Raw genomic sequence first — 55,032 nt, forward strand, 5'->3', positions numbered from 1 at the left:
GCGCGCACTTGCTCGCGCGTCTTGCCGTTCTGTGCCACGGCGTGGGTATCCGCGTCGTTGAGGCCCTGGTCGCGGTCCGTGACCAGCAGCTGACCCTGGCTACGGGCTTGTTGCAGTTCAGCGATCACGTCGGCGCGGGTCTTGGTGGAGACGAACTGGGTCTCGGCCGGATACGGTGCTTCGGCCATGGCGGCGCCAACGGTAGTGCTCAGCAGCAGGGCTGCGAAGAGGTGCTTGGTGTTCATGATCTTTCCTTTCTGGTGTGGGGCTGATGAGCGCCGCGCAGGGCGGCGGCTGGCTCATCGGCAACGATTCGATGCAATAGGGGCGACTGGATTACAGGGCGCGGTCCTGGGCGTTGCTCACGGCGCTGCCCTGGGTGCGGGCTTGTTGCAGTTCCTGCTGCACTTGCTGGCGGGTCAGGGTCGAGTGGAAGGGCTTGTCGACCGGGTACTGGTCGGTGACCAGCAGTTCGCCATTGGCGCGGGCTTGCTTCAGTTCTGCGACCACTTCAGCACGGGTACGGGTGGAGACCACGGGCTGGTCCATCGGGTATTGGTCGGTGACGAGGATCTCGCCATTGGCGCGTGCCTGTTGCAGTTCGGCAATCACGTCGGCGCGGGTCTTGGTGGAAACGAACTGGCTTTCCACGGGATACGGGGCTTCGGCCATGGCGGCGCCCACAGCGGTAGTCAGCAGCAGGCCGGCGAAGAGGTTCTTGGCAATATTCTTGGTGTTCATGATCGTTCCTTGTGAGAGATAAGGATGAGCACTTCAACCCGGCCCGACGCTTGTGGATCAGTCGTTGTGTGCTGTCATCGTGGAACCAAGTTTAGGGATCGGGCTGGCCGAGAAAAAGCCGACAAACCGGAATACATCATTCCAGAAATGCGAACAATCAGTTTTTTCGATGCTGTACTTGGCCTTTTTCGCTGCAACTGCACATGCTGGATGGGCCAGGCGTTAAGGCACTATTAAAGATAAGTTATTGATTATTATAGGAAAGAGGCGGTATCTCGCTGTGGTGTCGGCCACCGCACCCCGCATCGACTTTGCGATGCCGCAAAGCGAATTCTATCGGGCCGATACAAAATGCCAATGACTTGTTCAAACTATTTGATCAAGTTTTTCAGGGCTTCGTTATATACGCTAAGATATAGCGAAGCCGGCCACCCCGCCCTGCTCCTTCCCTCCCACGAACCTGTCGTCGCCCATGAACAAGACCGCCCTCGCCCTGCGCCATGTCGTTTCCGAAGATCTGGGCCAATTGGCGCCGCTGCTGGCGCGCAGTGGCTACCAGGTGCGCCATTTCGACGTCGGCGTAGACAGTTTCGACCAGGTCTCGCCGCTGGATGCGGACCTGCTCATCGTGCTGGGCGGTCCCATTGCGGTCTATGACACCGAGGCCTATCCCTGGCTGCGCGCCGAGATCGCCTGGTTGCGCGCGCGCCTGCTGGAAGACCTGCCCACGCTGGGCCTGGGCCTGGGTGCGCAGCTCATGGCGGCAGCGCTGCATGCCCGCGTCTATCCCGGCAGTTGCGGCAAGGAAATCGGCTGGAGCCGCCTGCAGGCCGGCCCGCACCTGGACGAGCATGCCTGGTTGCGCCAGCTGGTGGACCAGGAAACCCGCGTGCTGCACTGGCATGGCGACACCTTCGACCTGCCGCGCGGGGCGCGCCACCTCGCCTCTTCCGACATGTACCCGCACCAGGCCTTCGCCTGGGGCCGCCATTGCCTGGCGCTGCAATTCCACCCCGAAGTGGACGTGCGCACGGTCGAGCAATGGATGCTGGGCCATGCCCATGAGATCGCCCACACCCGCAATATCAGCCTGGCGCGGCTGCGCGCAGACGCCCAGCAATATGGACGCCGCTTCGAGGAGGCGGCGCGACGCTTCTGGCAGGGCTGGCTGCACAGCCTGGATGGCCTGGACGGCAGCGAGGAACACAGGCGCAGCGCCTAGGCCGTTTTTTCAGCCCGCATTTTCAGTCCCCCTTTTTCTACACCCTCTTTTTCTACACCCTCTTTTTCTACACCCTCTTTTTCTACACCCTCTTTTTCTACACCCCTTTTTCTACACCCCTTTTTCTACACCCCTTTTTCTACACCCCTTTTTCTACACCCCTTTTTCTACACCCCTTTTTCTACCCCCCCTTTTTTCTATCCCCCTTGGCAAGCCCAGGGTGGTAGTTCCATCCTGTTACCAATGCTTTCAAGCGCTCACGTTCGCTTGCATTTTTGCTCGAACCACCACCCCCATCGACGTTCAGACTACAGGCAGGCACGGCCAACGCCGACGTTGCAATGCAGCGCGGCAATTTCCGTGATCCGGGAAGGTGAGAATCAGTCCTTGTCTGACACGGAAACGGCGCCACGATCGCGTACAGTGCTTGCACGGATTGTTAGTTTCAACAATCGCGTTTCTAACTCGAAAAGTGTAAGGAGGTAACAAAATGAAGGCACGCCATATTCTGATTTCGTCCCTGTTCATGGCCCTGGCTGGCGGTGCAATGGCGCAGAGCAGCGCACCGGTTGCACCTTCTTCCACCGCAACCAATGGCGCTCCCTCGAACGATCCCTTCGTGCAGAAGCGTCAGGCCGATGCCGATGCAAAGGCGCAGTACAAGGCCGAAAAGAAGGCCGCCAAGCAAGAGTACAAGCAGGATCGCGCCCAGGCCAAGGCGCAGCTGAAACAGGAGCGCCAGGAATCGACCGCGCAGCGCAATGAGGCGCTGGCGACCACCCCTGCCGCACCGGTGGACAAGTCGCACTGATCTTCAAGCGCAGCGTTAATTCGTGATGAAAGCCCCGGTCCTGCTGGATCGGGGCTTTTTTTCATCAGCTCGCCGCGCCTTCATTTTGTTAGAAATGAAGAAAGGCAGTGTTAGTGCCATCAGAAAAAACTATAACAACATTGACCAGCGGAAAAGTTGCCGAAAGACCATCGGAAAACGCGGCTTCAATCCCATTTTCGACGTCATCGGAACGTTGAGCGACGCCTGTTTTCCGAGCCGTTTTTTCATCCAAATCGGCGACTGGGCAAGCCCATCAAACCGCCTCAGTTACGCCCCTGCCGCCACAGGCGGCGCGCCGCCCAGGCCGCGCCCATCACTTGCAGCAGCATGAAGCCGGCCACGGCGTTCCATCCGGCATGTTCCCAGAACCATCCCCCCACCGAGCCCAGGATGCTGCCGCCCAGGTAATACGCCAGCAGGTAGAGCGAGGCCGCGTGCCCCTTGCCCTCGCGGGCCATGCGGCCGACCCAGCTGCTGGCGGCGGAATGGGTGGTGAAGAAGCCGATGGTCAGCAACACGATGCCGCCGATCACCAGCACCAGCGATGAGGTGCAGGTCAGCAGCAGGCCCAGGCAGGAGACGCCGATACCGGCGGCGACCAGGGGTGCGCGGCCATAGCGGTCGGCCAGTGCACCGGCCCAGGACGAGGACAGCATGCCGAACAGATAGGCGCTGAAGATCAGGCCGGTGACCGTGGCTGAGAGTGAGAATGGCGGGCTCATCAGGCGAAATCCCGCATAGTTGTACGAAGTCACGAACACGCCCATGTTCAGCGCGGCGATGGCAAAACACAGCGGCAAGCGGGCGTGGCGCAGATGGCCGCGCCAGAGCGCGAAGTGGTCGGCCAAGCGCATGCTGCTGTTGCGCACGAAGTGACGCGAGGCCGGCAGCATCATCACGAAGGCCACTGCCAGCGCCAGGTCCAGGGCGCCGATGATGAGCATGCCGGCGCGCCAGCCCAGATGTTCGGCCAGCACGCTCATGGCGACCCGTCCGGCCATGCCGCCAAAGGCGTTGCCGCCCACATACAGGCCCATGGCAAATCCCAGCCCGGCCGCATCGATTTCCTCGGCCAGGTAGGCCATGGCGACCGCGGGCACGCCGCCCAAGGCGATGCCTTCGAGGGTGCGCGCCAGCAGCAGCAGATGCCAGTCCGGCGCCACACCCGCGGCCAGGTTGCAGCAGGCCGCCGTGGCCAGCGAGGCGAACATCAGTTCGCGGCGGCCATAGCGTTCGGACAGCATGCCCGCCAGCACGATGGACACGGCCAGCAAGCCCGTGGACAGCGACAGGGCCAGGGAAGCGCTGGCTGCGCCGATGCCGAATTCCTGCGCGAAGATGGGCAGCAAGGGTTGTACGCAATACAGCAGCGAGAAGGTGGCAAAACCTGAGAAGAACAGCGCCAGCACGATGCGGGCGTAGGCGGCGCTGCCGCGGGTGGCGCCACGGGGTGCGGCTTCTGGCGCGGTCTGCGCTGGCGTCACGGGAGCGTCGGCGTGGGCCGCGCGGGCGGCCGGGTCGGACAGGGACTGCATGGAGGATTCCTTGCGACGGCGGGCACGGGGCCGGGCCTGCCGTCACTGTAGAGTGGATGAGTGGGTGAGCAGCCAGTCTGGAAGAAATCCCTTATATTGTCCAATATATGGGACAGGGGTAGTCCATCTGCAAAACAGATGGCCAGGCATCAGAAGCCCTGTCACGGACCACTCATCAGGACTGCTCATGGAACTCCGCCATCTTCGCTATTTCCTCGCCGTTGCCGAGCAACGCAGCTTCACGCGTGCCGCGGAAAAAGTGGGCATCGGCCAGCCGCCGCTGTCGATGCAGATCAAGGCGCTGGAAGAGGAAGTCGGCGGGGCGCTGTTCCTGCGCAGTTCGCAAGGAGTGGAATTGTCGGAGGTCGGACGCGTCCTGCTGCCGCATGCGCAGCGCGCCGTGGACCAGGCCGAACAGGCCCTGCGGGCCGCGCGCCAGGCGGCCAGCGGTGAGACTGGATTACTGCGTATGGGCTTTACTTCTTCGGCGGTATTCCATCCCCTGGTCTCGCATGCCCTGCAGCAGTTCCGCGAACGGCATCGCAAGCTGGAGATCTCGCTGAGCGAAGGCATCACCGAACAGTTGCTGGCCGATATCGCGGCCTCGCAGCTGGACGCCGCGTTCGTGCGCATCGTCACCACGCCCTCGGCGGCGCTGGGGGTGGTGGAACTGCCGGCGGAAAAATTGAAGGTGGCGCTGCCGCGTTCGCATCCCCTGGCGCGACGCAAGTCGCTGCGCTTGCAGGATCTGGCCAGCGAGAATTTCATCATGGTGCCGCGTGGCAAAGGTTCGGCCTTGTACGACAGCATCTTCAGCGCCTGCCAGGCTGCCGGCTTCGATCCACAGGTGATCCAGCTGGCCCCGCAACTGACCTCGGCCATCAACCTGGTGGCCTCAGGCCTGGGCATTTCCATCGTGCCCGAAGCCATCGAACAGGTGCAGCTGGCGCAGGTGCGTTACGTCGAGATCGTCGAGCCGGCGCCGCGTGCGCAATTGTCGCTGGCCTATCATCGCCAGTCGATTGCGGCCTCGCGCTTTGCCGCCCATCTGCAGCGTTCGCTGCGGCGGGCGGGCTGAGCGGCCCGCCGTTCAGGCCTGTCGATGAAATCAGTGCTGGTTGGGTTTGAAGCGTCGCAGCAGCGAGTTGGCCTGTTGCAGGAACGCCCGGGGGTATTGTTCCACCAGCCTTTCCAGCGCGGGCAGCATGCGCTCCAGGGCGATGGTCAGGGCGATGTCGCTGATCTCTTCGCCCCAGAGCACCTTCTGCACGAAGGCGACCGGGCCGATATCGGCAATGAGGCTCATGCTCATCTGGCGTTCCAGCGTGTCCGTGCGCGGTCCGAAGGACTCGTCGAAGATGCGCATGATCGCGGCTTCTAGTTCCCTGCGCAGGCTTCTGCCGGGGGCGTCCGGCGCAGGCGGCGATGGCTGGCGCGGTGCTTTGGCCGGCGCATTCCCGATCAGTGCGCTGGCCTCCCCCGCCATACGACTGAGTTGCTGCACATGCAGGGTCAGCGCGCTGATCTCGGCGAGCAAGGAGCGCAGTGGCATCTGTTCCGGCATGTCCGATCCGGCTGGGCCGGCTGGTAATGGATTCATGTTGTTCTTGTTGCTCAGGCAATTGGGGAGCTGCCCAAACCGCCTGCGTGAATCGATCGGACCGACGGGACCGCCCCCACGCGGATGAACCGTCGGCTTGCATGCATGCCCTTGCCTTGCGCACCGATCCTCTGGACGACACAGAGATCGCGGGAAGCAACCGGCATGAGTTTCCCTGTGGAAACAGCGCAAAGTATAGTGCGGTGCAAAAATTTACGCATGACAATTTCGCCCGCGTTTAGCGTAGACGCCACAGTGTTCTCCGGAAATATTGTTCAGATAATAAAAGAAAACGCCGATGTTGCGTTTCATTCATGTCTTATTCATGTCTTTGTATTTTTTTACTTTCCACTCCAGCGTGCTTCGTCCCAAGGCCTGCTTGCGGCAAATCGTCGCAGTGGGGCCTGGTTGTCAGGAATCGGTCAGCTTTGCGCGAATGTGAAGCAATATAATGAGAATGCTTATCGATTCCCTTATCCTTTCCCAAGAAGCTCATGCGCCTGACCGAACTCGCCAAGGGCGTGGCCGCCATCGTCGACCACGTGACTGATCAACATAGCGCCGACGCCGTTGCGGCGCGCCTGCGCGACTTGGGTTTCGTGCCGGGCGAGCCGGTGCGGGTGGTGGCGGCTGCGCCTTGGGGGGGCGATCCCATCGTCGTGCAGATCGGCTCCACGCGCTTTGCCTTGCGCCGCGCCGAGGCGCAGCGGGTCACGCTGCAGGTGGCCCAGGGAGGTGTAGCATGAGCGCGGCCGGTTTGAACATCGCCCTGGTGGGCAATCCCAATTGCGGCAAGACAGCGCTGTTCAACCAGCTCACCGGAGCGCGCCAGAAGGTGGCCAACTATGCCGGTGTGACGGTGGAACGCAAGTCCGGCAGCTTCACCGCTCCGTCTGGGCGCCAGGTGCGTGTGGTCGACCTGCCTGGGGCCTACAGCCTGCAATCGGTCAGCCCCGATGAGCGCGTCACCCAGGCGGTGCTGCAGGGGCGCTATCCGGGCGAGGCCGTGCCGGACCTGATCGTCTGCGTGGCCGACGCCACCAACCTGCGCCTGCACCTGCGCTTCGTGCTGGAGGTGCGGCGCCTGGGCCGGCCCATGGTGCTGGCGCTGAACATGATGGATGCGGCCGCCCGCCGCGGCATCCGCATCGATGTGGCGGCCTTGTCGCAGCGCCTGGGCATGCCCGTCATCGAAACCGTGGCGGTCAAGCGCGGCGGTGCGCGCGCCCTGGTGGCGGCCATCGACGGCGGCGAGCCGGTGGCGGCGCCCGCCGTGCCGGATATCGATGACCTGCACGTCGAAGTGCGCGCCCTGCTGGCCGTGACCGTGGTCATGCCCGCCCCCACCGATGGCCGCGATGACGCGATCGATCGCATCGCCCTGCATCCGGTGCTGGGCGTGCTCTTGCTGGCGCTGACCATGTTCCTGGTATTCCAGGCGGTCTACGCCATCGGCAAGCCCATGACCGATGCCATCGCCGATGGCTTCGGGACGCTGGGCGGCGTGGTCGGCGAGTGGCTGCCGGAGGGACCGCTGCGCGGGCTGGTCACCGACGGCCTGGTGGCCGGACTGGGGACGGTGCTGGGCTTCCTGCCGCAGATCCTGGTGCTGTTCTTCTTCATCCTCCTGCTGGAGGAATCGGGCTACCTGCCGCGTGCAGCCTTCGTGCTGGACAAGCTGATGGTCTCGGTGGGGCTGTCGGGGCGCTCCTTCATTCCCCTGCTCTCCAGCTTCGCCTGCGCCATTCCGGGCATCATGGGCACGCGCAGCATCACCGATCCGCGTGACCGGCTCGCTACCATCCTGGTAGCACCGCTGATGACTTGTTCGGCCCGCCTGCCGGTCTATGCGCTGCTGATCGGCGCTTTCATTCCGCACCGGCCGGTGCTGGGCGTGTTCAACCTGCAGGGACTGGCGCTGTTCTGCCTGTACGTGGCCGGCATCGCGGCGGCCATGCTGGTGGCCTGGGTCGCCAAGCGCATCGGCAATGCGCGCCAGGAACGCGCGCTGTTGATGGAGCTGCCCTCCTACCGCTGGCCGCACTGGCGCGATATCGCCCTGGGCCTGTGGGAGCGCGGCGCGATCTTCCTCAAGCGGCTCACCGGCGTGATGCTGGCGCTGACCGTGCTGATGTGGGCCATCTGCACCTTCCCTGCCCCGCCAGCGCAGGCCACGCGCGCGGCCATCGACTATTCCATCGCCGGCTATATCGGCCACAGCCTGCAATACCTGTTCGCGCCGCTGGGCTTCAACTGGCAGATCAGCCTGTCGCTGATCCCCGCCTTTGCCGCGCGCGAGACGGCGGTGGCGACGCTGGCCACGGTCTATGCGGTCGGCGGCGAAGAAGGCGCGGCCTTGCAGAGCGCGCTGGCCTCGCATATCTCGCTGGCCAGCGCCTTGTCCTTGATGGTGTGGTTCGCCTTCGCGCCGCAGTGCATGTCGACGCTGGCCATCATCCGCCGCGAGACGCAATCCTGGCGCATGGTAGCGCTGTCCTTCGGCTACATGTTCGTGCTGGCCTATGCGGCGTCCTTCCTGACCTATAACGTCGCAAGGTGGCTGGCATGAATCACGCGCTGTGGTGGCAATACGCGGTCATTGCCGCGCTGGTGACGGTGAGCACCCTCTACATGCTGCGCAAGCTGGCGCCCACGGTGAGCTGGCGCTGGCAGGCCCGCATGGCCAGCTGGCTGCTGCGGCGTCGTGGGGGAATGTGGCGGGCGCTGGGCCGGCGCTGGTTGCCGCCCGCCAAGGGCGGGGGCTGTGGCGGCGGCGCCTGTGATGGTTGCGGCGACAGCGGCGACGCCCTGCCGCCGCTGGAACAGAAGATCCAGTTCCACCGCCGCCGCTGATCTGCAGCGGCGCGGCGGATCAGTGCAGCTCTTCGGCCTCGAAGCCTGCCGCCCGCAGGGCTTGCAGCACCTGCGCCAGATGCGGACGCCCACGGGTCTGCAGCACCAGTTCGATATCCACGTTCTGCGCCGCCAGCAGCGTAAAGGCGCGCTGGTGATGCACCTCATCGACGTTGGCGCCGGCCTCGGCAACGATGCCGGTGATGCGCGCCAGCGTGCCCGGCACATCGCGCGAGCTGACCTTGACCCGCGCCAGCCGTCCGGCGCGCACCATGCCGCGTTCGATGATGGCCGTCAGCAGCAGCGGATCGATGTTGCCGCCTGAGAGCACCAGCCCCACCCGCTTGCCGCGGAAGCGGTCCGGATAGCGCACCAGCGCCGCCAGTCCGGCTGCGCCCGCGCCTTCCACCAGGGTCTTTTCGATTTCCAGCAGCATCAGCACGGCCTGTTCGATATCGCCTTCATCGACCAGCAACAGCTCATCGGCTTCGCGGGCGATGATGGCGCGGGTCAGCGTGCCGGGCGTGCCTACCGCGATACCTTCGGCGATGGTGCTCGCGCCCACCGGGTGCTCGGTGCCCTTGACCGCATTGACCATGGTCGGGAAGCGCCGCGTCTGCACGCCCACGATCTCGATCTCCGGCTTGATCGCGCGCGCAGCCACGGCCATGCCGGCCAAGAGGCCGCCGCCGCCGATGGAGACCACCAGGCAATCGAGGTCCGGCACCGCCTTCATCATCTCCAGCGCGACCGTGCCCTGGCCGGCGATGATGGCTTCGTCGTCGTAGGGGTGGACGAAGGTCAGTCCTTCCTTTTCGGCCAGTTCGTAGGCATGGGTGCGCGCAGCTTCCAGGGTGTCGCCATGCAGCACGACATTGGCGCCGAAACCGCGTGTGCGTTCGATCTTCACGCCGGGCGTGAAGCGCGGCATGACGATGGTGGCCGGCAAGCCCAGCCGTTGCGCGTGATAGGCCACGCCTTGCGCATGGTTGCCGGCCGACATGGCCACCACGCCACGCGCCCCGCCCCCGCTGGCAGCCACGTCCACCAGCTTGTTGCAGGCGCCGCGCTCCTTGAAGGAGGCGGTGAATTGCAGGTTCTCGAACTTGAGGAAGACCTGGGCGCCGACGATCTGGGACAGCGTGCGTGATTCCACGCAGGGCGTCTCCAGGATCTGGCCTTGCAGCCGGCGGGCGGCTGCTTCGATATCGTTGAGCGTTGTCATGTTGCGATTGTAGAGCGAATGCACCGCTTTGTAGCACTTCATGCAAGCGCGGCGCGAGGATGGCGATAAATCGAATGTGGATGCTTGCAAACTTGGAAAAATGAAAAAATCGGGGCCACCGATGTCGTTGCAGCGCTTGGCAGAGCGGCCTGGATTGCCAGGTCATCAACATCAAATTTCTTTTGTTTCCACCATTGAACTCGGTGGATGTGGCGACTAGAGTGAAGACTCGTCGCGCCACCGCCTGAAACGCTTGCCCCAGTGGAAGCGACACCTGCAAGGGCCATGCGCCCTCGCCCCTCGCGCAGCTACCTCAGCCTCAGCCGTTCTCATCAAGGAGACACCATGAGCATCGCCACCCGGCCCCCGGATGTCAGGCCATCCCCGTTACCGCCCCTGAGCCCTTCCCCGCGTCTGCCCGAACGCCCGCGCTACGAGCAGCGCACCACCCCCTTGCTGTTGAAGCTGGTCGAACTGGACCCGCGTGAAGTGATCGACGGCATCATGACGCCGGGCGGATATCTCACCGCCGACGTGATTCCCGTCGGTCCCATGCGCGAGGCCTGCCCGCACTGCGAAGGCGTGGCGCTGCAACTGGTGTTGCGGCACCGGCATGTCAGGCGCAGCCATCTGTTCTGCCGGGTGTGCACCCGGGTCTACGATGCGCTCAATGACAGTGGGTATTCGGTGTTGACGGTGTGACGCGACCGCGCTTTACCTGCAGGGCGCTGCGCGAAAGCGGCGCCCTGTTTTCATTTGGAGGATGCCTCCCATTGTTGCTGGCAACAAAGTAGAATCAGCCCCCTCAACGCAACAAAAGAGAAGCCAATGGAATATGCCTACAAGCGGATGGCCTCCCCGGCCGGTGTGCTCAAGCTGGTGGCCAAGGGGGATCATCTGGCTGCGATCCTGTGGGAAGACGATGACGCCCTGCGCGTGCGCCTGGGTGAGATGGTGGAAGATGAAGACCGTGCGGTCCTGATCGAGACCGAACATCAGCTGCGCGAATACTTTGCCGGTGAACGCGAGAGCTTCGACCTCCCCTTGCATTTCGAAGGCACCGAATTCCAGCGCCAGGTGTGGTCGGCGTTGCTCGATATTCCCTATGGACAGACCCGCACGTATCTCGACATCGCCCGCCAGCTCGGCAACGAGAAAGCAGTGCGCGCCGTGGGTGCGGCCAATGGGCGCAATCCCATTTGCATCATCGCGCCCTGCCATCGCGTCATCGGCGCCGGCGGCGAACTGACCGGCTTTGCCGGCGGGCTGCACGTCAAGAAGCTGCTGCTGGCCATCGAGGGCATCTCTACCGAAGGCCGCGATATCGGCCAGGTCATCGATCCGCGCCGCAAGGCGCAGTCGCGGCGGCGGGAAGATCCCAATCAGCTGTCGCTGCTGTAAATGATATAAATCATTTTCTCAGCGCTGCATGCCCCACTTCTTCACGGTCACGCGTTCCAGCGTATTGAAGACCAGGTTTTCCACCAGCAGTCCGATCAGGATCACCATGGCCAGGCCGGCAAATACCTTGTCGGTATAGAGTTCGTTGCGATTCTGGAAGATGTACCAGCCCAGTCCACCCTTGCCGCTGGTGGCGCCGAAGACCAGCTCGGCGGCAATCAGCGTGCGCCACGCAAACGCCCAGCCGATGCGCAGTCCCGCCAGGATGGAGGGCAGGGCGGCCGGCACCAGCACCTGCAGCACGAAACCCAGCCCGCGCAGACCATAGTTGCGGCCGGCCATGCGCAGGGTGTCCGATACTCCCAGGAAGCCCGCATAAGTATTGACCGCCAGCGCCCACAGCACCGAATGCACCAGCACGAAGATCAGGCTACCCTGGCCCAGGCCGAACCAGAGCAGGGCGATGGGCAAGAGTGCAATGGCCGGCAGCGGATTGAACATCGAAGTCAGCGTGCCCAGCAGGTCGCGCCCGAATTGCGTGGACACTGCCAGCGTGGTCAGTGCGAAGGCGGCCACGATGCCTAGCACATAAGCCTTCAGCAGCACCTGCAGCGACAGCCAGGTCTTGCCGAACAGCTCGCCGCTGCGGAGGCCGTCGATAAAGGCCTGCGCGGTCTGCAGGAAGCTTGGCAGCAGCAGGTCATTGTTCTGCCAGCGCGCGACGCCTTCCCACACCAGCGCCAGCAACAGCAGGATGGCGCCCTTGCGCACCCAGCCCTGTTGCCAGAGGCGCTGGGGCAGCGAGAACTGGCGTTGCAGCACCAGGCCGGGCAGGGGTGTCAGCGGGATTTCGTATTCGTCGCGGATCGGCGGGGTCTGGGCCATGGCGGGATTCAGTAGGAAAAACGGACATCGCTGAAATTGAGGGTCGGCGCCGCTGCGCTGGCCGCATCGGACGGGCCGCCTTCATCGAAGAGCAGGCGGTGGATGCGCTGCGCGGTCTGCTGGAAACCCACACCCCCCAGGCTGGAGAGGTCGTACTGGTGGCTGTTGATCTCGGCGCGCACGCGACCTGGATGCGGGGAGAGCAGCAGGATGCGGTTGCCCACCACCAGCGCCTCTTCGATGGAGTGCGTCACGAACAGCAGGGTGAAGCGCACCTCGTCCCACAGCGCCAGCAATTCTTCCTGCATCTTGCGGCGGGTCAGCGCATCGAGGGCGGCGAAGGGCTCGTCCATCAGCAGCATCTTGGGTTGCATGGCCAGGGCGCGGGCAATGGCCACGCGCGCCTTCATGCCGCCGGACAGCGTATGCGGATAGGCATCGGCAAAGCGCGCCAGGCCGACCTTGTCCAGGTAGTGGCGGGCGCGCTCGGCGGCGTCACGCTTGCCCAGCGTGCGTGAGGCCAGCAGCGGGAACATCACGTTCTGCAGCACCGTCTTCCAGGGCGGCAGCTGGTCGAATTCCTGGAACACCACGATGCGGTCCGGCCCCGGCTGATGCAGCACCTGGCCGTCGAGCCGGATCTCGCCCGCAGCGGGCGGCAAGAAGCCGGCCACGGACTTCAGCAGGCTGGACTTGCCACAGCCCGAGGGACCCAGCAGCACGAAGCGGTCGGCCGGGTAGACGTCGAAGCTCACTTCGTGGGTGGCCTGGACGACCGCCGTGGCGCTGCGGTATTGCAGGCTCACGCGATCTACCTGCAGCAGCGGCGCTGGCAGGTCCTGCGCGGCCAGGCTGGTGATTTCATGGGTGCTGACATGCATGGCGGGTCTGCTTCCGAAGGTGAGGGACGGGCGTCTCAGCTGCCGCCCTGGACATGGGGATCGTCGAAGAAGTAGTCCTTCACCGAGGCCGGCTTGTTCTTGATGGCGCCCACGCGATGCATGAACTCGGCCAGGCCATAGGTGTTCTGCGGGGCGATCTTGAATTGCACTTCCGGGTTCTTGATGATCTGCAGCAGCAGCTTGCGGTCGGTGTTGCCCTTGTTGACCTTGAGGTAGATGTCGGCAGCCTTGTCCGGGTTGGCGCGGATGAAGCTGGCGGTTTCCTCCAGCGCATCCAGGAAAGCGCGGTAGGTCTTGGGATTGTCCTTGCGGAATTTCTCGGTGGCGTAGAGCACGGTGGCCGAGGACGGGCCGCCCAGCACGTCATAGGACTTCAGCACGATGTGCGCATTAGGATTGCCCGCCAGTTCCTGCTCCTGGAAGGGAGGATTGCCGAAGTGGCCGGTGATCTCGGTGCCGCCGCTGATGATGGCCGCGGTCGCATCCGGATGCGGTACGGCGATGCTGATCTTGTCCAGGCGGTTGTACTGGGCGTCGCCCCACAGCTTGGCCGAGGCCAGCTGCAACACGCGCGACTGCACCGACACCCCCACGGCGGGCAGGGCGATGCGGTCCTTGTCGCTGAAGTCGGCGATGGTCTTGACCTTGGGATTGTTGCTCACCAGGTAGTAGGGGAAGTTGCCCAGCGAGGCCGCGCCGCGCACGTTCTGCCGGCCATAGGTGCGGTCCCAGATGGTCAGCAGCGGCCCCACGCCGGCCCCGGCGATGTCGACCGAGCCCGACAGCAGGGCGTCGTTGATGGCCGAGCCGCCGGAGAGCTTGAGCCACTCCACCTTGATGTCCACGCCAGCGGCCTTGCCGTGCTTTTCGATCAGCTGCTGGTCCTGCGCCACGTTCAACAGCAGATAGACGATGCCGAACTGTTCGGCAATGCGCAGTTGCCCTTCGGCGCGCGCCATCAGCGGTGCGCCCAGCAGCGACAGGGCCAGGGTGGCGGTGAGCAGACGCCGCAGGCGTTCCTTGAAAGAGGGGAAGAGGGTCATGATGTCCTGTAGGGTAGGGCCGGCCGGGAATGGCTTAGAACCAGCTTGCGTGGTAACTGCAGTTCTTTATTCGTTCGGAGTATATAAAGGGCAGGGCGGAAAGAAAAACTCGATTACCGCATAACCATATGCGCCCGCCGTATAGCCGTGAAATCCAGTCTGGGTAAGGGTTTGCGGGGGAAATCGCGGTCTTCTGCGAGGGCGCGTCCGTAACCGTGACATTGCCCGGCTGTCAAGTTCGGCGAGGTGAGGAAGAGGCAGCGGCGCAACGTCAGGGGTGCGTCAGCGGCAATTTGAGCGCACTGCGGGTAGAGTGCGATAAAGTACGCCTCCTGCCCGGACAGACGGCTGATCACCCCCCTTGGTGATCTCTTCTGCTGCCAGAGCCCTGTCCGCCGGCACTCATTTGAAGAAGCAAAGGGAGCAAGATGAGTTCATCTCACACCAATCCAAGCCTTTCCCTCCGGTCGAGCAAATTCCACCTGATTACCCTGGCGGCGCTGGGCGTGGTGTTCGGCGATATCGGAACCAGCCCGCTGTACGCATTGAAGGAATGTTTCAGTCCCGACCACGGCATTGCCTTTTCCCCGGGCGCGGTGCTGGGCATCATCTCGATGCTGTTCTGGTCCATCTCCATCGTGGTGACCATCAAGTATGTGATGTTCGTGCTGCGCGCCGACAACAATGGCGAAGGCGGCGTGCTGGCGCTGATGGCGCTGTCGCTGCGCTCGGCGCTATCGGGCTCGCCGCGCGCCAAGCTGCTGATGATGCTGGGCGTCTTCGGCGCCTGCATGTTCTATGGCGACGTGGTGATCACGCCGGCCATCTCGGTGCTCTCGGCGGTGGAAGGGCTGGAGATCGCTGCCCCCCAGACGGCCCATGCGGTCATTCCGCTCACGCTGGTGATCGTGGTGATCCTGTTCCTGATCCAGCGGCATGGCACCAGCGTGGTGGGCCGTTTCTTCGGGCCGGTGATGTTCCTGTGGTTCTTCTCGCTGGCCTTGCTGGGGCTGTACAACATCGTCAAGGCTCCCGAAGTGCTGGTGGCCATCAATCCCTACTACGCCGTGCACTTCATGGCCGAGCATTCGCTGCAGGCCTTTATCGTCCTGGGCTCGGTGGTGCTGGTGCTGACCGGGGCCGAGGCCCTGTATGCCGACATGGGCCACTTCGGCATCAAGCCGATCCGTTATGCCTGGCTCTTCACGGTCATGCCTTCGCTGCTGATCAACTACTTCGGCCAGGGCGCCAACCTGATCGCCAATCCGGATGCGATCAAGAACCCCTTCTACCTGATGATCCCCGATCCGCTGGTGCTGCCCATGGTGGTGCTGGCCACCTGCGCCACGGTGATCGCGTCGCAGGCGGTGATCTCGGGCGCCTTCTCGCTGACCAGCCAGGCCATCCTGCTGGGCTTCGTGCCGCGCATGCGCATCCTGCACACCTCGGAGGATGAGCAGGGTCAGATCTACATCCCGCTGATCAACTGGATGCTGCTGGTGGTGGTGGTGGCCGTGGTGCTGGCCTTCAAGAAATCCGACAACCTGGCAGCAGCCTATGGCGTGGCCGTGACCACCACCATGGTGATCACCACCATGCTGCTGGGCGTGGTGATGCGGCATATCTGGAAGTGGCGCATGCCGGCCGTGGTGGCCGCCATCAGCTGCTTCCTGGTGGTGGATGTGGCCTTCTTCGCGGCCAACCTGTTGAAGCTGACCGAGGGCGGCTGGTTCCCGCTGGTCATCGGTGGTGCGGCCTTCTTCCTGCTGATGACCTGGTACTCGGGCCGCATGCTGCTGCGCATGCGCATCAAGGATGACGGTATCCCCATCGAGCCCTTCATCGAAGGCCTGCTGGCCCATCCCCCGCATCGCGTGGGCGGCACCGCCGTCTTCATGACCGGCAATATCGCTACCGTGCCGGTGGCGCTGCTGCACAACCTGAAGCACAACCGCATCCTGCATGAGCGTGTGTTCTTCCTCAAGATCAGCATCTGGGACGTGCCTTACGTGGCCGACAGCGAGCGCCTCACCATGAAGGAGCTGGGCGGCGACGTCTACCTGCTGCGTGCGGCCTTCGGCTTCAAGGAAGCGCCGGAAGTGCAGAAGGTCATGACCTTGACCGAGCAACAGTTCGGCCATCACTTCGACCTGATGGATACGTCCTTCTTCCTGGCGCGCGACACCGTGGTGCCGAGCAAGCTGCTGGGCATGTCGCTGTGGCGCGAGCGCCTGTTTGCGTGGATGTACCAGAACGGCGCCAAGCCTTCGGACTTCTTCCACATCCCCGCCAACCGGGTGGTGGAGCTGGGGACCAAGGTCGAGATCTGATCGCGACGAGGCCCTCTGCCAGTCCCGCATGAGGATGCCGTCCAGCCGCGCGCTGGACGGCATTTTTCTTTTCCGCCACGATGTGCGGCAGTGCGGCGGGCATTCTGCCGGGCTTGGGGATAAGATAGCCCCATCCACATTGACAGCAGAGGCAGCCTCACGAGGGCTGGCACATCATGGTCAAGTACATCGGTACCCGCGATCTGCAGGCCTATCTGGCCACCCATCCCTTGCCCCAGGTCATCGGCGGCATGCTTGCCTACCTGCATCACGATTACCTGCGCTGGCGCGAGTTCGACAAGACCGCCCGTGTGGCCAGCCACTCGGCGCAGGGAGTGATCGAGCTCATGCCCATTTCCGATGGGCGCCTGTATTGCTTCAAGTATGTCAATGGACATCCCGCCAACACCGCCCAGGGTTTGCTGACGGTGACGGCCTTCGGCGTGCTGGCCGATGTGGCCAGCGGCTATCCGCGCCTGCTCTCGGAACTGACGCTGACGACGGCCTTGCGCACGGCGGCCACCTCGGTGCTGGCGGCGCGGCAGATGGCGCGCTCCGACAGCCGGGTCATGGCCGTCATCGGCAACGGTGCGCAGTCCGAATTCCAGATACTGGCCTTCCATCACCAGATGGGCATCGAGGTAGTGCGCCTGTACGATACCGACCCCGCCGCCACCGCCAGGCTCATGCGCAATCTGCGCGCCTGCAGCGGCCTGCAGCTGATCCCTTGCGCCAGTGCTGCCGAGGCCGTGCGCGGCGCCGATATCGTCACCACCCTTACCGCCGACAAGCGGCGCGCCTGCATCATCAGCCCGGCCATGCTGGAAGCGGGCATGCATCTCAATGCGGTGGGCGGGGATTGTCCCGGCAAGACCGAGCTGCATGCCGATGTGCTCAAGGCAGCGCGGGTGGTGGTGGAATTCGCGCCGCAATCACGCATCGAAGGGGAGGTGCAGCAGATGCCCGCGGATTTTCCCGTGACCGAACTGTGGCAGGTACTGGCGGGACACGCGCCCGGTCGCAGCAGTGCTGCGGAGGTGACGGTCTTTGATTCGGTCGGCTTTGCGCTGGAGGATTTCGCGGCGCTGCGCTATCTCGACGAGCAGGTCGATGCCCGCTTCACGCGGCAGCTCGACCTGATCCCCGCCATGGACGATCCCAAGGACCTCTACGGTCTGGCCGTCCCGGCCACCCTCTGGAAGGAGCAGGCGAACGCATGAACAAGCAAGCGATGAACAGGATCAGGATGATGGGCGCGCCCACCGACGTGGGCGCCAGCCGGCGCGGGGCATCGATGGCCCCGGCGGCCTTGCGCGTGGCCGAATTGCAGCGCGGTCTGCAGCAGCACGGGCTGGATGTCATCGATGGCGGCGACCTGGCCGGACCGGCCAATCCGCAGCAGCCGCCGGTGCAGGGATTGCGCCACCTGGAACAGGTGGTGCAATGGAACCAGACGGTCCATGAGGCCGTGGCGCAATGCCTGGCGGACGGCGAGCTGCCGCTGCTCATGGGCGGCGACCATGCGCTGGCGGTCGGTTCGATTGCCGCCGTGGCGGCGCATTGCCGCAGCCAGGGCAAGGAGCTGCGCGTCCTGTGGCTGGACGCCCACGCCGACGCCAACACCAGCCAGTCCACCCCGACCGGCAATATCCACGGCATGCCGGTGGCCTGCCTGCTGGGGGTAGGACCGGCGGCGCTGACGGCCATCGGCGGCCAGACGCCGGCCTTGCAGCCGCAGCAGATCTGCCAGGTCGGCATTCGCAGCGTCGACCGCGAAGAGAAGCGCCATCTGCGCGAACTGGGTGTGCGGGTGTTCGACATGCGCCACATCGACGAATACGGCATGCGCCAGACCATGGAAGAGGCGCTGGCCGGCGTGGGGCCGCAGACCCATCTGCATGTGAGTTTCGATGTGGATTTCCTGGACGCCGCGCTGGCCCCGGGTGTGGGTACTGCGGTGCCGGGTGGTCCCACCTACCGGGAAGCGCAGCTGTGCATGGAAATGATCGCCGACACCGGCGCGCTGGCCTCGCTGGACGTGATGGAACTCAATCCCGCCTGCGATGTGCGCAACCAGACTGCCGAACTGGTGGTGGACCTGGTGGAAAGCCTGTTCGGGAAATCCACACTGATTCGCTGAAGCCTGCAATTCGAGGTTGAAGGATTGCGGACAATGCCGGATCATTCAGGGTTTTTCCGCGTGCGGCGGGAGGGGCCAGGGCAAGCGCCGGCCATTCTCGCCAGCCAGGAACGGGTTCCCTGCGGGACCGCAGCGAAGGTGCGCACGCATCTTGCTCTCCTGCTTCATCCTCCATCAGAAAGAAGACATCATGTCCCTCAAGAAATTGTTGACCACCGCCGCCAGCGCGCTGGCCCTGTCCTGCGCCGCCGGTACTGCCCTGGCGGCTGACCAGACCTATGTGGTGGGCGCCGGCGGCACCTACCGTCCCTTCGAATTCGAAACCCCGAAGAAGGAACTGGTGGGCTTCGACATCGACCTCATCAAGGCCATCTCGCAGGCCTCCAACTTCAAGATCCAGCTGGTGAGCACCCCCTGGGAAGGCATCTTCGCTACCCTCGGCCAGGGTGATCGCGACATCATCATCTCCGGCATCACCATCACCGACAAGCGCGCCCAGATGGTGGACTTCTCGCTGCCTTACTTCCCGGCCGAGCAGGTCATCATCACCAACGCCGACGCCAAGATCACGTCGCTGTCGGACCTGAAGAAGACCCAGGTGGCCGTGGTCAATTCCACCGCCGGTGACATCGTTGTCTCCGAAGAACTGGGCAAGGCCAGCACCGCCATCCACCGCTTCGACAATACCGTGCTGATGCTGGAAGAACTGTATCGCGGCGGCGTCGATGCGGCCGTGGGGGATGTGGGCGTGATCAAGTTCTACATCAAGAGTCATCCCGAGAAGAAGTTCAAGGTGGTGGGTGACAGCAAGTTCGTGCGCCAGTACTTCGGCATCGCCGTCAAGAAGGGCAACAAGGAACTGCTGGACAAGATCAACGCCGGCCTGAAGAAGATCGTGGCCGATGGCACTTATGCCAAGATCTACAAGACCTGGTTCGACGGCGACGTGCCGACCCTGCCGCTGAAGTAAGCATGACACGCGCCACGCCGCAGCCGGCATGGCGTACTCCTGATGACGGCTGCTGGCGTATGTTGACGTATGCGGCAGCCGTTTTCCCTCCGCTGCTCTGCTCACCCCCTGACAGACTACACAATCCGTTTGAACGGACTCTCATCATGAATTCCTTCTTCCAATGGGAAATCATCGGCGAATACCTGCCCCTGTTCGTCGAAGGCACCTGGATGACCCTCAAGGCCGCGATCATCTGCGTCATCGCCGGCACCTGCTGGGGCCTGGTGCTGGGCGTCGGCCGCCTGGCCGAAGCGCGCCATGGTTTCTGGAAATATTTCCTCTGCTACTGCGTGCAGTGGCCGATCCGCTTCTATGTCAGCTTCTTGCGCGGCACGCCCTTGTTCGTGCAGATCCTGCTGATCCACTTCGCCCTCATGCCCATGCTGATCAATCCCAGCGGCGGCCTGATCCTGTCGGGCGACCTGGCGCGCGAGATCCGCTCGCACTACGGCGCGTTCGCCTCGGCGGTGCTGGCCATCACGCTCAATTCGGGCGCCTATGTGTCGGAAATCTTCCGCGCCGGCATCCAGTCCATCGATCGCGGCCAGAGCGAGGCTTCGCGTTCGCTGGGCATGAGCTACCTGGCCACCCTGCGCCGCGTGGTGTTGCCGCAGGCCTTCCGCCGCATGCTGCCGCCGCTGGGCAACAATGCGATTGCCATCGTCAAGGATTCCTCGCTGGCCTCGGCCATCGGGCTGGCCGAACTGGCCTATGCGGCGCGCACGGTCTCTGGCGCCTATGCGCGCTACTGGGAACCTTACCTCACCATCTCGGTGATCTATTGGCTCATCACGCTGGCGCTGTCGGCGCTGGTGCGCCATCTGGAAGCGCGTTACGGCAAGGGAGATGCACGATGAGCACGATGATCAAGGTCAACCAACTCCAGAAACGCTTCGGCCAGGCCCACATCCTGCGCGGCATCGATTGCGAGATCCGCGCCCGCGAAGTGGTGTGCGTGATCGGCCCCTCGGGCTCGGGCAAGAGCACGTTCCTGCGTTGTCTCAATGGCCTGGAAGAAGTCAGCGACGGCGACATCTTCATCGAAGGCGTCAAGCTCAATGACCCCAAGGTCAACCTCAATGCCTTGCGCGCCGAGCTGGGCATGGTGTTCCAGCGCTTCAACCTGTTCCCGCACATGACGGTGCTGGAAAACCTGATCATGGCGCCCATGCAGGTCAAGAAGCTGTCCCGCCGCGAGGCCGTGCTGGTGGCCGAGAAGCTGTTGCAGAAGGTGGGCCTGCTGGACAAGATCGACGCCTTCCCCAACCAGCTCTCGGGCGGCCAGCAGCAGCGTGTGGCCATTGCGCGGGCGCTGGCGATGGAACCCAAGGTGATGCTGTTCGATGAACCGACCTCGGCGCTGGATCCGGAACTGGTCGGTGAGGTGCTCACCGTCATGAAGCAGTTGGCTGAAGAAGGCATGACCATGGTGGTGGTCACGCACGAGATGGGCTTTGCCCGCGAGGTGTCGGACCGCGTCTTGTTCATCGACCAGGGCGTCATCATGGAAGAAGGGCCGCCGCAGCAGGTGCTGGGGGACCCGCATCATGAACGCACGCGCGATTTCCTGCGCAAGGTGCTGTAAGCGTCAGCGCCGATGAGAAACGCCGGGATCACTCCCGGCGTTTTTCATGGTGCTTGCGGCTCAGTGGTGCGTACCCAGCACGATGGTCCCGGCCACGATCACCACGCCCGACAGTACGCGCCGCAGCGTGAGCCGTTCTCCCAGGAACAGCGCGCCGATCAGCAGGGCAAACAGCACCGAGGTTTCCCGCAGGGCCGAGACCATGCCCATGGGCGCCAGCGTCACGGCCCAGATCACGATCCCGTAGGCCAGCAGCGACATCACGCCCCCGCCCAGTCCGGTCCAGGTCTCGCGCCTTCCCAGCGCGATCGGCCAGCGGCCATGCCGGCGCTGGTAGATCACGGCCAGCGCAATGCTGTCCAGCACGAACAGCCAGCCGGCATAGCTCATGGCGTCGCCCGCCAGGCGCGCTCCGATGCCATCGGTGATGGTGTAGGCGGCTATGAAGGCGCCGGTGGCGAAGGCGGCCAGCGGCCCGGCAAGATGTTCACGACTGCGCATGGCGCGCAGGTCGGCCAGGCTGACGATGCCCAGCGAGACCAGCAGGATGCCGATGACCGTGTACAGTCCCAGCTGCTCGCCGGCGAACACGGCCGCACCCAGCGCCACCAGCAGCGGCGAGGAACCGCGCGCAATCGGATAGGACTGGCCGAAGTCGCCAATCCGGTAGGCACGGATCAGGAACAGGTTGTAGCCGGTGTGCAGCAGGCCGGAGAGGATGATGTAGAACCAGCTGGCCGGTTCCGGCCAGGGCCGCCACAGGATCAGCGGGATCGCGCCGATGCCCGCACCCAGGGTCATCAGCGCCAGCGAGGCCAGGCGGTCATGGCTGCTCTTGAGCAGTGCATTCCAGGACGCGTGCAGCAGGGCTGCCGCCAGCACCAGGGCGATGACAGCGATGTTCATGCGGTGCGCACCGCATCCAGATCGGCCTGGCAACGCCAGAGCGCGTGACCGGAGGCCAGGTACTTGCGTTCGAACGGAGTGATGGGGCGCTCGGGCCTCCACGCTTCGGCCTGGATGCGCTGTCCGCTCAGCTGGCTCAGGGCGGCAGCGAATTCCTCGACATAGATGCGCCAGTTGCTGCGGCACTCGATCTGGCCGCCCAGCGCGACGATGGCGGGAAAGACCGCGTGACCCTGCCAGCGCCGCGCCAGGTGGCCGATCTTGGGCCAGGGATTGGGATAGAGCAGGTAATGCCGGGCTGGACGTACGCCCGCCTGCAAGGCCAGCCGCCAGTAATCGACCAGGTCGGCGCGCACGAAGCAGAGGTTCGCTGGTTCCGGGCCATCCCAATGGGTATGGCGCGCCAGCCGGTCGGCGGACTGGTCGATACCGATGACGAAGTGATCCGGATGCTGGCTCGCCAGGTGCAAGGTGGACAATCCGACGCCGCAGCCGGTGTCCAGGATCAGCGGCGCCTGGCCGGCCACGCGCCAGGCGTCCATGCTGGCCTCGAAGGCGCGCAGGTTGTAGTCAGCGACGGGCTTCCTGAAAGGATGGGCGGCGTGGCGCGCTACCAGGCTGGCCAGCTGTTCATGCACGCCGGTCTGGGCGCTGCTGATGGGAGACGAATTCACGGAGCGGAGAATGGACGGCAAACCGCCATTTTAACGGACGATGCCGACAGTTCGCCGTCCTGCTGCTGATGCCAAAAAAAAACGCCGCGCTGGGTGCGCGGCGTGTCTGACGAAGACGTGCAGGCATGTCAATGCAGCGTCATCGGATGGCGCATCATCACATCGTAGCGGCTCAGGAAGTTGTCGATGTCTTCCATGGTGGGCTCGGAGGCAATCAGTTCCTGGACATCCTTGCGGAACAGCTCGGCGGCCGGGCCGTCGATGTAGATCTCGCGCTGACCGGACTTGTCCATGATCTCGTAGCCACCGAAACGCAGGGCTTCGTGATCGGTATCGGCACCGAATTCGACGACGCTATACTGCTCGCTGTTGTAGATCAGGTTCATAGTGACTCCTTATGCTGGAATACTGCTTCGAAAAGGAAGTGGCGCCTTCACCAAGAATTTCAAGACCCTGAAGGGCCGCGCCGCATGTGCATCTCTGCTACCTCGATACAGCTCCCGCTTTGAACGCCCACGTGGCGGGCGCCCCTGATACTGGTTACGGCAGGGCCGGACGGAACTTTTGGGCGGCCTGCCATTTCCTTTGCTGCCATGTCACCTGCCAAGAGTAGATGAAATCCTTTCCTGGAAGTTCATCGACCCGCGCCGGCCAGGCTGCGCATTGCAGCAGGGCAAGCCGGTATGTGTCCAGAATGCCGCGATGGGCGGCGGATGACTATCAGGAAATTTCTGACGGATGACGTGCAGGCCAAAAACAAACGGGACCGTGAAGGTCCCGTTTGTTTTTGTGAGCTTGCTGTCGCGCTCAGTGGCGCTCAGTGATTCTTGCGCGCCAGCTTGCCCGGTTCCACGCCGAGCTGCTTGAGCTTGCGGTAGAGGTGGGTGCGTTCCAGGCCGGTACGTTCGGCCACGCGGGTCATGCTGCCGTTTTCGCGCACCAGGTGGTACTCGAAATAGGCGCGCTCGAAGGCGTCGCGCGCTTCCCGCAGCGGCAGGTCGAAGGAGATGTTGGCGGCATTGTCGGCGACCTGGCCGAAGGGCGTGCTGGCCGTCGTCCCATGGTGTAACGGTTCGCCGCCCAGGGCCGGCGCATAGGCCGCCACCGGGGCCGCGTGTTCAGGGGTATGCAGACCGTCGGCGGCGCCGTTGACCACGGCGGCCACGGGCGCCGGCCGGTAGCCGGCCGGGCGCACCGCTTCGCGGCTGTGCGACAGGCCTTGCTGCACGGCCTTGAGCAGCTTCTGCAGGGCGATCGGCTTTTCCAGGAAATTGAGTGCGCCGATGCGGGTGGCTTCGACGGCGGTGTCGATGGTGGCGTGGCCGGACATCATGATGACCGGCATGGTCAACAGGCCATCGCGCTGCCACTCCTTCAACAGCGTCACGCCGTCGGTGTCGGGCATCCAGATATCGAGCAGCACGAGGTCGGGGACGCCGGCCTGGCGAAGCTCACGTGCCTGCTGCGCGTTTTCCGCAGTGGTCACGACATGTCCCTCATCGCCCAGAATTTCTGAGAGCAATTCGCGGATACCCATTTCGTCATCGACGACCAGGATGTTAGCCATGTGCTGCTTTCCTCGCTGCTAGTTCATTGTCCAAGTGTTCGATCCCTTCCGGCCGGTCTGCCCGATGCTGTGAGCGCCTGGATGAACTGCCGGTTCCCCCGCCTAGTGCCTTCGAATCTTGAGTCGTGTCGCATTTATTCAACAGATGCTAACTTTACCAGCAAAATTACAATTTTTGCGCCTCTCCCATCGGTACGGTTCTGGATATCGATGCGGCCACCATGTTCTTCGACGATTTTCTTCACCATCGCCAGTCCCAGACCGGTCCCTTTGCTCTTGGACGTGACATAGGGTTCGAAGGCGCGCGCCAGGATCTTGGCCGAAAAACCAGGGCCATTGTCCATGATCGACAGGCGCACCGCCGGCTGGCGCTGGCCATCGGCGCCGGCAATGTCGATCTGTTCGGTCAGCACGTCGATGCGCGGCGCCACCTCGCCTTCGTCGGCGACGGCGTCCTGGGCATTCTGCAGCAGGTTGTGGATGACCTGGCGCAACTGGGTGGCGTCGCCCATGACCTTGGCCATGGAGGGCGCCAGGCGGGCGTGGATGGCGTCGCGGCCGTCGCCGGCCAGGTAGAGGTTGAGGATTTCCTCGATCAGTGCATTGAGGTCCAGCGCGACCGGCTTGGCCGGCGGCGTGCGGGCGTAGTCGCGGAAATCGTCCACCATGCGCTTCATGGCCGTGACCTGGTTGACGATGGTGGTGGTGCCTTTGTCCAGGATGGCGGCGTCGGCCGGCATGAGCTTGTCCGACAGGCGATGCTGCAGGCGTTCGGCCGAGAGCTGGATGGGCGTGAGCGGGTTCTTGATCTCGTGCGCCAGGCGGCGCGCCACTTCGCCCCAGGCAATGGAGCGCTGGGCCGAGATGACGTTGCTGATGTCATCGAACACCACCACATAGCCCACGCCGTTTTCCACCGGCAGGTGCGAGCCGCGCGCCAGCAGGGTCAGCTTGTCGTGGTCAGGCTTGCCGCCTTGCTCGTCGTCGCTGTCGAGCATCGCGCCGGGCTGGCGCGAGAGTTCGAACTGGCGCTGCCAGTGCAGCCCGTCCGGGGTGGAATCGCTGCTGTGCTGGGCCAGTTGTTCGGAGAAGGCGCGGATGACCGCCTGGGCGAACGGCGCCTGCGCCTCGATGGTCTGCAGCGGCGTGCCGATATCGGCCGAGAAGTCGTGGCCCAGGATGCGGCGCACCGAGTCGTTGGCGCTGAGGATGTTGAATTGGCCATCCAGCACCATCACCCCGGCTGACATATTGGCCAGCACGGACTCCAGGTAGGCCTTGGCGTTTTCCAGCTCGGCCCGGTTCTTTTCCACCGAGGTGCGCGCCTCCAGCAGCTGGCGCGTCATGATGTTGAAGGACTGGGTCAGCGTGCCCAGTTCATCGGAGGTGCTCACGATGGGCCGGGGCGAGAGATTGCCTTCGGCCACCGCCTTGGTCCCTTCGGCCAGCAGCAGCAGCGGCTTGGCCAGGTCGCTGGCGATCAGGAAGGCGCTGGCGATGGCCGCGAAGATGGCCAGCAGCAGCGTGAGCGTCAGCGTGACCAGGTAGATCTTGCGCAGGCCCGAGCGCGACACCGAACGTTGCTGGTATTCGTTGTAGGCCAGGCGCAGGGTCTCGGCGTTGCTGGCCAGGTAGTCCGGCACCGGTTGCAGGATCTGCAGGTAGCGCGTCTCGCCTTGCAGCGCCAGCGCCCGGCTGGGGGCCGGCACCAGCACCACCACATGCAGGCGCAGGTTGCCGTCGGAGTCGGACTGGCCGCTGGCCGGCCGGCTGTCATCGCTTTCCACCGCCGAGAAGGCGCGCGAGACCCGTGCCTGGCGCATCGCCTGGGTGCTCGGCAGGATGGGCGTGAGCGAGCCGATGGAGCCGCCCACCGTGCTCATGACCTGGCCGCTGCCGTTGACGATGGTGATTTCCATGTTCTGGTCGCGCTGGCGCGACAGATAGGTCACCTGTTCGGAGTCGCTCATGTCGGAGAGCTCCTGGGCCATGCCGCGCGCCCGCGAGACCAGGTCTGAGAGCGAGGAGTCGAGGGCGTTGCGGCCCAGGTTCAGGCCCGATTCCAGCGCCGCCTCCATGCGCACGTCGAACCACGACTCGATGGAGCGGGAGACGAACTGCACCGACATCAGGTAGATCACCGCTCCCGGCAGGATTCCCACCAGCGCAAACATGAGCACCAGCCGCGCCAGCAGCCGCGAGCCGAACTTGCCGCGGCGGTAGCGCTTGTAGAGCCGGCCCAGCAGCAGCAGCACCAGCCCCAGCAGCGAGATGGCGGCCAGGCCATTCAAGAACAGCAGCCAGGGGTAGTGCTGCTCGAAGAGGGCGGAATTTTCGGAGGCCGAGGCCAGCAGGAACAGCAGGATGCTGATGACGCCCCCGCCGACCACCAGCAGATAGCGTAAGGTGCGGCTCATTCGGGTTTGTAGGTGAATTCGATCCAGTCGGAGGAGAGCCGCCAGTCGCTGTTGTTGAGCGCGTTGACCTGGAAGGGCTTGGGCAGTTGCGCCACGTCCAGCCGCATGCGCAGGCCGACGTTGTAGTTGTCGCCGCTCTTGAGGGTATTGTTGTCGGCAATGAGCCAGCGCGGCGGACGGCGGATCAGCGTAAGGGCGTCGTCCAGGTTGGTGAAGCTCTGCTGCAGCTGGCCGCTGATGGCGGTATGGTACTGGCGCGTGAGCACGTTATAGGACAGGCGCACCGTGCGCGTGGCCGAGACGCTGCTTTCGTCGAACCAGTACCAGCGGCGCCGGGTCAGCTGCACGTCGGTGGTGAAATAGAGCGGCACCCCGCGCGAGAGGGCGTCTTCCAGGCCACGGTTCAGATCGAAGTCATAGGAGACCGAGAGCCGGTAGCCCTCGTCGCTATGCTCGATGCTGGCCTGGCTGACCGTGATTTCGGCAGCCCGGGCAGGATGCCAGGCCAGCGCCAGCAGCAGCGCCAGCAGCAGCGCCAGCAGCGGCAGCAGCCACGCCAGCAGCCGTGATGGAGGGCGGCCCCAGGCCGCCAGGGGCCGAGGGCTTTGCCGGTGGGAAGGGGCGAAGTCCGATTGCGTCAAATTCATGCACCAGGTTTTTGGAACAGCGCATAGAACAGACCATCATGGTCGGCCGTCTCGCTGGCGGTGGGCAGGAGTTGGCCGGGTGCGGGCAACCGGATGGCGTTGTGCTTCTGCGCGAAGGCGACTGCCTGCTGCTCCGATTCCTGGGGCCACAGCGAGCAGGTTACCAGCAGCAATTTACCATCGGGTCGCAGCATCTGCCAAAGCTTGTCCAGAATTTGCGTGGAAAGTGTTGCAAGCTGCGCGGTGTCGGTCTTGCGGCGCAGCCAGCGGATATCCGGGTGGCGGCGCACGATGCCCGAGGCGGTGCAGGGCACGTCGGCCAGGATGCGATCGAAGGGCTGGCCATCCCACCAGTCGTCGGCGCGGGCGTCGCCGGTGGTCAGGCGGGCCTTGAGCTGGAGCCGATCAAGGTTCTCGGCGATGCGTTGCAGGCGGCGGGTGTCGTGGTCCAGGGCTTGCAGGTCGAGATCGGCCAGTTCCAGCAGATGGCCGGTCTTGCCGCCCGGGGCGGCGCAGGCGTCCAGCACCCGCATGCCATCGGCCACGTCCAGCAGCGGCGCGGCCAGCTGGGCGGCGGCGTCCTGCACCGACACCACGCCTTCGGCAAAACCGGGAAGCTGCTGCACCGGCACCGGCCGGTGCAGCCGCACCGCCGCCGGGCCGACCTGGCGCGCGGCCATGCCAGCCTGTTGCAGGGTGTCGAGGTATTGCGCCACCGTGGTGCGACGGCGATTCACCCGCAGGGTCAGCGGCGGGGCCTGGTTGCCGGCGTGCAGGATGGCTTGCCATTGTTCGGGATAGGCCGCCTTGAGGCGGTCGATCCACCAGGTCGGGTAGTTCCAGGTGCCGGGCGGGGTCTTGGTCGCCTGCGGCATCAGGGTGGCGCGTTCGCGCAGCAAGCGGCGCAGGATGGCATTGACCACCCCCTTGGCGAAACTCATCTCGGGGCTGATGGCGGCGGCCTGCACGGCCTGGTCCACCACGGTGAAGCTGTCGTAGCCGGACTCTTCTTCGTTGACCAGCAGCGCCAGCGCCGTCACCAGCAGCCCATGCAGCACCTCCGGCTGGGGCGGCTTGTTGGCCAGCAGGCCCAGTAGGCTCTCGGTCAGGCCCAGGCTGCGCATGGCGCGGTAGCTGAGATCCTGGATGGCGCCGCGCGCCGGCGCTGGCGCATCGCTGCGGCTGAAGATCTGCGCCAGCGCCTGCGGCAGCGCGTGGCCGGCCCGCACGGCGGCCACCGCCTGGGCGGCGTAGGCCAACTGGTAGGCCAGGGAATCGGCCTTGGCGCCGGGAGGAAGAAGGGAAATCTGGATCACGTCGTTTGCTTGCTCAAGAGGGGGCGCGGGCGGCGTTTCGCTGGGGAAACTTCTGTGGCCACAGGCGCGGGCCGTCAGTGTAACAGCCCGTCCGGGGAGCGCGCCCAGGAAAAACGGCTGTCGCGGTGGATGATCGCGACAGCCGTTTCAGGTGATGCGTGATGCGGGGATGGCCTTGGCGGCGATATCAGACGCCCCAGAGGATGTCGTAACCGCCCTTCTTGGCTTCGCGCAGCATGTCCAGCAGCGGATAGGCGCGCGCCGAGAAGCTGACGGCCTCGATCTTTTCGTGGTTGTGGTCGTCCACGTCGGCGTTGTGGTGGGCATTGACATCACGGGCCAGGGCTTCGGCGGCTTCGTGGGCCTTGCTGGCGTTGATCTGCTGTTCCAGCGCGGCGATGGCTTCGCCGGCTTCGGCAGCGGTGATCACCCCGCGCGCGGGGTCCTTGTGCAACAGGTCCAGGATGGGTTTGGCGTGCGATTCATACATCACCACATCGGCAGCCGCTTTTGATTTGAATGTGATCAGCATATTTCCTCTGGGTCTTTGATTGAAAATGTTCTGGGCGCAGCCGGACGGGCCTGGCCTGGTGGAAATGCGCTGCAAAGCATCCGCATTCCTGCGGGACGCCCGTCTGGAGTCACGGGCGAGCCCAAGAATACCCCGGTCACGCCGCCTTTGTCATCTTGCAGCGGGACCGTTCACGTTGGTTTGAATGAGCTGAAAAAGGTTTCCAGATTCTCATCAGTGAAGGATTTTTCTTCACCTACCATCAGGATCTGGTAGACCCGCCGGTCCCGGCTGGCCAGCCGCGCAGCCAGTCGCAGGGGCCGACCGCGCGCCACGCCACGGGCCTCGAGGTCCATGCTGTGGTCCAGGCCCGCCGTCTTGCCCGGCCAGGCCGGCGCACCCTGGGCCTGCCCGGCGATATTGTTGAGCAGGGCGGTACGCATGGCCGCCAGCGCCCGCTCGGCGGCGGCGGCGTCAGGCAGTTCGGCGGTGCCCACGGCGAAGGTGACGCCGTCGACTTCGGCCGCGGTCATGCTCATCTCCACGCGCGGACCGTCCAGGTCGATCTCGCGGGTGACGCTGCTGGGCTTGGCCGGCAGCAGCACCACGAAATGCGCGCCATTGTCGCTGCTTTCGCGCCAGTTGTAGCGCGGTGAACAGGCTTGCAAGGCCATCGCGGCGATAGCGGTTAGCGCGGCCAGGCGGAGGGAAGCGGACAGGGCGGGTAAGCGGCGCATGGGATAAAGGCGTGGCCAGGGAGGAGCCATCATAACAAAGCCGCAGCAAGGCATAAAAAGCGCTGTTGTCTGATGGCTCTCCGGCAATTCTTGCGGTATAAGAAGCCATTCCAACGCCTTCCCTGGACTGATCTATGCAAAACGACAACCAAGCCGGCCTGCCGGAACTGACCCTGCGCGGCATGCTGCTGGGAGCCCTGATCACGGTGGTCTTCACGGCCTCCAACGTCTATCTCGGGCTCAAGGTCGGCCTGACCTTTTCCTCGGCCATTCCGGCGGCGGTGATCTCGATGGCGGTCTTGCGCCTCTTCGCCAACGCCAACATCCTCGAAAACAACATGGTGCAGACCCAGGCCTCGGCGGCCGGGACGCTGTCCTCGGTGATCTTCATCCTGCCGGGCCTCTTGATGATGGGCCACTGGCAAGGCTTCCCCTTCCTGCAGACCCTGGGCATCTGCGCCGCGGGCGGCATGCTGGGGGTGATGTTCTCCATCCCGCTGCGCCGGGTGATGGTGGTGCAGGGCGAGCTGCCCTATCCGGAAGGGGTGGCGGCTGCCGAGATCCTGCGTGTGGGCAGCGCCGACGCCGACGGCGGTGAAGAGAGCCGCCGTGGCCTGCGCGACATCCTCTTCGGCGGCGCCCTGGCGGCAGGCTTCAGCGTGGCCGCCAGCGGCCTGAAGGTGTTTGCCGAGAGCATGAGCCTGTGGTTCGCCGCAGGCGCCTCGGCGGTGCGCCTGACCATGGGATTTTCGCTGGCGCTGGTGGGCGCGGGCTACATGATCGGCATCGTCTCCGGCATCGCCATCCTGATCGGGCTGGTGCTGGCCTGGGGCGTGGCCGTGCCTTACCTGACCGCGGTCACGCCCCATGCGGCCGACGTCAGCCTGGCCGATTTCGCCAACGGTCTGTGGAAAAGCCAGGTGCGCTTCATCGGCGCGGGCATGATCGGCGTGGCCGCGATCTGGACCCTGGCCACGCTGTTCGGCCCCATGGTGCAGGGCGTGAAGGCTTCGCTGTCCACGCTGGCGCGCCGCCAGCAGGGCAGCACCGAGCGCACCGACCAGGACATGTCGCCGCGCTGGATCGTGATCATCAGCCTGGCCATGATCGGCCTCTTGGCAGTGGTGTTCGCCTCCTTCCTGGCGGGAGCGCCGGTGTCGCCGGCGCTCTTTGCCGGGCTGGTGGTCTATGCGGTGGTGTTTGCCTTCGTGTTCGGCTTCCTGGTGGCGGCCGCCTGCGGCTACATGGCCGGCCTGATCGGCTCGTCCTCCAGCCCGATCTCGGGCATCGGCATCGTCGCGGTGATCCTGGTGTCGTTGCTGCTGCTGGCCTCGGGCATGGTCGATACGCTGCTGGCCACGCCCGAGGGCGGCAAGCTGGCCATCGCCATCGCCCTGTTCGTGACCGCCGCCATCATCGCCGTGGCCGCCATCGCCAACGACAACCTGCAAGACCTCAAGACCGGCCAACTGGTCGGCGCCACGCCCTGGCGTCAGCAGGTCGCCTTGCTGGTGGGTTGCGTGGTGGGCGCGCTGGTGATCCCGCCGGTGCTGACCCTGTTGTATAACGCCTATGGCTTCACCGGTGCGCTGCCGCGCGCCGGCATGGACGCGGCCCAGGCCCTGGCCGCGCCGCAGGCCACCCTGATGACGGCCATCGCCACCGGCATCTTCACCCGCGAACTGAACTGGACCATGCTCACCGTGGGCGTGGGGCTGGGCATCTTGCTGATCGTCATCGACTGGCTGCTGGCGCGGCGCGGCGGGGTGGCGCGCCTGCCGGTGCTGGCGGTGGGGATCGGCATCTATCTGCCGCCGGTGGTCAGTAGCGCGCTGTTTGTGGGGGCGCTGCTGGGCTGGTTCATCGAGCGTGCGCTGCGTCGCCGCGCGCTGGCCGCCGGCGCCAATGTCGAAGCCTATGCCGACAAGCCGCGCCAGCGCGGCATCCTGGTGGCGTCGGGCCTGATCGTGGGCGAGAGCCTGGTGGGCGTGGTGCTGGCCGGGGTGATCGGCTTTACCGGCAAGGATGCGCCGCTGGCGCTGGTGTCGGGCAGCTTCGAGTCCATCGGTCAGTGGCTGGGGCTGGCCGCCTTTGCACTGATCCTGCTGGCGTTTGCGCGCCGGATCATGCCGGCGCGCTGAGATTGCGCCTGCAACTGAGCCTGGCCCGCCGGGCCGGGCTCAGGGGACCCACCAATAGCGCAGGATGTGGAAGAAGATGGGCGCGGAAAAGCTGATCGAGTCGACCCGGTCCAGCATGCCGCCGTGGCCTTCGATCATCGCGCCCCAGTCCTTGAGCCCGCGATCACGCTTGATCGCGGACAGCACGAATCCCCCGAAGAATCCCAGGATGTTGATGGTCAACGCCACCAGCGCCGCCTGCCAGACATTGAAGGGAGTGATCCAGTAGAGCGCCGCGCCTACCGCGGTAGAGGTCAGCACGCCCCCCACCAGCCCCTCCAGCGTCTTGGACGGGGAGATCTGCGGCGCCAGCTTGCGCTTGCCGAACAGCTTGCCCCAGACATACTGGAACACGTCGCTGGACTGCACCGTGAGCACCAGGAACACGATCAATTGCAGGTTGCGCCCCTCGAAGCCGGGGATGGCCAGGGTCAGCAGGGCCGGCACATGCGAGATGCAGTACACGCAGATCATCAAGCCCCATTGCACCTTGGCCGCGCGCTCCAGGAAGTGCTTGGTATCGGCCGATAGCGAGGCCGAGATCGGCAGCAACAGGAAGGCATAGACCGGGATGAGGATGGAGAAGAGGCCATACCAGTCCATCCCGATGAGCACATATTGCAGCGGCAGGAAGACGAAGAAGCACCAGAGCAGCGCGCGATGGTCGCCCACGCGGGTATAGGTCACCGAGATGAACTCGCGCAGCGCCTGCAGCGAAATGAAGGCGAACAGCACCACCACGCCGGTCTTGCCCATCCAGAACGCCAGCGCCAGCGCGCCTATCATCCACCACCAGGCCTTGATGCGGGCATTGAGGTTGTCGACGACGCTGCTGTTGCGTCCGGCCAGACGCCAGCGCAGCAGGCCGCCGACCGAGCTGGCCAGCGCGAGGACGGCGAACACGCCGGCAAAGAGGGCGATGAGGGTATCTTGGGCAGTCATGGTCGATCCGTGCGGGTTCATTCGGCGATGGGCGCCAGCTCGAGCAGCGCCTGGCGGGTGCGCGCCAGGAATTGCTCCTTGCTTTCGCCGGCTTGCAGCATCAGGGGTTCGCCGAAGCTCAAGGTACACAGCAGGGGCAGCGGCACCAGATGGCCCTTGGGCATGGCGCGGCCCAGGTTTTCTATCCACACCGGCACCAGCTCCACCTCGGGATGGGCGCAGGCCAGGTGATACAGGCCGCTCTTGAACGGCAGCAGGCCATCGTCTAGGTTGCGGGTGCCTTCGGGAAAGAGGATCAGCGACTCTCCCCCCGCCAGCACCTGGCCCATCACGCCGATGGGGTCGGCGCTGCGCCCGGCCTGGCGGTCCACCAGCACGCCCCGGAACACCCGGTTGATGACATAGCGACGCAGCGCGCCCTTGAGCCAGTAGTCGGCGCCGGCCACCGGCCGGGTGCGCTTGCGCATGGCCCGTGGCAGCATGCTCCAGACCAGCACGAAATCGCCGTGGCTGCGGTGGTTGGGGTAGTACACGCGCAGCTTGTCCGGATCCGGTGCGGCAAACCAGCGGGCGCGCACGCCGGTGAGGACACGGGCGAACGTGCAGATGGCGGAAGCGAAGAGACGGTCGATCAGCATAGAAGTCGGCAATCCAGGATCAGAAGATAAACAGCACGCCCAATGCACCCAGCCAGCCGCCGATCTGTCCTGCCAGGCAGCGGCATTGGTACCTCAACAGCCGGCGCGCCCCTGCGGTACGGTCAGCCAGGGGGCGGGTAGGCGTGGGTTGGTGGCCCAGGCCGCTCTCTCTGATAGCCACGTCAAAGGCGGCCAGATCGTCCGGCGGCAGGATGCCCTGCTCCCAGCGGCGCGCCCAGGAGGCGAAAAGCGGAGCATCGAAGGCGCAGCGCAGGGCAAAGACGTATTCGGCGATGCCGAACACGATGGATAGCGTCAGTGGTATCCAGAGCGATGGCGCTTCTGGCTGCACAGCCAGCAGGATCAGCACCACCAGGGCGGCGATGGTGAGCATCCGGCTGGTGGCGTCCAGGGGACGGCTCAGACCCAGCAGCGCGGCGGTGATCTCAGCCTGATGGGCAGCCTGGTAGGCGGCTTTCCGTGCGGCTTGTGGGTCTTCATGGGGGATATCGTGACCGGCGGCGTCATTGGCAGCATCGCCACCGGGGCCCTGGCGCAGCTCGGGCATGGGATTCTCCTTGAGCAGGCGTTGCTCCACCTCCAGCAGGCGTTCGCGCAGCGCATCGTTGATGACCACGGCGGGCCGGCGCTCAGCCAGCAGGGCCAGGGCGCCAGCCATGTCGGGGCAGCGTCGGCTCAGGCACAGCCAGGCGGCCACCGCCCCGGCGCTGCGCGAATAGCCCAGGGCGCAGGCCACCAGCACCGGTCCATGGCCGCGCAGGGATTCGATGCTGCGCGCAGCGGCCAGCAATTGATCGGCCTCGGGGGCGACCAGGTCCAGCCAGGGATGGCTGGCGTAGCGCCAGTGGCCGCGCGGGGCGGGCAATTCAGCGCTGAGGTCGCACAGGGCGGCAAAGCGGCCCGCGCTCATCCCGGCCTTGCCCGGCAGCGGGCCCAGCCAGACGTCATCCGTGATGGCGTCGGGTTGCGGATGGCGGCGCGTCCACAAGCGGGCATTGATCCAGGCACCCAATGCATGCGGCGCCAGCAGCCAGGCGGCGGCCAGCGAGCGACGGCCGTCGCGCTTCTGGAAACCGGCGGTGCCGGCATAGGCATAGTTCCACGCCACGATGGCCAGCGCCAGGGCCGACCAGCCCAGCAGCGCGGCCAGCGGGCGTACACCGTAGGCCAGTCCCAGCGCCACTGCCGCGCCCAGGCCATAGGCCAGCGCCAGGCGCGTGCGGCGCGAGCTGCCTTGGCCGTCGCGTTGCAGCGGCGTGCGGCCTTCGTCCGGCCACAGCCACAGGCAGAACAGGCCCAGCATGGCGCCGGTGGGAATGTCGATGAAGTGATGTTGCCAGGTGGTCAGCACCGACAGGCCGATCAGCAGCGCCCAGCCATGGATCAGCCAGCGCCAGGGCCAGCTTGCGCGCAACCGGGCGAACTGGACCCAGATTAGCACCAGCAGCGCGATATGCAGAGAAGGGGCCTGGTTGTACGGCAGGTCGAAGGCCGTCAGTGAGGCGAAGAGCGCGCCGAAGAGACCGTCGGTGGCCGGGCGCTCGAAGGCAAAGCGCAGCGGGAACGCCAAAAAGCAGGCCACCGCGATCACCTGCGTGGTCAGCAGCCGCAGCGCGTGACGATCGGTCTCGCGGGCCGTGCGGCAGCACAGGAAGGAAAAACCGTAGAGCAGGTCGATGGACCAGTAGGGCAGGATGGTCCAGGGCAGGAAGGGGATGTGGCGCTCCCAGCCATAGAAGAAGCTGGGCACGCTGGCGCGCGCGGCTGCGGCATGGTTGGCAAAGCCATAGCTGAGGAAGAACAGTGGCCCCAGCAGCAGGAGCCAGGCCACGCCCCGCTTCCAGGGCAGCGGCGTGGAGGGTGCGGCTGGTGCGGCCGGTGCGACGGTCGCCGACAGGTGCTCGGCCTGGCTCATGAGACCTTGCGCCGGGCCAGCGAGACCGTGAAGATGCCCCACTGGTCGATGCGCTGTTCGATCTTCTCGAAGCCGGCCTCGGCCACCAGCTGGTCCATCTCGGCCTGGGTGCGGCGGCGCATGACCCAGGCCTGGCCGCCGCGATGGCTGGTGAGGGCGCGGGCGATCATTTCCAGCTGCGGATGCCAGGGCTGGCCGGTGTAGATCAGGTAGCCGCCCGGCGCAATCGCATCGGCCATGCCGGCCAGCGAGGTGGCCACGGCGTCGTTGTCGGGGAAGAGTTCATACAGGCCCGAGACGATGCCCACCGTCGGGCGCGGCGTCACAGCCGCCAGGCTGGCGCGGTCGAAGGCGTCGCCCTGGACGAAGCGGGCGATCTCGCCCAGCCCCTTTTCGGCGATCAGGGCGCTGCCCTGGCGCACGTTGAGCTCGCTGTAGTCGCGCAGCAGGATGGACTCGGGCCGGGGGCCGCTCTCCAGGGCTTCGAGCACGTAGCGGCCGTGGCCGGCCGCGATGTCGAGCACCCGCAGCGGCTGGCCTTCGGCTTGCAGGCGCGCCAGCGCCAGGCGCAGCAATTGCTCGATATGCAGCTTGCGCTGGCGGATCCCCTTCCAGCCGATGGCGTCGAGATATTGGCGATCGATGGCGCGCCCCAGCGGCCCTGCGCCTTCGGGACGATTGCGGTAGACATAGTCCAGCGTGCTGCCCGAGTCGAAGCCGGTACGGTGTCCCAGCGCCACCCCCGCCGAGAGCAGGCCGCCCAGCTTGAGGTTGGCGCGATAGCCGGCCCAGTACAAGCCCTTGGGGCTCAAGGCCGGCAGCGGTGCGGCCAGCGCCTGGGCTTCATCGAAGGTAGGGCCGTGGCGGTGCGCCTGGCGCAGGTCCGGGCGCGACCAGGGCTGGGCGAACTGGCGCAGGATGAATTCGCGAGCGAGGTCGGTGGCGATCTGGCGGTCTTTTTCGCCGAAGGTGTCATGGTAGAAGCCGGGCAGCACGTGCTTTTCCTTGGTCGTCGTTCCCAGGCGGTCGAAGAAGTCGTGCTGGGGACCGTGATGCACCACCCAGTCCGCGCCGGAAATGAGCAACTGGGTCGGGATGGTGATGGCCTGGGCATCGGCCACCACCCGCTCGGCCGCCTCATACAGCGCCAGCAGGATGTTCACCGAGATCGGCCGGCTGATCAGCGGGTCGCTGTCGTAGGACGCCTGGCGCGCCGGATCGTGGGTGAGGTACTTGGCCTTGACGTAGCTGTTGACGAAGAAATTGCCGCGCAGCTTCTGTTGCAGGGCCAGGCCGGGTCGGGCGAAGGGGACGTAGAGCTTGACCTTGAAGGCCGGCGAGGCCAGCACCAGGCAGCGTACGCGCGGCGCGTAGTCATGCGCCCAGGTCGACACCAGCACCGCGCCCACGCTTTGCGCCAGCACCGCCAGGTCTTCCTCGGCCAGTTGCCATTGCTGGCGCAGGTGGCCGATGAAGGTCTGCACGTCGCGCACGGAATCGGCAAAGCTGGGCGAATACCCGCGTGGCCCCGGTGAGCGGCCGTGGCCGCGCGCATCCCAGGCGTAGAAATCGAAGTCGGGCAGATCGAGTTCATCGACCAGATGGGCCATGCGGCCCCCATGCTCGTGGCCGCGATGGAACATCACGACGGCGCCGCGCCGCTCGGTGGCGGTGGCGGGCCAGCGGCGATAGAACAGGGTCTGGTCGTCGTGGGTGGTGAACTGGTGTTCCTGGACAGGTCGGTTCATGGGCGAGGGAGCGCGGCCAGGCCGCTGCGGATACGGTTGACGATATTGAGGAGGATGGCCACTGCCGCCAGCGGCAGCGCCCAGAAGATCCAGTCCGGCAGCGCACCGGCCAGGCCCAGCCAGAGGCCCAGCGCGCCGAACAGGAAGGCGCGGTCACTCTTGCCCATGGGGCCGTCGTACTGGCGCGGCGCGCCTACCATCGGGCCGAGCGCGCCGGTCATCTCGGAGACGGCCGACAGGAAGATCAGCGCGCCCACGCTGCCCCAGCCGAACGGAGCCACCAGGGCAAAGGGCAGGTACAGCGCAGCGTCGGAGAAGACATCGGTCAGTTCATTGAGGTAGGCCCCCAGCGCCGATTGCTGGCCGAATTCGCGCGCCAGCATGCCATCCACGGCATTGAAGGCCATGCGCAGGAACATCCACAGCGGCAGCAGCAGGAACAGCGCCGGCCGCGACGCCCCTTCCAGCCACAACAGCGCGCCCAGCCCCAGCGAGACCAGCATGGTCAGCACGGTGACGGCATTGGCGGTCACGCCCGCGCCGGCCAGGGCGGCCACCATGGGCCGCAGCAGCGCCTGGAAGCGCGGTTTGAGTTGATAGATGCTGATCATGCAGCACCTATCGCAAGGCAAAGGGAGTGAGGGTGTGGGAAAGGCATGCAGTCGTCCGTTGTTATAGGTTTTGGTTTGGTTCTTGTTGTGCGCGGGCGCTCTGCCTTTGTCCACGTCAGCAGCTCTTCTGTTCCCGTTTGGGGTCAAGGTAACATGAAATAACCTGCACATTGTTACTCCATGGATAGACCGCGGCGGTACTGGATGGCTTCGGCCACGTGCTGCCGGTCGATCTGTTCGGCGGCGGCCAGGTCGGCCATGGTGCGCGCCAGCTTGAGCACGCGGTGATAGGCGCGCGCCGACCAGCCCAGCCTGAGCATGGCGGTCTGCAGCAGTTGCGCAGCATCGGGGCCGGGCTGGCAATGACGGTCGATTTCCGCGCCGGCAAGGGCGCTGTTGGGTTTGCCCTGGCGGCTGATCTGGCGCTCGAAGGCCACGGCCACGCGGGCGGCGATGCGGGCGGTGGATTCGCCGCTGGCCTGGACGGCCAGTTCGCCGGGGCTCAGGGCGGCGACCTGCAATTGCATGTCGATGCGGTCCAGCAGGGGCCCTGACAGGCGCTGCTGATAGCGCCGCACCATCTCGGGTGAACAACGGCACTGCCCGCTGGCTTGGCCATGGTAGCCGCAGGGGCAGGGATTCATCGCCGCCAGCAGCTGGAAGCGCGCCGGGAAATCCGCCTGGCGGGCCGCCCGCGAGATGGTGATCTGTCCGGATTCCATGGGCTGGCGCAGCACCTCCAGCACGCTGCGCCGGTATTCGGCGATTTCATCGAGGAACAGCACCCCATGATGGGCCAGCGAGATCTCGCCGGGCCGGGGCGGGCTGCCACCGCCCACCAGTGCGACCGCCGAGGCGGTGTGGTGGGGCGCGCGGAAGGGGCGTTGTCGCCAGCGCGCGGGGTCGAAGCCGCCGGTGAGGGAGCGCACCGCCGCCGATTCCAGCGCTTCCGCCTCGGTCATCGGCGGCAGGATGCCCGGAAAGCGCGTGGCCAGCATTGACTTGCCCGCTCCGGGCGGCCCCACCAGCAGCATGCTGTGCCGTCCCGCCGCCGCCACTTCCATGGCGCGGCGCGCCAGCAATTGCCCCTTGATCTCGCTGAAATCGGGATACACCGGTGCGAGGGCGTCCTGTTGCGGCCGGTGGCGCGCCAACCGGGTGCTCTCGTCGCGGCTGGTGAAGTGGGCGCAGACCTCCAGCAGCGAACGGGCCGGGACGATCTCGGCTTGCGTCACCAGCGCGGCCTCGTCGGCATTGGCGGCGGGCAGGATGAAGGCGCGCCGCCGTTCGTCGGCGCTGGCGCCGTGCTGCATGGCGCAGGTCATCGCCAGGGCGCCGCGGATGGGCAACAACTGGCCGGAGAGGGATAGCTCGCCGGCGTATTCGTAGTCGTCCAGCCGGTCGCCGGGGATCTGCTGGGAGGCGGCCAGGATGCCCAGGGCGATGGCCAGGTCGAAGCGGCCGGATTCCTTGGGGAGGTCGGCAGGCGCGAGGTTGACGGTGATGCGCCGCGCCGGGAATTCAAAGCGGGCGTTCTGCAATGCCGCCCGGACGCGGTCACGGGCTTCCTTCACCTCGGCCTCGGGCAGGCCGACGATGGCGAAGGAGGGCAGGCCATTGGCCAGATGCACCTCCACCGTGACCGGTGGGGCGTTCATGCCGGCCAGGGCGCGGCTGCGCAGGACCGCCAGGCTCATCGCGATGGGCCTGGCTGCCTGTTACCTATATAGAGAAGAGAGTGTGATCGAAGTGAAAGTAGGTGCGCCAGGATCATGGAGTCTGTTTTTGCTGGGCTTCCAGCTCGGCCACACGGGCCTCCAGGGCTTCCAGGCGGGCGCGGGTCTTGGCCAGCACCTGAGCCTGGATGTCGAATTCCTCGCGCGTGACCAGGTCGAGCTTGGCAAAGCCCTGGCTGAGCATGGCCTTGACGTTCTTTTCGATGTCCTTGGCCGGGGAGTTTTCGATTGCCTTGTTGATCTTGGATTGCAGGTCTTCAAAAAACGGGGGCTTGTCCATGTCGGATCTCCTTGGCAGATAAGCTGTAGCTGGAATGCAAGTTTAGCGGTTTCCTGCCCATCCTCAAACCGCCTTGCCTGGATGAGACCGCATTTTTACCGCCAAGTGCGGCCTGTGAAGTTTTTTCCTTCAGGAAATGCGCCGTCTTGGTGATCCGGAACGCCCCTGCTGGCCGCGCACCAAAATGTGATTGCCGGAATGGAAGCAGGGTTAACAAAAAACAAGCAATATCGCACCAATCACGTGCATTTTCCCTTGGTCTGCACTATTTTGAACTGAAGTTAGAAAAAAAACGTGACCAATCTCCGGTTTCACCTAAAAACACAAGCCTGCCTTGCCGAAAGAACATGGCACGGCTCCTGCTACAGGGTTTGAGCAAACACAAAAAACGACTTTTATTGTTCAAACACAAACCAGAGGGAAAGTCATGAAGAAACTGATTCTTGCAACAGCCATCGCCGCATCCTTCGTTTCTACCGTGGCCCGTGCAGAAGACGCCAAACCAGATAATGAGTTCAGCTTCAACGCCGCTGTCGTGAGCGACTACCGCTACCGCGGCCTGACCCAGACCCGCTTCGACCCGGCCCTGCAAGTCGGTGCTGACTACACCCACAACCCCACCGGCCTGTACGCCGGCACCTGGCTGACCAACATCAAGTGGATCAAGGACGCTGGCGCCGTGGCCAGCCCGCCGGTCAACACCAAGGGCGACATCGAGTGGGACATCTATGGCGGCAAGCGCGGCGACATCGGCGGCGGCTTCACCTATGACGTCGGCGGCCTGTACTACTACTACCCGGGCAACACCCTGGCCGACAGCGGCGCCAAGAACGCCAACACCTTCGAACTGTACGGCCAGGTCGGCTACGGTCCGGGCTACTTCAAGTATTCGCAATCGCTGACCAACCTGTTCGGCGCAGCCAACAGCAAGTACAGCCAGTACTTCGACCTGGGCGCCAACATCGAGACCTACTACGGCGTCATCCTGGGCCTGCACGTGGGTCACCAGAACGTGCGCGGCAACCCCAACCAGTTCAGCTACACCGACTGGAAGATCGGCGTGTCCAAGACCTTCGACGATCTGGCCGGCATCACCCTGGGCCTGGCCTATGTCGGCACCGACCTCAAGGATGGCGTGACCACCACGCCGGCTTCGGATGGCCTGAAGAACGTCGGCAAGAACGGCTTCGTTTTCTCCCTCAGCAAAACTTTCTAACAAGAGGTTCGTATGAAACTGATCACAGCGATCATCAAACCGTTCAAGCTGGACGAGGTGCGTGAAGCCCTCTCCGCGATCGGGGTGCAAGGCATCACCGTGACTGAAGTCAAGGGCTTCGGTCGTCAGAAGGGCCATACCGAGCTGTACCGCGGCGCGGAATACGTGGTCGATTTCCTGCCCAAGACCAAGATCGAGGCGGCGGTGGACGACGCCATCGTCGAACGCGCGCTCGAAGCCATCGAGACCGCTGCCCGCACCGGCAAGATCGGCGACGGCAAGATCTTCGTCCAGGACCTGCTGGACGTGATCCGTATCCGCACCGGCGAGACCGGCAAAGACGCTCTGTAAAAAAGGGGAACTCTAATGAGCATGAAGAAAATGTTTTCCGGCGCGCTCGCCATTGGCGCGCTGCTGTTTGCAGTCAGTTTTACTGCTCCGGCCCAGGCGCAGGATGCGCCCAAGCCTGAAGCTGCAGCGGCTGCCGCAGCGGCCCCGGCTGCTGCTCCCGCTGCACCCAAGGCGGAAGCTGCCGCTCCTGCGGCCGCTGCCCCGGCCGCACCGGCTGCCGCTGCCGCCGCTCCCGCACCGGTCCCCAACAAGGGCGATACCGCCTGGATGCTGGTCTGCACCGCCTTCGTCATCCTCATGACCTTGCCGGGCCTGGGCCTGTTCTACGGCGGCCTGGTGCGCAGCAAGAACATGCTGTCGGTGCTGATGCAGTGCTTCATGATCTTCTCGCTGATCTACATCCTGTGGTTCGTCTACGGCTACAGCATCGCGTTCACCGAGGGCAATGCCTTCTTCGGTGGCTTCGATCGCCTGTTCCTGCACGGTCTGACGGGTGACTCCAACACCGGCACCTTCAGCAAGGGCGTGGTCATTCCGGAGCTGGTCTTCGTCGCCTTCCAGGGTGCGTTCGCGGCCATCACTGTGGCGCTGATCATTGGCGCCTTCGCCGAACGCGTGAAGTTCTCGGCCGTGATCCTGTTCTCCATCCTGTGGTTCACCTTCTCCTACCTGCCGATGGCCCACATGGTCTGGTTCTGGCCGGGTCCGGACGCCTTCACCGACGCTGCCGCTGGTGAAAAGGCCACCGCCATCTCGGGCTGGCTGTTCCAGAAGGGCGCGCTGGACTACGCAGGCGGCACGGTGGTGCACATCAACGCCGCTATCGCCGGCCTGGTCGGTTCCTATGTGATCGGCAAGCGTATCGGTTTCGGCAAGGAAGCCTTCAAGCCGCATAGCCTGACCCTGACCATGGTCGGCGCCTCGCTGCTGTGGTTCGGCTGGTTCGGCTTCAACGCCGGCTCGGGTCTGGAAGCCAACGGCACTGCTGCCCTGGCCTTCGTCAACACCATCCTGGCAACGGCGGCTGCTGTGCTGTCCTGGAGCTTCGGCGAATGGATCGGCAAGGGCAAGCCCTCGATGCTGGGCGCCGCTTCCGGCGCGGTGGCTGGTCTGGTGGCGATCACCCCGGCGGCTGGTTTCGTGGGCGTCATCGGCGCCGTGGTCATGGGCCTGATCGCTGGCCTGCTGTGCCTGTGGGGCGTGAGCGGCCTGAAGAAGATCCTGGGTTCCGACGATGCGCTGGACGTGTTCGGCGTGCACGGCGTGGGCGGCATCCTGGGCGCCATCCTGACCGGCGTGTTCGCAGCCCCCAGCCTGGGCGGCACCGGCATCTACGACTACGTGGCCAACGCTGTTGCGCCTGACTACTCCATCGGCGGCCAGGTCTGGATCCAGTTCCAGGGCGTGCTGACCACCGTGGTCCTGTCGGGTGTGGTCTCCTTCATCGCCTACAAGATCGTTGACGTCGTCATCGGCCTGCGTGTGACCGAGGAAGAAGAACGCGAAGGCCTGGATATCTCCAGCCACGGCGAATCGGCTTACCACTAAGCCTCTGCCGTACTGATCGACTGAGTCTGCAGTATTCCTTCGGGGCCGGCGACGGCCTCTTTCAAAGGCGCCTTCGGGCGCCTTTTTTCATTGCCTGGATGCAAGCTGCTTTTTTCTGTGGCATTCGCGCGTCGCCCCGGATAATTCCCGACTATTTGAGTCGGACTCTTTAAAATCCCTCCATCATCGCCATCTGAACACTCCCAGCGACGCTTTCGCAGCGGGCATCGCCAGGGCCGGCCTTTGCCGGAATGGCAACAGTGGCTTGTGTCGCGTCGCAACACGATGTCAGGAATCCGCTAAAATCGATCCTCGCTGCCGGCATTTACATATCGTTAAGGTCTCTTATGGTCCCGCATCTCGTCACCGCTCTGAATGGTCCTCTGCTGGAGCTGGAGAAGAAAATCCTGGGCGCCACGCCGGCCATCGAACGCTGGTTCCGCATGGAATGGCAGGAGCACACGCCGCCCTTCTATTGCTCGGTCGACCTGCGCAACGCCGGCTTCAAGCTGGCGCCGGTCGACACCAACCTGTTCCCGGGCGGCTTCAACAACCTTTCTCCCGAGATGCTGCCGCTGGCGGTGCAGGCGGCCATGGCCGCCATCGAGAAATACTGTCCCGATGCCCGCAACCTGCTGCTGATCCCGGAAAACCACACCGGCAACACCTTCTACCTGCAGAACATCGCCCGGCTGATGCAGATCTTCCGCCAGACCGGGCTGAACGTGCGCCTGGGCAGCCTGGCGCCGGGCGTGAACAAGCCCAAGCCGATCGAACTGCCCGATGGCACCACCATCACCCTGGAGCCGCTGGAGCGCTCGGCCAACGGCCGCCGCCTGGGACTGAAGAACTTCGATCCCTGTACGGTGCTGCTCAACAATGACCTGTCCATCGGCATCCCGTCGGTGCTGGAAGGCTTGCATGAGCAGAGCGTGCTGCCGCCGTTGCACGCCGGCTGGGCGATGCGCCGCAAGAGCAACCATTTCGCCGCCTATGATGAGGTGGTCAAGAAGTTTGCCAAGATGGTCGAGGTCGATCCCTGGATGCTCAATCCGCTCTTTGCCAAGGTCAGCGACATCGACTTCCAGGAAAGCACCGGCACCGATGCGCTGGCCGACAGCGTTTCTTCGCTGTTGTCCAAGATCCGCAAGAAGTACAAGGAATACGGTATCAAGGAGCAGCCCTTCGTCTTCGTCAAGGCCAACGCCGGCACCTATGGCATGGGCATCATGACGGTCAAGGACGCCAGCGAGATCAAGGACCTGAACCGCAAGCAGCGCACCGGCATGCTGGCGGCCGGCAAGGAAGGGCTGGAGGTGTCGGAGGTGATCGTGCAGGAAGGCGTGCATTCCTTCGAGCGCATCAACCAGGCCGTGGCCGAGCCGGTGGTCTACATGATCGACCGCTATGTGGTGGGCGGCTTCTATCGCGTCCACGCCGACCGTGACGTCAACGAGAACCTCAACGCACCCGGCGCGCATTTCGTGCCGCTGGCCTTCGCCCAGCAGCACGCCCTGCCGGACATGCATGCCAAGCCGGGCACGGCGGCGCCCAACCGTTTCTACATGTATGGCGTGGTGGCGCGATTGGCGCTGCTGGCGGCCTCGGTGGAAATGGAAAAGACCGATCCCAACCCGGAAGTTTATTAATATCGGGCCTTCGCCAGGCTCAACAGGACCCTAGCCTCATGAAAATCGCTTTCCTCGCCGATCCACTGGATACGTTCAAGACGTACAAGGATTCCACCTTCGCCATGATGCGCGAAGCCGCGCGCCGTGGCCACGTCCTCTACGCCTTCGAACAGGCCGACCTGGTGCTGGAAAGCGGGCTGGTGACGGCCAACGCCTGCAAGCTCACGCTCACGGGCGATGCCGATGACTGGTATCGGACCGACAAGCCGGTCTCTTCTTTCCTGTCCGAATTCGATGCGGTCATCGTGCGCAAGGACCCGCCCTTCGACATGGAGTACATCTACACGACCTACCTGCTGGAGCTGGCCGAGAAGCAGGGGGCGCGGGTGTTCAACAAGCCGGCGGCGATCCGCAGCCACAACGAGAAGCTGGCCATCGCCCAGTTCCCGCAATACACCGCGCCGACCCTGGTCACGCGCGACGCCAAGCGCCTGCGCGCCTTCCACGCCGAGCACCAGGACGTGATCCTCAAGCCCCTCGACGGCATGGGCGGCATGGGCATCTTCCGCGTCAAGGCCGATGGCATGAACCTGGGTTCCATCATCGAGACCCTGACCGACAACGGTCAACGCACGATCATGGCGCAGCGTTTCATTCCTCAGATCAGCGCGGGCGACAAGCGTATCCTGCTCATCGGCGGCAAGGTGGTGCCCAATGTGCTGGCACGCATTCCGCAGGGCAATGAAGTGCGCGGCAACCTGGCGGCCGGCGGCCTGGGCCGTGCCCAGCCGGCCTCGGCCCGCGATATCGAGATCGGTGAAGCACTGGGGCCGGTGTTGCATGAGCGCGGCCTGTTGCTGGTAGGATTGGACGCCATCGGCGACTATCTCACCGAGATCAACGTGACCAGCCCGACCTGCTTCCAGGAAATCACCCAGCAGACCGGCTTTGATGTGGCCGCGATGTTCGTGGACGCGCTGGAGGCAGAGGTGGGATCGATCGGTTGATGGGTGCACCAGGAGCAATAGGTACAATGGGTTCGACAGAGCATGACGGGCTGCTCGGGGAAAAGCGCGTCGCATCAGATGGCAACAATTCCATGGTTGGTATTCTTCTCTTGACGCACGCCCCGCTGGGGCAAGCTTTTCTGGCGGCGGCCACCCACGTGTTCCGGGGCAAACCGGAGCAGATCGAGGCCATCGACGTGATCGCCGACCAGAACCCGGCCGAGGTGCAAAAGCTGGCCATCGAGGCGGTCGGTCGCCTCGATGACGGCAGCGGCGTGCTGGTCATCACCGATGTGATGGGCGGCACCCCCTCCAACTGTACGGGCTTCCTGTGCGGCCTGGGCAATGTCCAGGTGATCGCCGGCATCAGCCTGCCCATGTTGCTGAGGGCGCTGACCTATCGCAACGATACGCTGGATGTGGTGGTTGAAATGGCGCTGGCAGGGGGCCAGAATGGTGCAGTGCGGATCGACAATCGCATCCGCGTGGCGGCCTCGGCCTGATGAGGCGTTGTCATTACGTCCGCGCCTGACAAGATAAAAACGAAAGCTGAAAAATGATTCAAAAAGAACTCGAGATCGTCAACAAGCTCGGCCTGCATGCGCGCGCCTCCGCCAAGCTCACGCAACTGGCCGGCAAATTCAAGAGCGAAGTCTGGATGACCTTCAACAAGCGCCGCGTCAACGCCAAGTCCATCATGGGCGTGATGATGCTGGCCGCCGGCAAGGGCAGCATCGTCACCCTGGAAACCAACGGCGCCGACGAGCAGGAATGCTTCAGCGCGCTCGAAGCGCTGATTGCCGACAAGTTCGGCGAAGGCCAGTAAGCCCGTCTCCTGACCGCAATGCGGTATTGCGCCGCAACATGGCGGCGCGGCTGGAATGCTTCTTGCCAAGCGGTGATGGCTGCGCAGCAGGTGCGCGGCACGAAACTATGTTCACCCAGGCTGCCTGTCTTGTCCGTCCTGCTTCCCCGCGCGTCATTGCGATTGCCAAACTGCCATTTGTTCGGTAACTTGCTCGCAGCTACCGCGACCGGGAAACACGGCGGAACATAAGAACACAGGCAGGAGATCACGCGATGGCTTCTTTCAGCTTACATGGAATCGCGGTGTCGCAAGGCATCGCCATCGGCCGCGCCCACTTGATGGCGCCGGCTGCACTGGACGTCAAACACTACCTGATCGCCGCCGACCAGGTCGAGGCCGAGATCGAGCGCCTCAAGAGCGCCGTCAAGGCGGTGCATCAGGAACTGCATACGATCCGTTCCGAATTGCCCAGGGAGGCCCCGCCCGAGCTGGGCGCCTTCATCGACGTCCATTCGCTGATCCTGTCGGACCCGATGCTGGCCGAGGTGCCGCAAGACATCATCCGCCACCGTTACTACAACGCGGAATGGGCGCTGGTGACGCAGATTGAGGAGTTGTCGGCGCAGTTCGACGAGATCGAAGACCCGTATCTGCGCGAGCGCAAGGCCGACATCCAGCAGGTCGGCGAACGCATCCTCAAGGTGCTCACCGGCAGCGCCACCCACCTTCCCCCCAGCGGCGAAGCCGCCGCCAACATCATCATCGTCGCCCACGACATCTCGCCGGCCGACATGCTGCAGTTCCGCGAGAGCACCTTCGCCGGCTTCGTCACCGACCTGGGCGGCCCCAACTCCCACACCGCCATCGTCGCCCGCAGCCTGGCCATTCCGGCTGCCGTGGGCATGCATAACGCCTCGGTGCTGGTCAAGCACGACGATGTGCTGATCATTGACGGCGATGCCGGCGTGGTCATCGTCGATCCCTCGCCGCTGGTGCTGGCGCAGTATCGCGCCCGCCAGGAGCGTCTGCTGCGCGAGCGCAAGAAGCTCTCGCGCCTGAAGAAGACGCCCGCCATCACCCAGGATGGCGAACCCATCACGCTGCTGGCCAACATCGAATTGCCGGGCGACGCGGTTACCGCCTTCGAAGCGGGCGCGATGGGCATCGGCCTGTTCCGGTCGGAGTTTCTTTTCATGGGCCGCGCTGGCCATCTGGAAAAATTTCCTTCCGAAGATGAGCAGTTCGAGCACTACAAGCAGGCGGTCATTGCCATGAAGGGACGGTCGGTGACCATCCGCACGCTGGATGTGGGCGCCGACAAGCCGCTGGACGAGGATGAAGAAACCGCCCTGAACCCGGCCCTGGGCTTGCGCGCGATCCGCTACTGCCTGTCCGAGCCGCAGATGTTCCTCACGCAGTTGCGCGCCATCCTGCGGGCCTCGGCCTTCGGTCCGATCAAGCTGCTGGTGCCGATGATGGCGCATGCCTTCGAAATCGACCAGACGCTGGCCATGATCGACCAGGCCAAGCAGCAACTGCGCGAGCGCAAGCAGAAGTTCGATGAAGAGATTCCGGTAGGTGCGATGATCGAGATCCCGGCTGCCGCGCTGGCGCTGCCGCTGTTCGTCAAGCGGCTCGACTTCCTCTCCATCGGTACCAACGACCTCATCCAGTACACCCTGGCCATCGACCGCGTCGATCACGAGGTGGCCCATCTCTACGATCCCTTGCATCCGGCTGTGCTGTTCCTGCTCTCGACGGTCATCTCGCAGGGGCGCAAGGCCGGCATTCCGGTCTCGGTCTGCGGCGAAATGGCCGGCGACCTGAAGTGGACGCGTCTGCTGCTGGGCATGGGCCTGCTGGAGTTCTCCATGCATCCTTCGCAGATCCTGTCGGTGAAGAACGAGATCCTCAACAGCGACCTGCGTCTGCTGGAGCCGCAGGTGAAGAAGGTGCTGCGCGCCACCGAGCCCGCCGCCATCACTGCGGCCATGACGCAATTGCAGGCACTGCAGGCCGAGCCCGTGGTGACCGAGGCCAAGGTGGCGCGGCGCCGCTGAGGGTGGGCGCCGGCGAGGGCGGCAAGGTGGTTTGACGGGTCTGCCCGAGTTGGGTATTCTTACGCCACTGCGCCGATTTGAACGGTTTGACCAACTTCAGCTTGCGGGCGCCGGGATACTGATCCCATCTAAATGCGGCTAAAGCGAGCTTGGATCAGCTGTTCCTCCCAAGACTGCCCCAGCCCCATCGATGAGTGAGCCCGCAAGCACTGCTTCCGGGCTTTTTTCTTGCCTGCGGCATTGAAGCTCCCAGCCGGTTTGCGGCCAGGCCACCGCTGTACGCGGCCCCGAGTCACTTACGCAGGACTATCATGTCGATCGGAATCGTATCGCCCCAGGTCATGCATTTCGCCGAGCCCTTGCCGCTGCAGGGCGGCTCTGCGCTGGCGGACTATTCGCTGACCTATGAAACCTACGGCACCTTGAATGCCGACAAATCCAATGCCGTGCTGGTCTGCCATGCACTCAATGCTTCGCATCACGTCGCCGGCGTCTATGCCGACGATCCCGACAATGTGGGCTGGTGGGACAACATGGTCGGCCCCGGCAAGTCGCTGGACACCGACCGCTTCTTCGTCATCGGTGTCAACAACCTGGGCTCCTGTTTCGGCTCGACCGGGCCGATGCATGCCAATCCGGCCACTGGCAAGCCCTACGGCGCCGATTTCCCGGTGGTGACGGTGGAAGACTGGGTCAATGCCCAGGCCCGCCTGGCGGACCGCCTGGGCATCACCTGCTTCGCCGCCGTCATGGGCGGCTCGCTGGGCGGCATGCAGGCGCTGGCCTGGAGCATGATGTATCCGGACCGCCTGCGCCATTGTCTGGTGATCGCTTCCACGCCCAAGCTGTCGGCGCAGAACATCGCCTTCAACGACGTGGCGCGGCAGGCCATCCTGACCGATCCGCAGTATCACGGCGGCGACTTCTATGCGCATGGCGTGGTGCCCAAGAATGGCTTGCGGGTGGCGCGCATGGTCGGGCACATCACCTATCTGTCGGATGACGACATGGCCGAGAAATTCGGTCGAGACCTGCGTTCCGGGCAATATCAGTTCGGCTACGGAGTGGATTTCGAGATCGAATCCTATCTGCGTTACCAGGGCGACAAGTTCTCGACCTACTTCGACGCCAATACCTATCTGCTCATCACCAAGGCACTGGACTACTTCGACCCGGCGCGCGAATTCGGCGGTGACCTGGCCAAGGCCTTGGCCTGCACCAAGGCCAAGTTCCTGCTGGTCTCCTTCACCACCGACTGGCGCTTCTCGCCCGAACGCAGCCGCGAGATGGTGCAGGCGCTGGTGGCCAACAAGCGCCGCGTGAGCTATGCCGAGATCGACGCCCCGCACGGGCACGACGCTTTCCTGCTGGACGATGCGCGTTACATGAAGGTGGTGCGTGAATACTATGGAAGCATCTGGACTGAACTGCAGCAGGAGGGCCGCGCATGACTTTCGAACAATTGAGCGCGCTGCGCCCTGACCTGGCCTTCATCGCCCACTGGGTGCGCGAGAAGTCGCAGGTGCTGGACCTGGGTTGCGGCGATGGGGTGATGCTGGATTACCTGCAGAGCGACAAGGGCTGCACCGGCTATGGTGTGGAAATCGACGATGCGCAGATCCCCAAGTGCGTGGCGCGCAATGTGTCGGTGATCCAGCAGGACTTGAATGGCGGGCTGGCCATGTTCGAGGACAATGCCTTCGATACCGTGCTGTGCCTGTCGGCGCTGCAGATGGTCAAGGATGTCGAAGGAACGCTGCGCGAGATCGCCCGGGTCGGGCGCGAGGTGACGGTGTCCTTCCCCAACTTCGCCTACTGGCCGCACCGCGTGGCGCTGCTGCGGGGGCGTATGCCCGTGTCCAGGAGCCTGCCGTACCAGTGGTATGATACGCCCAACCTGCGCTGCGCCACGATCAGGGACTTCGAGGCGCTGGCCAACGAGCTGGGGCTGGAAGTGCTGGAATGCGTGGCCTTGAAGGACGGCAAGCCGGTGCGCTACCTGCCCAACTGGCGCGGGAGCCTGGCCGTGTTCAGGTTGCGCAAGAAGTAGGGCGCCACTGCCTTTGCCTCTGTCTACGCCGGTCGGGCCGCGTCTCATCGCTGGCCGCCGGCGTTTTTCATTTCTCTCTCTGTTTTCGATTCGGCCTGCCCATGACCGCACCTGCCGCTTCCTGGCATCAATACCTGAACCGGCGCATGCTCATCTGCGTCTTCCTCGGCTTCACTTCCGGTCTCCCCTTGTTCATCCTGCTGAGCCTGTTGCAGGCGTGGCTGGCCAAATCGGGCCTGAACGTGAAGACGCTGGGGCTGTTTGCGCTGGTGATGTTCCCCTACACCTGGAAGTTCGTCTGGTCGCCCCTGATGGATCGCTTCCACTTCGGCGGTATGGGGCGGCGGCGCGGATGGATGGTGTTCACCCAGTTGCTGCTGTTCCTTTCCATCGGCGGCATGGGCATGCTCGATCCGCTCACCGATGTGAGCACGATTGCCTTCATGGCCTCGGTGGTGGCCTTCCTCTCGGCCAGCCAGGATATCGCCATCGACGCCTACCGGCGCGAAATCCTGCCCGAAGCCGAGCTGGGCCTGGGCAGCGCCATCCACGTCAATGCCTACAAGCTCTCCGGCATGGTGCCGGGCGCCTTGTCGCTGGTGCTGGCCGACCAGATGCCGTGGCCGACCGTGTTCTGGATCACCGCCGCCTTCATGCTGCCGGGACTGCTGTGCTCGCTGCTGGTCAAGGAGCCCAAGGTCTACGGTACGCCCCCCAAGAGCCTGACCGAAGCGGTGGTGCTGCCCTTCCGGGAATTCATCGCCCGTGGCGGCTGGGGCAATGCGCTGTGGGTGCTGGGCTTCATCTTCCTCTACAAGCTGGGAGACAGCATGGCCACCGCCCTGGCCACCAAGTTCTACATCGACCTGGGCTTCTCCATGACCGAGATCGGCGTGGTCTCCAAGACCACCAGCCTGTGGGCCAGCGTGGCCGGCGGCATCATCGGCGGCATCTGGATGGTGCGGCTGGGGATCAATCGCGGCTTGTGGGTGTTCGGGGTGCTGCAGGCGGTGCCCATCCTCGGGTTTGCCTGGCTGGCCCATGTCGGCGCCAACCTGCCGGTGCTGGCGGTGGTGATCGGGCTGGAAGCCTTTGGCGTGGGACTGGGAACGACGGCCTTCGTGGCTTACATCATGCGCGAGACCGATCCGCGCTATACCGCCACCCAGTTTGCCCTGTTCACCAGTTTGATGGCCGTGCCTCGTACTTTTGTGAATTCTTCGGTGGGATATATCGTCGCCGATACCGGCTGGCTAAATTTTTTTCTGATTTGTTTCGTTCTGGCCTTGCCTGGAATGCTGATGTTGCCTAGAATTGCGCCCTGGAATGAAAAGCCGGTTGAGTCGCAGACACAAAAAGCCTGAAGATTCGAAAAAACGTCGCGGGTCGTTCCTCTGAGCAATATCCGGCAGTCAGTAAAATATTTTGCCTCGAAGCGAAAAATTGGTTGACAGTCTAGAGATGTTCCTCTATAGTTTTGAGTTCCCTGCACGGAGAGGTGGCCGAGTGGTTAATGGCAGCAGACTGTAAATCTGCCCTCTTACGAGTACGCTGGTTCGAATCCAGCCCTCTCCACCATTAGGCCGGGAGTCAAAGCAGTCTGCAGTACATACGCGATCGAAAGACGCGGCGGTTGTGAAGTGAAGGTTGTTTCCTCGCGGGTGTAGCTCAATGGTAGAGCTGAAGCCTTCCAAGCTTAAGACGAGGGTTCGATTCCCTTCACCCGCTCCAAGTTTTGGTCCGGTTGCATGTTTGGTTGTTGTGCAGTCGGAAAAATGCCCTTGTAGCTCAGTGGTAGAGCACTCCCTTGGTAAGGGAGAGGCCACGTGTTCAATCCACGTCAAGGGCACCAGTTTCTCGTCGTATCGCTGACAAGTCAGTAATCAGTCGGGCGTGTTGCCTGGACATTCTCATCAAATCTAGGAGTCTAAGATGGCAAAAGGCAAGTTTGAACGGACCAAGCCGCACGTGAACGTCGGCACCATCGGTCACGTTGACCACGGCAAGACCACCCTGACCGCTGCAATCGCAACCGTTCTGTCGAAGAAGTTCGGCGGCGAAGCGAAGGCCTACGACCAGATCGACGCAGCGCCTGAAGAAAAGGCCCGCGGCATCACCATCAACACCGCGCACGTCGAATACGAAACCGCAAACCGTCACTACGCACACGTTGACTGCCCAGGCCACGCCGACTATGTGAAGAACATGATCACCGGCGCAGCGCAGATGGACGGCGCGATCCTGGTGTGCTCGGCCGCTGACGGCCCGATGCCCCAGACCCGTGAACACATCCTGCTGTCCCGCCAGGTTGGCGTGCCTTACATCATCGTCTTCCTGAACAAGGCTGACATGGTGGACGACGCTGAACTGCTGGAACTGGTGGAAATGGAAGTCCGTGAACTGCTGTCGAAGTACGAGTTCCCTGGCGACGACCTGCCCATCGTGAAGGGTTCGGCCAAGCTGGCGCTGGAAGGCGACACCGGTCCCCTGGGCGAGCAAGCCATCATGGCCCTGGCCGAAGCACTGGACACCTACATCCCGACCCCGGAACGTGCCGTTGACGGTACCTTCCTGATGCCGGTGGAAGACGTGTTCTCGATCTCCGGCCGTGGCACCGTGGTGACCGGTCGCGTTGAGCGCGGCATCATCAAGGTCGGCGAAGAAATCGAAATCGTCGGTATCGCTGACACCCAGAAGACCACCTGCACCGGCGTGGAAATGTTCCGCAAGCTGCTGGACCAAGGTCAAGCTGGCGACAACGTTGGCGTGCTGCTGCGCGGCACCAAGCGTGAAGACGTGCAGCGTGGCCAGGTTCTGGCCAAGCCGGGTTCGATCAAGCCGCACAAGCACTTCACCGGCGAGATCTATGTTCTGTCGAAGGATGAAGGCGGCCGTCACACCCCGTTCTTCAACAACTACCGTCCGCAGTTCTACTTCCGTACCACCGACGTGACCGGTGCGATCGAACTGCCGAAGGACAAGGAAATGGTCATGCCGGGCGACAACGTGTCGATCACCGTGCAACTGATCAACCCGATCGCTATGGAAGAAGGTCTGCGCTTCGCTATCCGTGAAGGCGGTCGTACCGTCGGCGCCGGCGTGGTTGCCAAGATCTTCGACTAAGATCAAGCTGTAAAACACTTTGCCGCGGTGCGTAATGTATCGCGGCATTCGTGTCTCAATCGCGAGTTTTTGTAGGGGCGTAGCTCAATTGGCAGAGCGTCGGTCTCCAAAACCGAAGGTTGGGGGTTCGATGCCCTCCGCCCCTGCCACCGAATCTGGTGCAGGGTACTGAAAGTAAATATGTCTAGCCAGCCAGTTCAAACCGTCAACACCTCCAACGACAAGATCAAGATCGCCCTGGCGATCGTGGCTGTGGTTGCAGGCGTGGTCGGTTTTTTTGTGTTGTCTGATCAGTCGACTCCGGTGCGCGCTGTCGCCCTGGTCGCCGGTCTGCTGGTGGCTGTGGCGTTTGCCTGGACCTCTGCACAAGGCCGCGGCTTCGTCGGTTTCGCCAAGGAGTCCGTGCGCGAAACCAAGAAAGTCGTCTGGCCCACCCGCAAGGAAGCCATGCAGATCACTGCGGTGGTCTTCGCCTTCGTGCTGATCATGGCGATCTTCCTGTGGGGTACGGACAAGCTGCTCGAGTTCCTGTTGTACGACGTAATTTTGGGCTGGAAATAACATGAGCGATAGCACGCAAGACAGCGCACCGATTGGTGCGCAAAGCGTTTCAGGCGCAGGAAAAAAGCGCTGGTACGTGGTGCATGCGTATTCCGGCATGGAAAAGAGCGTGCAGCGCGCGCTGACCGAGCGCATCAACCGCGCCGGCATGCAAGAACAGTTCGGCCAGATCCTGGTGCCGACTGAAGAAGTCGTTGATATGAAGAATGGTCACAAGTCCGTGACCGAACGTCGTTTCTTCCCGGGCTACGTCCTGGTCGAGATGGAAATGACGGATGAGACCTGGCACCTGGTGAAGAATACCGCCAAAGTGACCGGTTTCATCGGTGGCAAGTCGAACCGCCCGACCCCGCTGCCGCCGCACGAAGTCGATTCGCTGCTGCGCCAGATGCAGGAAGGCGTCGAGAAGCCCCGCCCGAAGGTGCTCTACGAAGTGGGCGAAATGGTCCGCATCAAGGAAGGCCCGTTCACCGACTTCAACGGCAACGTCGAGGAAGTGAACTACGAGAAATCGCGCGTGCGCGT

At 64.1% G+C, this 55,032-nt stretch carries 53 protein-coding genes and 4 tRNA genes (2 of these 57 running past the window's edge); 33 read left to right on the plus strand and 24 right to left on the minus strand.

The features are described from left to right. Positions 1 to 245: the 5' portion of a DUF4148 domain-containing protein gene (locus ACP92_RS00215; protein WP_041309920.1), read on the minus strand. 52 nt of this gene lie to the left of the window's left edge; only the first 245 of its 297 coding nucleotides appear in the window; the start codon lies at positions 243 to 245; its stop codon lies off the left edge, out of view. Between the two features lie 91 nt (positions 246 to 336). Continuing rightward, entirely contained in the window at positions 337 to 741 is a 405-nt protein-coding gene (locus ACP92_RS00220) for a DUF4148 domain-containing protein (protein ID WP_041309923.1), read from the minus strand. A gap of 472 nt (positions 742 to 1,213) precedes the next feature. Here ACP92_RS00220 and ACP92_RS00225 point away from each other — a divergent pair, with 472 nt between their 5' ends. Together ACP92_RS00225 and ACP92_RS00230 are read left to right on the plus strand one after the other, a co-directional pair. After that, entirely contained in the window at positions 1,214 to 1,963 is a 750-nt protein-coding gene (locus ACP92_RS00225) for a glutamine amidotransferase (protein WP_013232129.1), read from the plus strand. Positions 1,964 to 2,453: 490 nt separating this feature from the next. After that, positions 2,454 to 2,774, plus strand: coding sequence for a hypothetical protein (locus ACP92_RS00230; RefSeq protein WP_013232130.1), 321 nt, complete (start codon positions 2,454 to 2,456; stop codon positions 2,772 to 2,774). 284 nt (positions 2,775 to 3,058) lie between these two features. Here ACP92_RS00230 and ACP92_RS00235 read toward each other — a convergent pair whose 3' ends face one another. After that, entirely contained in the window at positions 3,059 to 4,330 is a 1,272-nt protein-coding gene (locus ACP92_RS00235; protein WP_013232131.1) for an MFS transporter, read from the minus strand. A 187-nt stretch (positions 4,331 to 4,517) separates the two neighbouring features. Between ACP92_RS00235 and ACP92_RS00240 the strand changes: the two genes are divergently transcribed. Continuing rightward, the gene (locus tag ACP92_RS00240) at positions 4,518 to 5,408 is read left to right on the plus strand and encodes a LysR family transcriptional regulator (protein WP_013232132.1); all 891 of its coding nucleotides are present in this window, start codon (positions 4,518 to 4,520) and stop codon (positions 5,406 to 5,408) included. Positions 5,409 to 5,438: 30 nt separating this feature from the next. On the opposite strand, the gene ACP92_RS00245 is transcribed toward ACP92_RS00240, so the two are convergent. Continuing rightward, positions 5,439 to 5,894, minus strand: coding sequence for a hypothetical protein (locus tag ACP92_RS00245; protein ID WP_041309926.1), 456 nt, complete (start codon positions 5,892 to 5,894; stop codon positions 5,439 to 5,441). Positions 5,895 to 6,424: 530 nt separating this feature from the next. Here ACP92_RS00245 and ACP92_RS00250 point away from each other — a divergent pair. Genes ACP92_RS00250 through ACP92_RS00260 form a run of 3 tightly spaced genes read left to right on the plus strand, consistent with a single transcriptional unit; the run spans position 6,425 to position 8,783 of the window. Beyond that, positions 6,425 to 6,676 (plus strand): FeoA family protein, encoded by a 252-nt coding sequence (locus ACP92_RS00250; protein WP_013232135.1) that lies wholly within the window; start codon positions 6,425 to 6,427, stop codon positions 6,674 to 6,676. Next, positions 6,673 to 8,499 (plus strand): ferrous iron transporter B, encoded by a 1,827-nt coding sequence (gene feoB, locus ACP92_RS00255; protein ID WP_013232136.1) that lies wholly within the window; start codon positions 6,673 to 6,675, stop codon positions 8,497 to 8,499. The genes ACP92_RS00250 and feoB overlap by 4 nt, the downstream gene beginning before the upstream one ends. Then, on the plus strand, positions 8,496 to 8,783 hold the full coding sequence (locus ACP92_RS00260) for a DUF6587 family protein (RefSeq protein ID WP_041309929.1): 288 nt from the start codon (positions 8,496 to 8,498) through the stop codon (positions 8,781 to 8,783). Before feoB ends, ACP92_RS00260 begins: the two co-directional genes overlap by 4 nt. A gap of 19 nt (positions 8,784 to 8,802) precedes the next feature. Here ACP92_RS00260 and ACP92_RS00265 read toward each other — a convergent pair whose 3' ends face one another. Beyond that, positions 8,803 to 10,008 (minus strand): threonine ammonia-lyase, encoded by a 1,206-nt coding sequence (locus tag ACP92_RS00265; protein WP_013232137.1) that lies wholly within the window; start codon positions 10,006 to 10,008, stop codon positions 8,803 to 8,805. A gap of 345 nt (positions 10,009 to 10,353) precedes the next feature. Here ACP92_RS00265 and ACP92_RS00270 point away from each other — a divergent pair, with 345 nt between their 5' ends. After that, complete coding sequence (locus ACP92_RS00270; RefSeq protein ID WP_013232138.1) at positions 10,354 to 10,710, plus strand: hypothetical protein; 357 nt, start codon at positions 10,354 to 10,356, stop codon at positions 10,708 to 10,710. A 126-nt stretch (positions 10,711 to 10,836) separates the two neighbouring features. Next, positions 10,837 to 11,409: a methylated-DNA--[protein]-cysteine S-methyltransferase gene (locus ACP92_RS00275; RefSeq protein ID WP_013232139.1), complete on the plus strand. Its 573-nt coding sequence runs from the start codon at positions 10,837 to 10,839 to the stop codon at positions 11,407 to 11,409. 18 nt (positions 11,410 to 11,427) lie between these two features. Here the strand turns inward: ACP92_RS00275 and ACP92_RS00280 are convergent, their stop codons facing one another. Genes ACP92_RS00280 through ACP92_RS00290 form a run of 3 tightly spaced genes read right to left on the minus strand, consistent with a single transcriptional unit; the run spans position 11,428 to position 14,239 of the window. Next, entirely contained in the window at positions 11,428 to 12,294 is an 867-nt protein-coding gene (locus ACP92_RS00280; protein ID WP_013232140.1) for an ABC transporter permease, read from the minus strand. An 8-nt stretch (positions 12,295 to 12,302) separates the two neighbouring features. Further along, on the minus strand, positions 12,303 to 13,175 hold the full coding sequence (locus ACP92_RS00285; RefSeq protein WP_013232141.1) for an ABC transporter ATP-binding protein: 873 nt from the start codon (positions 13,173 to 13,175) through the stop codon (positions 12,303 to 12,305). 35 nt (positions 13,176 to 13,210) lie between these two features. Then, a complete protein-coding gene (locus ACP92_RS00290; protein ID WP_013232142.1) occupies positions 13,211 to 14,239 on the minus strand; it encodes an ABC transporter substrate-binding protein in 1,029 nt (342 codons plus the stop codon). A gap of 428 nt (positions 14,240 to 14,667) precedes the next feature. Here ACP92_RS00290 and ACP92_RS00295 point away from each other — a divergent pair, with 428 nt between their 5' ends. The 6 genes from ACP92_RS00295 to ACP92_RS00320 all read left to right on the plus strand — a co-directional run bounded on the left by ACP92_RS00295 (position 14,668) and on the right by ACP92_RS00320 (position 21,306). Beyond that, the gene (locus ACP92_RS00295; RefSeq protein WP_013232145.1) at positions 14,668 to 16,569 is read left to right on the plus strand and encodes a potassium transporter Kup; all 1,902 of its coding nucleotides are present in this window, start codon (positions 14,668 to 14,670) and stop codon (positions 16,567 to 16,569) included. 176 nt (positions 16,570 to 16,745) lie between these two features. Beyond that, complete coding sequence (locus ACP92_RS00300; protein WP_013232146.1) at positions 16,746 to 17,789, plus strand: ornithine cyclodeaminase; 1,044 nt, start codon at positions 16,746 to 16,748, stop codon at positions 17,787 to 17,789. Positions 17,790 to 17,800: 11 nt separating this feature from the next. After that, positions 17,801 to 18,709, plus strand: a complete 909-nt coding sequence (gene rocF, locus ACP92_RS00305) for an arginase (RefSeq protein ID WP_013232147.1) — start codon at positions 17,801 to 17,803, stop codon at positions 18,707 to 18,709. Between the two features lie 190 nt (positions 18,710 to 18,899). After that, the gene (locus ACP92_RS00310; protein ID WP_013232148.1) at positions 18,900 to 19,679 is read left to right on the plus strand and encodes a basic amino acid ABC transporter substrate-binding protein; all 780 of its coding nucleotides are present in this window, start codon (positions 18,900 to 18,902) and stop codon (positions 19,677 to 19,679) included. Positions 19,680 to 19,825: 146 nt separating this feature from the next. Further along, entirely contained in the window at positions 19,826 to 20,578 is a 753-nt protein-coding gene (locus ACP92_RS00315) for an amino acid ABC transporter permease (RefSeq protein WP_013232149.1), read from the plus strand. Positions 20,579 to 20,583: 5 nt separating this feature from the next. Further along, positions 20,584 to 21,306 (plus strand): amino acid ABC transporter ATP-binding protein, encoded by a 723-nt coding sequence (locus ACP92_RS00320; protein WP_013232150.1) that lies wholly within the window; start codon positions 20,584 to 20,586, stop codon positions 21,304 to 21,306. Between the two features lie 60 nt (positions 21,307 to 21,366). Here the strand turns inward: ACP92_RS00320 and ACP92_RS00325 are convergent, their stop codons facing one another. The 9 genes from ACP92_RS00325 to ACP92_RS00365 form a co-directional block, all read right to left on the minus strand. After that, the gene (locus ACP92_RS00325) at positions 21,367 to 22,212 is read right to left on the minus strand and encodes a DMT family transporter (protein ID WP_013232151.1); all 846 of its coding nucleotides are present in this window, start codon (positions 22,210 to 22,212) and stop codon (positions 21,367 to 21,369) included. Further along, complete coding sequence (trmB, locus tag ACP92_RS00330) at positions 22,209 to 22,886, minus strand: tRNA (guanine(46)-N(7))-methyltransferase TrmB (RefSeq protein ID WP_041309931.1); 678 nt, start codon at positions 22,884 to 22,886, stop codon at positions 22,209 to 22,211. Before trmB ends, ACP92_RS00325 begins: the two co-directional genes overlap by 4 nt. Positions 22,887 to 23,014: 128 nt before the next feature. Then, a complete protein-coding gene (locus ACP92_RS00335) occupies positions 23,015 to 23,272 on the minus strand; it encodes a BTH_I0359 family protein (RefSeq protein WP_006713246.1) in 258 nt (85 codons plus the stop codon). A 431-nt stretch (positions 23,273 to 23,703) separates the two neighbouring features. After that, complete coding sequence (locus ACP92_RS00340; protein ID WP_013232153.1) at positions 23,704 to 24,453, minus strand: response regulator; 750 nt, start codon at positions 24,451 to 24,453, stop codon at positions 23,704 to 23,706. A gap of 134 nt (positions 24,454 to 24,587) precedes the next feature. Further along, positions 24,588 to 26,870 (minus strand): sensor histidine kinase, encoded by a 2,283-nt coding sequence (locus ACP92_RS00345; RefSeq protein WP_013232154.1) that lies wholly within the window; start codon positions 26,868 to 26,870, stop codon positions 24,588 to 24,590. After that, positions 26,867 to 27,517 (minus strand): DUF4390 domain-containing protein, encoded by a 651-nt coding sequence (locus ACP92_RS00350; protein ID WP_013232155.1) that lies wholly within the window; start codon positions 27,515 to 27,517, stop codon positions 26,867 to 26,869. The genes ACP92_RS00345 and ACP92_RS00350 overlap by 4 nt, the downstream gene beginning before the upstream one ends. Further along, positions 27,514 to 28,833, minus strand: a complete 1,320-nt coding sequence (gene rsmB / locus ACP92_RS00355; RefSeq protein WP_041309933.1) for a 16S rRNA (cytosine(967)-C(5))-methyltransferase RsmB — start codon at positions 28,831 to 28,833, stop codon at positions 27,514 to 27,516. Before rsmB ends, ACP92_RS00350 begins: the two co-directional genes overlap by 4 nt. A gap of 187 nt (positions 28,834 to 29,020) precedes the next feature. After that, entirely contained in the window at positions 29,021 to 29,365 is a 345-nt protein-coding gene (locus ACP92_RS00360) for a DUF1840 domain-containing protein (protein ID WP_013232157.1), read from the minus strand. A 170-nt stretch (positions 29,366 to 29,535) separates the two neighbouring features. Beyond that, a complete protein-coding gene (locus ACP92_RS00365; protein ID WP_013232158.1) occupies positions 29,536 to 30,081 on the minus strand; it encodes a hypothetical protein in 546 nt (181 codons plus the stop codon). A gap of 134 nt (positions 30,082 to 30,215) precedes the next feature. Between ACP92_RS00365 and ACP92_RS00370 the strand changes: the two genes are divergently transcribed. Beyond that, a complete protein-coding gene (locus ACP92_RS00370; RefSeq protein ID WP_013232159.1) occupies positions 30,216 to 32,222 on the plus strand; it encodes an OPT family oligopeptide transporter in 2,007 nt (668 codons plus the stop codon). A gap of 39 nt (positions 32,223 to 32,261) precedes the next feature. On the opposite strand, the gene ACP92_RS00375 is transcribed toward ACP92_RS00370, so the two are convergent. The 7 genes from ACP92_RS00375 to ACP92_RS00405 form a co-directional block, all read right to left on the minus strand. Next, positions 32,262 to 33,203, minus strand: coding sequence for a phosphatidate cytidylyltransferase (locus ACP92_RS00375; RefSeq protein ID WP_013232160.1), 942 nt, complete (start codon positions 33,201 to 33,203; stop codon positions 32,262 to 32,264). A 17-nt stretch (positions 33,204 to 33,220) separates the two neighbouring features. Further along, a complete protein-coding gene (locus ACP92_RS00380) occupies positions 33,221 to 33,841 on the minus strand; it encodes a lysophospholipid acyltransferase family protein (protein WP_013232161.1) in 621 nt (206 codons plus the stop codon). A gap of 19 nt (positions 33,842 to 33,860) precedes the next feature. Continuing rightward, positions 33,861 to 35,777, minus strand: coding sequence for a phosphatase PAP2/dual specificity phosphatase family protein (locus ACP92_RS00385; RefSeq protein ID WP_240727289.1), 1,917 nt, complete (start codon positions 35,775 to 35,777; stop codon positions 33,861 to 33,863). Beyond that, entirely contained in the window at positions 35,774 to 37,525 is a 1,752-nt protein-coding gene (locus ACP92_RS00390) for a bifunctional alpha/beta hydrolase/class I SAM-dependent methyltransferase (RefSeq protein ID WP_013232163.1), read from the minus strand. Before ACP92_RS00390 ends, ACP92_RS00385 begins: the two co-directional genes overlap by 4 nt. Continuing rightward, a complete protein-coding gene (locus ACP92_RS00395; protein ID WP_013232164.1) occupies positions 37,522 to 38,136 on the minus strand; it encodes a CDP-alcohol phosphatidyltransferase family protein in 615 nt (204 codons plus the stop codon). The genes ACP92_RS00390 and ACP92_RS00395 overlap by 4 nt, the downstream gene beginning before the upstream one ends. Positions 38,137 to 38,309: 173 nt before the next feature. After that, positions 38,310 to 39,833, minus strand: coding sequence for a YifB family Mg chelatase-like AAA ATPase (locus ACP92_RS00400; RefSeq protein ID WP_013232165.1), 1,524 nt, complete (start codon positions 39,831 to 39,833; stop codon positions 38,310 to 38,312). 73 nt (positions 39,834 to 39,906) lie between these two features. Beyond that, the gene (locus ACP92_RS00405; RefSeq protein WP_006713294.1) at positions 39,907 to 40,152 is read right to left on the minus strand and encodes an accessory factor UbiK family protein; all 246 of its coding nucleotides are present in this window, start codon (positions 40,150 to 40,152) and stop codon (positions 39,907 to 39,909) included. A 427-nt stretch (positions 40,153 to 40,579) separates the two neighbouring features. Here ACP92_RS00405 and ACP92_RS00410 point away from each other — a divergent pair, with 427 nt between their 5' ends. The 18 genes from ACP92_RS00410 to nusG all read left to right on the plus strand — a co-directional run. After that, positions 40,580 to 41,368: a TorF family putative porin gene (locus tag ACP92_RS00410; protein WP_013232166.1), complete on the plus strand. Its 789-nt coding sequence runs from the start codon at positions 40,580 to 40,582 to the stop codon at positions 41,366 to 41,368. A 12-nt stretch (positions 41,369 to 41,380) separates the two neighbouring features. Beyond that, the gene (locus tag ACP92_RS00415; RefSeq protein ID WP_006713297.1) at positions 41,381 to 41,719 is read left to right on the plus strand and encodes a P-II family nitrogen regulator; all 339 of its coding nucleotides are present in this window, start codon (positions 41,381 to 41,383) and stop codon (positions 41,717 to 41,719) included. Between the two features lie 15 nt (positions 41,720 to 41,734). After that, on the plus strand, positions 41,735 to 43,267 hold the full coding sequence (locus tag ACP92_RS00420; protein WP_013232167.1) for an ammonium transporter: 1,533 nt from the start codon (positions 41,735 to 41,737) through the stop codon (positions 43,265 to 43,267). Between the two features lie 347 nt (positions 43,268 to 43,614). After that, positions 43,615 to 44,916, plus strand: coding sequence for a glutamate--cysteine ligase (gene gshA, locus ACP92_RS00425; protein ID WP_013232168.1), 1,302 nt, complete (start codon positions 43,615 to 43,617; stop codon positions 44,914 to 44,916). Between the two features lie 38 nt (positions 44,917 to 44,954). Further along, positions 44,955 to 45,905, plus strand: coding sequence for a glutathione synthase (gshB, locus tag ACP92_RS00430; RefSeq protein ID WP_013232169.1), 951 nt, complete (start codon positions 44,955 to 44,957; stop codon positions 45,903 to 45,905). Positions 45,906 to 45,997: 92 nt separating this feature from the next. Next, positions 45,998 to 46,408 (plus strand): PTS sugar transporter subunit IIA, encoded by a 411-nt coding sequence (locus tag ACP92_RS00435; RefSeq protein WP_231944410.1) that lies wholly within the window; start codon positions 45,998 to 46,000, stop codon positions 46,406 to 46,408. A gap of 53 nt (positions 46,409 to 46,461) precedes the next feature. Continuing rightward, on the plus strand, positions 46,462 to 46,731 hold the full coding sequence (locus ACP92_RS00440; RefSeq protein ID WP_013232171.1) for an HPr family phosphocarrier protein: 270 nt from the start codon (positions 46,462 to 46,464) through the stop codon (positions 46,729 to 46,731). 254 nt (positions 46,732 to 46,985) lie between these two features. After that, a complete protein-coding gene (gene ptsP / locus ACP92_RS00445; protein ID WP_013232172.1) occupies positions 46,986 to 48,773 on the plus strand; it encodes a phosphoenolpyruvate--protein phosphotransferase in 1,788 nt (595 codons plus the stop codon). Between the two features lie 311 nt (positions 48,774 to 49,084). Beyond that, positions 49,085 to 50,224 (plus strand): homoserine O-succinyltransferase MetX, encoded by a 1,140-nt coding sequence (gene metX, locus ACP92_RS00450; protein WP_013232173.1) that lies wholly within the window; start codon positions 49,085 to 49,087, stop codon positions 50,222 to 50,224. Continuing rightward, entirely contained in the window at positions 50,221 to 50,823 is a 603-nt protein-coding gene (metW, locus tag ACP92_RS00455) for a methionine biosynthesis protein MetW (protein WP_013232174.1), read from the plus strand. The genes metX and metW overlap by 4 nt, the downstream gene beginning before the upstream one ends. Positions 50,824 to 50,924: 101 nt before the next feature. Then, entirely contained in the window at positions 50,925 to 52,187 is a 1,263-nt protein-coding gene (locus ACP92_RS00460; RefSeq protein WP_048348474.1) for an AmpG family muropeptide MFS transporter, read from the plus strand. A gap of 128 nt (positions 52,188 to 52,315) precedes the next feature. Further along, positions 52,316 to 52,401, plus strand: a tRNA-Tyr gene (locus tag ACP92_RS00465). Positions 52,402 to 52,480: 79 nt separating this feature from the next. Next, positions 52,481 to 52,554, plus strand: a tRNA-Gly gene (locus ACP92_RS00470). Between the two features lie 46 nt (positions 52,555 to 52,600). After that, a tRNA-Thr gene (locus ACP92_RS00475) sits at positions 52,601 to 52,675 on the plus strand. 80 nt (positions 52,676 to 52,755) lie between these two features. Next, a complete protein-coding gene (gene tuf, locus ACP92_RS00480) occupies positions 52,756 to 53,946 on the plus strand; it encodes an elongation factor Tu (protein WP_008334097.1) in 1,191 nt (396 codons plus the stop codon). Positions 53,947 to 54,019: 73 nt separating this feature from the next. Next, a tRNA-Trp gene (locus ACP92_RS00485) sits at positions 54,020 to 54,095 on the plus strand. A 31-nt stretch (positions 54,096 to 54,126) separates the two neighbouring features. Continuing rightward, on the plus strand, positions 54,127 to 54,507 hold the full coding sequence (gene secE, locus ACP92_RS00490) for a preprotein translocase subunit SecE (RefSeq protein ID WP_013232176.1): 381 nt from the start codon (positions 54,127 to 54,129) through the stop codon (positions 54,505 to 54,507). 1 nt (position 54,508) lies between these two features. Further along, positions 54,509 to 55,032: the 5' portion of a transcription termination/antitermination protein NusG gene (gene nusG, locus ACP92_RS00495; RefSeq protein WP_013232177.1), read on the plus strand. 67 nt of this gene lie beyond the right edge of the window; the window shows 524 of its 591 coding nt (coding positions 1-524); its start codon is at positions 54,509 to 54,511; its stop codon lies beyond the right edge, outside the window.

Origin of the sequence: Herbaspirillum seropedicae (genome assembly GCF_001040945.1) — a bacterium.
Classification (GTDB): domain Bacteria; phylum Pseudomonadota; class Gammaproteobacteria; order Burkholderiales; family Burkholderiaceae_D; genus Herbaspirillum; species Herbaspirillum seropedicae.

Excerpts from the sequence above, each read along its gene's own strand:
- ACP92_RS00220 (WP_041309923.1), bottom strand. The coding sequence starts at position 741 with ATGAACACCAAGAATATTGCCAAGAACCTCTTCGCCGGCCTGCTGCTG.
- ACP92_RS00225 (WP_013232129.1), top strand. The coding sequence starts at position 1,214 with ATGAACAAGACCGCCCTCGCCCTGCGCCATGTCGTTTCCGAAGATCTG.
- ACP92_RS00230 (WP_013232130.1), top strand. The coding sequence starts at position 2,454 with ATGAAGGCACGCCATATTCTGATTTCGTCCCTGTTCATGGCCCTGGCT.
- ACP92_RS00235 (WP_013232131.1), bottom strand. The coding sequence starts at position 4,330 with ATGCAGTCCCTGTCCGACCCGGCCGCCCGCGCGGCCCACGCCGACGCT.
- ACP92_RS00240 (WP_013232132.1), top strand. The coding sequence starts at position 4,518 with ATGGAACTCCGCCATCTTCGCTATTTCCTCGCCGTTGCCGAGCAACGC.
- ACP92_RS00245 (WP_041309926.1), bottom strand. The coding sequence starts at position 5,894 with ATGCCGGAACAGATGCCACTGCGCTCCTTGCTCGCCGAGATCAGCGCG.
- ACP92_RS00250 (WP_013232135.1), top strand. The coding sequence starts at position 6,425 with ATGCGCCTGACCGAACTCGCCAAGGGCGTGGCCGCCATCGTCGACCAC.
- feoB (WP_013232136.1), top strand. The coding sequence starts at position 6,673 with ATGAGCGCGGCCGGTTTGAACATCGCCCTGGTGGGCAATCCCAATTGC.
- ACP92_RS00260 (WP_041309929.1), top strand. The coding sequence starts at position 8,496 with ATGAATCACGCGCTGTGGTGGCAATACGCGGTCATTGCCGCGCTGGTG.
- ACP92_RS00265 (WP_013232137.1), bottom strand. The coding sequence starts at position 10,008 with ATGACAACGCTCAACGATATCGAAGCAGCCGCCCGCCGGCTGCAAGGC.
- ACP92_RS00270 (WP_013232138.1), top strand. The coding sequence starts at position 10,354 with ATGAGCATCGCCACCCGGCCCCCGGATGTCAGGCCATCCCCGTTACCG.
- ACP92_RS00275 (WP_013232139.1), top strand. The coding sequence starts at position 10,837 with ATGGAATATGCCTACAAGCGGATGGCCTCCCCGGCCGGTGTGCTCAAG.
- ACP92_RS00280 (WP_013232140.1), bottom strand. The coding sequence starts at position 12,294 with ATGGCCCAGACCCCGCCGATCCGCGACGAATACGAAATCCCGCTGACA.
- ACP92_RS00285 (WP_013232141.1), bottom strand. The coding sequence starts at position 13,175 with ATGCATGTCAGCACCCATGAAATCACCAGCCTGGCCGCGCAGGACCTG.
- ACP92_RS00290 (WP_013232142.1), bottom strand. The coding sequence starts at position 14,239 with ATGACCCTCTTCCCCTCTTTCAAGGAACGCCTGCGGCGTCTGCTCACC.
- ACP92_RS00295 (WP_013232145.1), top strand. The coding sequence starts at position 14,668 with ATGAGTTCATCTCACACCAATCCAAGCCTTTCCCTCCGGTCGAGCAAA.
- ACP92_RS00300 (WP_013232146.1), top strand. The coding sequence starts at position 16,746 with ATGGTCAAGTACATCGGTACCCGCGATCTGCAGGCCTATCTGGCCACC.
- rocF (WP_013232147.1), top strand. The coding sequence starts at position 17,801 with ATGAACAGGATCAGGATGATGGGCGCGCCCACCGACGTGGGCGCCAGC.
- ACP92_RS00310 (WP_013232148.1), top strand. The coding sequence starts at position 18,900 with ATGTCCCTCAAGAAATTGTTGACCACCGCCGCCAGCGCGCTGGCCCTG.
- ACP92_RS00315 (WP_013232149.1), top strand. The coding sequence starts at position 19,826 with ATGAATTCCTTCTTCCAATGGGAAATCATCGGCGAATACCTGCCCCTG.
- ACP92_RS00320 (WP_013232150.1), top strand. The coding sequence starts at position 20,584 with ATGATCAAGGTCAACCAACTCCAGAAACGCTTCGGCCAGGCCCACATC.
- ACP92_RS00325 (WP_013232151.1), bottom strand. The coding sequence starts at position 22,212 with ATGAACATCGCTGTCATCGCCCTGGTGCTGGCGGCAGCCCTGCTGCAC.
- ACP92_RS00335 (WP_006713246.1), bottom strand. The coding sequence starts at position 23,272 with ATGAACCTGATCTACAACAGCGAGCAGTATAGCGTCGTCGAATTCGGT.
- ACP92_RS00340 (WP_013232153.1), bottom strand. The coding sequence starts at position 24,453 with ATGGCTAACATCCTGGTCGTCGATGACGAAATGGGTATCCGCGAATTG.
- ACP92_RS00345 (WP_013232154.1), bottom strand. The coding sequence starts at position 26,870 with ATGAGCCGCACCTTACGCTATCTGCTGGTGGTCGGCGGGGGCGTCATC.
- ACP92_RS00350 (WP_013232155.1), bottom strand. The coding sequence starts at position 27,517 with ATGAATTTGACGCAATCGGACTTCGCCCCTTCCCACCGGCAAAGCCCT.
- ACP92_RS00360 (WP_013232157.1), bottom strand. The coding sequence starts at position 29,365 with ATGCTGATCACATTCAAATCAAAAGCGGCTGCCGATGTGGTGATGTAT.
- ACP92_RS00365 (WP_013232158.1), bottom strand. The coding sequence starts at position 30,081 with ATGCGCCGCTTACCCGCCCTGTCCGCTTCCCTCCGCCTGGCCGCGCTA.
- ACP92_RS00370 (WP_013232159.1), top strand. The coding sequence starts at position 30,216 with ATGCAAAACGACAACCAAGCCGGCCTGCCGGAACTGACCCTGCGCGGC.
- ACP92_RS00375 (WP_013232160.1), bottom strand. The coding sequence starts at position 33,203 with ATGACTGCCCAAGATACCCTCATCGCCCTCTTTGCCGGCGTGTTCGCC.
- ACP92_RS00380 (WP_013232161.1), bottom strand. The coding sequence starts at position 33,841 with ATGCTGATCGACCGTCTCTTCGCTTCCGCCATCTGCACGTTCGCCCGT.
- ACP92_RS00385 (WP_240727289.1), bottom strand. The coding sequence starts at position 35,777 with ATGAGCCAGGCCGAGCACCTGTCGGCGACCGTCGCACCGGCCGCACCA.
- ACP92_RS00390 (WP_013232163.1), bottom strand. The coding sequence starts at position 37,525 with ATGAACCGACCTGTCCAGGAACACCAGTTCACCACCCACGACGACCAG.
- ACP92_RS00395 (WP_013232164.1), bottom strand. The coding sequence starts at position 38,136 with ATGATCAGCATCTATCAACTCAAACCGCGCTTCCAGGCGCTGCTGCGG.
- ACP92_RS00400 (WP_013232165.1), bottom strand. The coding sequence starts at position 39,833 with ATGAGCCTGGCGGTCCTGCGCAGCCGCGCCCTGGCCGGCATGAACGCC.
- ACP92_RS00405 (WP_006713294.1), bottom strand. The coding sequence starts at position 40,152 with ATGGACAAGCCCCCGTTTTTTGAAGACCTGCAATCCAAGATCAACAAG.
- ACP92_RS00410 (WP_013232166.1), top strand. The coding sequence starts at position 40,580 with ATGAAGAAACTGATTCTTGCAACAGCCATCGCCGCATCCTTCGTTTCT.
- ACP92_RS00415 (WP_006713297.1), top strand. The coding sequence starts at position 41,381 with ATGAAACTGATCACAGCGATCATCAAACCGTTCAAGCTGGACGAGGTG.
- ACP92_RS00420 (WP_013232167.1), top strand. The coding sequence starts at position 41,735 with ATGAGCATGAAGAAAATGTTTTCCGGCGCGCTCGCCATTGGCGCGCTG.
- gshA (WP_013232168.1), top strand. The coding sequence starts at position 43,615 with ATGGTCCCGCATCTCGTCACCGCTCTGAATGGTCCTCTGCTGGAGCTG.
- gshB (WP_013232169.1), top strand. The coding sequence starts at position 44,955 with ATGAAAATCGCTTTCCTCGCCGATCCACTGGATACGTTCAAGACGTAC.
- ACP92_RS00435 (WP_231944410.1), top strand. The coding sequence starts at position 45,998 with ATGGTTGGTATTCTTCTCTTGACGCACGCCCCGCTGGGGCAAGCTTTT.
- ACP92_RS00440 (WP_013232171.1), top strand. The coding sequence starts at position 46,462 with ATGATTCAAAAAGAACTCGAGATCGTCAACAAGCTCGGCCTGCATGCG.
- ptsP (WP_013232172.1), top strand. The coding sequence starts at position 46,986 with ATGGCTTCTTTCAGCTTACATGGAATCGCGGTGTCGCAAGGCATCGCC.
- metX (WP_013232173.1), top strand. The coding sequence starts at position 49,085 with ATGTCGATCGGAATCGTATCGCCCCAGGTCATGCATTTCGCCGAGCCC.
- metW (WP_013232174.1), top strand. The coding sequence starts at position 50,221 with ATGACTTTCGAACAATTGAGCGCGCTGCGCCCTGACCTGGCCTTCATC.
- ACP92_RS00460 (WP_048348474.1), top strand. The coding sequence starts at position 50,925 with ATGACCGCACCTGCCGCTTCCTGGCATCAATACCTGAACCGGCGCATG.
- tuf (WP_008334097.1), top strand. The coding sequence starts at position 52,756 with ATGGCAAAAGGCAAGTTTGAACGGACCAAGCCGCACGTGAACGTCGGC.
- secE (WP_013232176.1), top strand. The coding sequence starts at position 54,127 with ATGTCTAGCCAGCCAGTTCAAACCGTCAACACCTCCAACGACAAGATC.